Below are 50,477 nucleotides of genomic sequence, written 5' to 3'. Positions count from 1 at the left end.
ACCGAGAGGCGGAGTTCTCGACGCATCTGGTTCTTCCGGGGTCGGTTCTGGCGATCGCCCGGGAGTTCTTCCACGCGAAAGGGCGTCTATTCACGATGGCCGTCCGGGCGGAGGACATTCGGAGCATGGAGGAAGGACTCACGCCCGCGGCTGCGGAGAACCTCGATGCGGCAGAGGAGTTCCTGCGCGGCTGGATCGACGGGCGGTCTGCGTGACCCGCCTCGCGGGAATTGATCGATGGAGTCCGTCGCCGTCGGGCCGGCCGTCTCGATTCGGTAGAGCTTGTACCCGCTGTTCCCGGGGTGGTGAGCGGCCGCGATATTCGCGGCCCAGAGGTGTGTTCCGTCCCATGTAAGACCATTGCAGTAGAAGCCCGGGGCCGGAAACGACCCCAGAACATCACCAAGCGCGGCATGAGATGCGGACGGAAGGGAGAGCATCGCGAAGAGGGGGCCGCCGCCGCGACGGCGCGCCCGGGCGCGGAACCTCCATGACGGACCTCAGGATCGCCGTGAGGGGCGGTTCCGACCGCTCTCCCCGGGGAAGCGGATCCGAAGGCTCGTGTTCAAACCCCTTCCCGAGGCCCTCTACAGGTTGAAACAGACCACTTTCGGTTCTGTCATCTCCTGGAGCGCGAACCGGATTCCCTCCCGGCCGAGTCCGCTGTTCTTCACGCCGCCGAACGGCATCAGGTCCACCCGATAGTCGCTGGAGTCGTTCACCATGATGCCCCCGACATCCAGATGGCGGATGGCGTGGAATGCCTTCGCCAGGTCTTTTGTGAAGATGGCCCCGTGCAGGCCCACATCCACGGCGTTGGCGCGTTCCAGCGCGTCATCGAGTTCAGCATACCGAAAGAGCGAAACCACCGGGCCGAAGACCTCGCTGCATGCGAGCTTCGCGCTGTCCCGCACGCCCTCCAGAACAGTCGGCTGCACGAGGGTTCCCTCGCGCGTTCCTCCGGTGAGAAGGGTCGCGCCCTCCGCGACGGCTTCTTCCACCCACGCGATGACTCGTGCCGCTTCGGATTCCGTGATCATGGGCCCCATGTCGGTTCTCTCGTCCATCTGGAACCCGGTCCGGTACTGCCTGGTCCGCGCGACGAAGGCATCCCGGAAGGCGTCGTATACGGAATCCTGCGCGAAGATTCGTTGCACGCCGATGCAGTTCTGCCCCACGGCCCAGAATGCTCCGGAAACGCAGGACTCCACGGCTTCCGCCAAGTCACAGTCTTCGGCGACGAGCACAGGCGCATTCCCGCCCAGTTCCATGCCCATTTTCTTCAGCCCCGCGAGCGCCGCGATTCGCTTTCCGGCTTCCACTCCGCCCGTGAACGACACCATGCGAACGCGCTCATCGGTGACCAGCGCTTCGCCGACCTCACCCCCGGGTCCGGTCACGACCGAGATCACTTCCGGCGGCAACCCGGCCTCCAGGAGGATCTCCGCGAGCTTCAGCGCGGAGAGCGGGGTGACGGTCGCGGGTTTCACGACCACGGAGTTCCCCCCGGCGATCGCCGGGCCGACCTTGTGCGCGACGAGGTTCAGCGGGTCGTTGAAAGGCGTGATGGCGGCAATCACTCCGATGGGGAATCGGAAGTAGTACCCCACTCGATTCTCCGACCCCTCCGCGCTGTCGAAGGGGAGCGTCTCCCCCGTAATGCGGCGCGCTTCCTCGGCGGAGATCGTGATGGTGTTGATCGCGCGCCCGACCTCCTTGCGCGCCTCCGTGATTGTCTTGGATCCTTCCATTGCGATCGTCTCCGCCAGCTCTTCATGGCGGGACTGCATGATCTCCGCCGCGCGCATCAGTATGGAGATCCGGCGATGGGCCGGGAGGTCGCGGTTTGTCTTGTACCCGCTTACCGCTCCGGCTACGGCAGCCCGGACATCTTCCGCGGTTCCGCGAGGGACCGTGTCCACGACGGATCCGTCGAAGGGATTCCGCACATCGATGGTGTCTTCCCGGGAGACCCACTCTCCTCCGATCAGCATTTTCATGACGACGCGCCTCCCTGCTCGCGAAGAATCGCGAGGATGTCGGTGAGGATGGAGTATCCCGTCTCCGCGCGACCCGCGCCCGGGCCGACGATGGTCACATCACCCAGATGATCGGTCGTGAAGGTGAGCGCGTTCGTCGCGCCCATGACCCCTGCGAGCGGATGCGAGAACGGGACCTTTTCCGGGGTGACGGACGCGCGCACCCCGTCGCCGTCGCGCTCGACCGAGCCGATGAGCTTCCAGCGAGCGCCTTCCCCGGTGGCCTCGGCGATCATGTCCGGCGTGATGCCGGTGATCCCCTCGCGAACCACATCGTCTGCGCCGATGGACGCGCCCATCACGACATTCGCCAGGATGATGACCTTTGCCATGGCGTCGAACCCTTCGACATCACCGGTGGGGTCCGCCTCCGCATATCCCAACTCCTGCGCGCGGGTCAGGACATCACCGTAAGGGGCTCCCGCTTCCATCTCCGAGAGGATGTAGTTGGTGGTTCCGTTCAAGATCCCGCGGATTGCGTCGATCCGGCAACCCGCCAGCGGGCCGTCGGCGAGGTTCAGTACGGGCGTTCCCGACATGACCGTGCCTTCGATCAGGAAACGCACGCCTTGTGATGCGGCAATCCCCGCCAGTTCCGGGTACGCGAGCGCGGCGGGGCCTTTGTTGCTCGTGACCACATTCATCCCGGCGGAGAGTGCGGCGCGGCAGTGAGAGGTGGCGGGTTCGCCGGTCTTCACATCGGTGTAGGAGAGTTCGCAGACGGTGTCCGCGCCGCACTCACGGATCGTGGCAAGTGCGTCATCGCCCCTGACGAGCGACCCGTCGCCGGAGTATTCCTCCAGCGATGTGCCGCCCGCCGCGAGACGGAGGAGTTCCGTCGCGTCCAGTCCGCCTGCGCTTCGGACGGACCCCTTCATGAAGTCCGACACCGCGACCAGTTCCCAGTCGAAGCCATAATCCTCACGAAGCGCGTCCCGCCTGGCGAGGAGGATCTCCAGCAGTCCCTGACCGACCGTCCCGAAGCCGATCAGCGCGAGCTTGTGTGTCATGACCTGTTCCCCTCTGCGTTTCCGCGTGACGGAATGGCATCAAGAGCCCGGTCCAGATCCGCGATGACATCGTCGACATGCTCGATCCCGACGGAGACCCGGACATAGTTCGGTTGAATGGAGGCCAGCGCACGCCCCTCGTCGCCCTGTTGTTGATGCGTGGAAATGGCAGGCAGCGTGGCGACGGATTTCACTCTTCCGAGGTCCGTGGCTCTCCAGAAGAGATCGAGCGCATCGTAGAACAGCCTTGTGTTCACGGGATCGCACGGATCGTCTTCGCGGACCTCAAATGTCATCATGTAGCCGTGAAGGTGTTCGGGCCCGTCGGCGTCGTGCTCACTGTCCACGAGCGTCAGGTACTTGTCGGCGATCTCCCGCTGCGAGTGGCTCTCCAGTCCGGGGTAGTGAATGCTTGCCACCTTCGGCTGGCTCTCAAGGAAGCGCGCCACCGCGAGCGCCGACCGGCTCATCTGCGCCACACGCGACCGGAGCGAGCGGAGATCGTTCAACGCCAGGATGGCACTCATGGGGTTGAGCGACGGGCCGTTGTCGCGATAGGGGAGGAGCTTGACCCATGTGGCGAAGTCCTCGCGCATTTCGTCGGGTCCGACTCGGCTGGGGAGGTTCTGCCTTGCGGTCATTGTCCCCGCGATGGTCATGCCGTGCGAGGCCATCACCTTCGATACCGATTGCACCACAATGTCCGCCCCGAACGCGAGCGGGCGAAGCAGAGCCGGGGAGGCGCAAGTGCTGTCCACGATGAGCGGGACTCCGTGCGCATGCGCAAGCTCTGCGACCTTCTCGATGTCGAACAGGGCGACCGCCGGGTTCGACGGCATCTCTCCGTAGACGAGGCGCGTACCCGCGTCGATCTTCTCCGCCCATTCTTCCATGTCCATATTGTTGCGGACCCAGCGCACCTCAATCCCACGGTCGTGCATCTGCCGCTCGGAGAACTGCTGGAATGTCCCGCCGTAGAGCCGTGCCGTCGTGACGAGATTCGGCGGCGGGAGGGAGTCGTCCTTCACCAGGAACGGCTCAATGGCCGACCGGATGGCACTCATGCCGCTGGAGCACGCGACGCACCCGGCGTTCAAGCCCGTCCCGTAGCTCTCCAGAAGCGCGACCGTTTCCTCCAGAAAGAAGGTAGAGGGGTTCGCAATCCGCGAATAGGTCCATGACGGCATCTGGTAAGCCAGAGCGACTTCCATTTCGTCATAGTCGTGAAAGGCCTGGGCGGGGCTCAGGTACACCGGCTCCATGATGGAACCGTTGTTCAGGTTGCACGCCTGCTGGAAGTCATACAGCCCGTGGGTGGCGACCGTATCGAACTTCCAGTCCTTTGTGCGTGCGATTCTCCGGGCACGATCGGACGCGATCCGTTTCCCTTCCGCGATCCAGTGCCGCACGCCCTTCTCGTGATCCTCGTGGGGATTCATCGTCGCTCCTCTCCCGCTTCCGTCAGAGGAAGCGCGGTCTCCTGCTTCAGCGTGGACAGCACGATGAGCGTCTTCAGATTGCGGACATCGCGCAGCGCGGTGAGTTTGTGGAGGATGAAGTCCTCGTAGGCCGGGATGTCGCGCGTGGTCACCTTCACCAGAAAGTCCGCCTCTCCGGTGATGTGATGGCACTCCAGGACTTCTTCCAGTTCGGTGATTTCGTTCATGAAGCGCCGGACGGTGGCCTTCACATGACGGTCGAGCGTTACTTCGACATAGGCGAGGCAATGGAGACCCACGCTGGCGGGGCTCACGAGGGCGGCATAGCCGCGCACGACTCCTGTTCGCTCCAGCTTGCGCACCCGTTCGAGCACCGATGCCGTGGACAGGCCCACCCGACGGCTGAGTTCCGCATTGGTGATGCGCCCCTCCTTCTGGAGATGCGCGAGGATCTGCCGGTCAATCGCGTCGAGCGGGGCGGCAGCCGGGGCAGCGGGCTTTCGGGAGGGCACGGGCAGGCCTCGCAGGGTTTGGGTTGGTGCGCCAAGACCCTGCGAAGATATGGCAAGAGTGAGGGAAAGCCAAGGATTATTCGGCCACGACCCTTGTCGGCGGCCTATTCTGTGGCTTGGACGAAGGACGCAACCACCGTGTGTCCAGCCGCTTCCCCGGGGGCCTCCGGACGGCGGTTGTACACCTGTTTCGTGATGCGGGCGTAGAGTTCCGGGCCTTTGAGACCTTCGGTGACCGCTTCCTCCACGAAGCTCAGTTCCGCCGTGTCGTAGTACGCCCGGTACGGCGCCACGGGAACGCGTGAGCCGGGGATGGTCGTGTAGTTCCCGTACCGGTCGATTTCGCCGGGATCCAGATGGTAGTGCGCGCGCAGATACGGTTCGATTTCCGTCTCCCCGGTCTTCACATAAGAGTCGGGAAGCTGATCGAACGGTCCATCGTGCCAGTTGTTGTGCCGGACATTGTCGCCCTGCACTCCGACGAGGATCTTCCGGTGGTTCTCGGCGTCCAGATAGAAGGCGAAGCCGGTTCTCTGTCCCAGCGCGACATGTTCTGAATGAACCGTCATGACTTCGGGTACGAACCCGTCTTCGTTCAGCACCCAGAAGAGCCGCTGCATGGTCTCGTTGAAGACGAGATGGAACCGCAGACCTGACTCGTCGAATGTCGGTCCCACAAAGATCTCGTCTTCGCGGAGTTTCGCCTTCACGGGCGGGTCCATCCCCGGGTCATAGAGACGGAAGCGGACGGTCCGGCCCTCGTACCGTACGCGGTAGAGGAACTCGGTCTCCGCCTTCATCTCCATTCCGTCGGCCTTTGTGAAGTCGTGCGATTCTCCGATCGGGAACGACGGTGGCTCAGGCCCCGTGCCTGCCATGCGGCCGACATAGCCGAAGCCCAGTTTCCCTTCCGCGCGATCGCGGACATAGAAGGTGATGCAGCCGGACACGGTCAGCCCGCGCGACGGGAACTCAAAGTAGAAGTAGCCTTCCGACGGGTAGACCATGACCTCTTCCGACAGTTGTTCGAAGACATATCCAAACACTTCCTTCGGGTTCTCCAGGTCCAGGTTCGTATACAGCCCGGCAATGTACGAATCGTTGGTGCGGAGATCGCGTGCGCCGACGACGACATGCGGGGTCGCGGGTGCGGATGCGGCGGTCCCGGAAAGGACGAGCAGAACGACGAGACACGCCGGGATCCGGGTGATGAGCTTCTGCGAAGTGTGCGTCTTCATGGGGACCCTCCCGAAGTGCGGCGTGTTGGGGCCGCGGTTGATATGTTCCGGGCCGGGCGCCTCTCCCCCCGAAGAGGCTGCCCGTGCCCGCACGAACACCGGTGTCCCGGCGCACGCCTACTCGTACAGCGACGCGAAGTTCCCTTCCACGATGTGGCTTGTGTTGTACGGCTTGAAGAGAGAATAGTGTCCCGCTTCGCTCGAAGTGATGTGCTCGTGGCGAGACTTCGTGCCGATCTCCGTGTCCATGTATGTACTCTTCTTGGCGCCGGTGCGCTTGTGAGATCCGCGCCAGCGGTACGACTTGGACGCCCCGGAAGCCACATGAAAGTCGAGTTCGCGCGGCGGGTTGGTGGGATCATACTCGTAGTCTTCGTCTCCCCGGAAACCGCCACTTGGCGGACCGAGAGGGACGCTGTGTCCACGGTACCGCGGTACCGGAGATACCTGCTGTCCCGGCGTCACCGGTCCGACGCCGATGCCGGACGCCCCGAGAATCTCGTCGTTGTCGAAGAGTGCGGGTTGTGTCAGCAGGTTTCCGTAGTCGCCGCTGTCATCGCTCGTCCCCAGGCACCCGGCCATCGCGCCGGTGACGACCAGTGCCAGCAGTGCAAGCAGTCCTTTCGAAGTGCGTCTCATGATGGTCCCCCCGTTTCGTTTCAGTAAGGAGTGAGTGAACGCCTTCCGGACCCTTCGCGACGCCTGCTTCCGTCGGGCGTTCGACAAGAGGGGCGTGGCTTCCCGTGCGTGATACACGAAACATTGTGTGTATCAAGAAGAGTGCGGGCGGCCCGTTGAGTGCGGGAGTTTTCGCTGTATCAGCAAACCTGTTGGCGGCCCTTCTTCAGCGACCGGGCAGGGAGAACGACTTCGCCACATCCCTGCCTTCGCCCTTACCGGAGGACATGAACCATGCCCCGCATCTTTCTTGCCACTTGCCGGACACTTTCCGCCCTGCTCGTTCTGGGGATCGCTGTTGCGTTTCTGCCCGGGTGCGGCGAACTGGACGATGCCGCCTCACCGTTGGCGCCGGAGGCGCCCGGCGGCCCCTCGCTCACTCCGCCGATCCCCGTTCCGGTGGGTACGCCCATTGGTCCGTTCAAACTGAAGCCGGACCTTGTGCTCTCGAACATCACTTTTGATCCGGGCTTCCCGATGACAACTTCGTGCGGCGGGGTTCTCCCGAATGTCGGCTGCATCGGCGGCAACCGGTTCTTCACCCTGTCCGTCACCGTGACCAATCTCGGTCCCGGGTTTGTTCCCGCGAACATCACGCACATCCGGTGGGGATCCGGATCATCCTCCGGTGGCCCGTGGAACTGGGATTCGTGGAACCAGCTGATCGGCACCGCGATTCCTCCAGGCGCGTCAGTGGTCATTACACGCCCATGGTACATGGGTCCGTGCGACTGCGTGCCCTCTGCTGCGAGGCCGGTCTTCTTCAACGCGATCGTGGACCCGCTGAATACCGTTGATGAGACGAACGAGGGGAATAACGGAACCCCCACCCCCCTCGCGGCCTGCAGCGACGGTTGCTGACCGGCACTGCGTGTTGAGACTTGCGCATGGACGGGATACGGCCGTCTCCTTCGGGGGGCGGCCGGTCTTGCGCGGTCGACACCCGGATCACAGGGCGGGCCGACATTCTTCGCAAAATCCGCAAAAATCTCCCCATTGCGTGTATCAGGGCGGAATCAGCGCGCCCTTCTAGGCGGATTCGGCAATGGAGCGCCTCTCTCTCAAGGGGGACGGGGAGGAACCGGGTCGTCGGGCTTCCGATGGCCGGCCGGAAACCGGATCCGGCTGTGCCGCAAGGCACGCAAACCCGGGAGGGGGCCTGGTCTGGGGGGCACTAGACCTTGGTTCCCCTCCCGCACTCATTGGACGGTGTTCTGAAGAGGTTGTTGAAGAAGTAGGGTCCAGGTTGCCGGGGCCGACATGATCCTCGAGGCAACGGTTCGGCTCTTTGGCGGCGCATCTCACGACGACCCAATGAATTGAGCTCTCGCAACCCCGGGCGCGGGCCTTCCGTGCGTCAGACGCCTCCTGACCGCTCCCTCCCGGGGAGAGGACCGGCCGGAGGATCGGCGGCGACATCGGTCCCCAATCTGCCCGAATACTCCCCACCCCGGCTCTCTTTCGTCCGATTCCACGCGGAGCCAGCCACGGCCATGTCTGCTAACCTCTAGCCCAAACGGAAGTTACCCCAATGGACAGAACCTGAAGGGGGGGGCGGAGAAAAACAACCTCTTCAGAACACAACCTTCGGTGTATCAGGAGCGCGGCTCCCGCGCCCTTCTTGCCGGGAGAGACCCAAGTGGGCCGGCGCGGCGGGGATGACCTGTTGCGGCCGGGCACTCGCCTCTCGGGGCAGGCGCCCGGCGTCTTTGCCAGGAATCATCCGATCCGCTAGGATTCCCTGAGACTCTTGTGCTCCCGTGGATCCCCGAGGAGAGGATGGCCGACAGCTCGCCCCCGCAGAACAAGGAGAGCAATGAGACGCTTCTCCGACTTTGCGCCGAAGGCGACGAGGCCGCCTGGAAGAGACTGGTCCTGCGTTATCAGAATCTCGTCTACTCGACGGCCCTGGAAGTGGGCCTCGGAGAAGAGGACGCGGGCGATGTGTTTCAGGATGTATGGCTGGAGCTCCACCGTTCGATTCCGCGCATTCGCAATGCCGAGGCGCTTCCCCGATGGTTCATCGTGGCCACGAGACGGCTCTCCTACAAGGTCGCCATTCGGAGGCGCCGGATGCTCCCGGACATCTCCGCCGACATGGTGGACCCCGCGGCACTCCCCGACACGGTCGTCGAGGACGCGGAGAGCCGCCTTCGGCTGGAGGACGCCCTCACACAACTGGGCGGGAAGTGCGAGAAGCTCCTGCGGCTTCTCTTCCTGCACGCGCGCAAGCTCCCGTATGACGAAATCTCGCGGAGGACCGGCCTTGCCATCGGTTCTATCGGCCCCATTCGAAGCCGCTGTCTGGCTCGCATGAGAAAGATCCTGGAGGGGACATCGTGACCGCAAGACGCAACCATCCCGCCCCGGACGACTGGCGCGCCTGGCTGGAGGGCAAGGGGACGGCCCGCCGCCGAACCGAACTGGAGGAGCACCACGACACCTGCGTTCGCTGCCGCCGCGAGGTCGGGACGCTTCGCGTTCTTCTCCGGGCGAAGCAGGCGATGAAGTGGGTGGCGCCGCCGGAACGCGTGCGAAAACTCGTCGAACGCCTGCCGGACGGGAGGCTCCTGCCCGACCTGACCGCCGCCGCACGCCCGCTTGCGTGGGCTCCCGCCGATGTTCGTGGTGGAGGGATGGGGGCCGCCGGGCAGACTCGTATGGTCTCGCGGGTGGTGCCGGAGGCGGAAGTCGGGATCATGGCGACGCCCCCGAAGGGCGACGGTCGCTGGCGCATCCAGGGAAAGGTCTGGCTGCGCAAGGAGAAGCCGGGCGACGCGGTCCGTATTGCGCTCATTCATCAGGAACATGTGATCGCCCGGGCGGACCTGCCGAGCGGCGGCGACTTCGTGCTGGACGAGGCCGTGGGGTCGGGCTGGACGCTGGAGGTCCATCTGCCGGACGGGGAAACTCTCACGCTGGAGGATCCGAAGCAGTGACCCGCAAGCCCTCCACTCGTGGCGCCGTCACGCGCCTGCTTTCCCTCCCGCCCGATCGGGATCTCCCCGATCGCTGGGCGAAGGGTGGGCGCGTGCCGGCGGATGAAGCGGAGCTTTCGCCCTGGGAGCGGATCTACCGCACGCTGCTGCGGCACCTGCGCCTGGACCCCGCGCAGACGCTCGATGCGGTACTCCACATGCGAAGGGTCGCAGGGCGCAACCCGGATCCGGCAGACGCCGCACGGCTCGCGCGCCTGGAAGGGCACGCGCTGTCCGCGGTCGGTCGTGTGGCGGAAGCGTGCGATGCGTATGCCGCCGCGCACGCTGCCTTCCGAAAGGCGGGGGAGCGGCTGGAGGCGGGAAAGGCAGCCATCGGCTGGGTCCACGCGCTGGCCCTTCGCGGCGAACCGAAGCGCGCGCACGCCGTCGCCCGGGGGGCTGTGGGGGATCTTCGCGGAGGGCCGCCGGAGCTTCGCGGCAGGCTGGAGTCGAATGTCGGGAACGCGTGGCTCTTCACCGGCAAGTACGACCTTGCCACCGAACGCTACCGCGCCGCACTGGCCATATTCCGCCGCTCCGGGAACGCATGGGACGCAGGCGTCTGCGCGTACAATCTCGGTATCATCGCCATGATGACCGCGCGTGTCTCCATCGCCCGCCGCGAGTTCCTTCGCGCACGCGAGCAGTTCCGCGGGGCGGGTGTCCAGCTTCTGGAGTCCTATGCGGAGACGGGACTCGCAGCACTGGACATCGCCGAAGGAAACTGGGACATCGGCGTGAAAGCGGTGGGCCGCCTGCGCCAACGCTTTGCGAAGCTCGGAGACGAGCGCGCCGTCGCGTGGCTCCATCGGGAACTGGCGATGCTCTTCGCATCCGTCGGTGCGCCCGAGGCCGCGCAGCCGGAATCTGCCGCCGCGCTTTCCGTGTTCGACGGTCTGGGCATGGAGTCGGAAGCCGCGCAGGCCGCGTTCCTGCACGGACGGCTTCTTGCGACGACCGCCACGCATCAGGAAGCGATGGTTCACCTGGAGCGCGCGCGCCTCTACTGGAAGAAAGTGGGGAATGTGTGGTCCCGCCGCCGGGCGGAGTTGGAGATCGCGCGGGTTCTTCTGGAAGGCGGGCACCCGGAGCGCGCGCTTCATCACCTGCGCGGCATCCAGCGCTACCTCGACCGAAGAGATCCTCTTGGCGACGGAGCGCTCTGCCGGGGGGTCGCCGCGGAGGCGCATCTTCTCGCGGGCCGACCCGGGATCGCCGCAACTCTCGCGAAGAAAGCTCACCGCGCCGCACGCCACCACCCGGGCCGACTGGAGCGGCCGCTCATGGCGGGAGTCGCGGCCCGCGCGCTCGGTGCTCTGGGGCGCTCCCGCGAAGCCGTTCGCTGGGCGGGCCGTTCCGTGCAGGATCTCGAGACGCTGCTCATGCGTTTCGGCACACGCCGCCTTCGAATCCTCACCGGCGGCGCGCGCGATCGCATCTACGCGGAAGCGGTGGAGGTCGTTCTCGAACACGGGGGGCCTTCCGCCGCTGCGCGTGCCGTAGATCTCGTGGCGAAAGCGCGCTCCCCCAACCTGATCGAAGACCTGCTTCACGGCGACGCCCGCAAGCTTCGCCCGGAAACGCGAACGGCCATTGCCCGGCTTCGTGACGAATGCCTCTCCGAAGGCGAGGCGCCCGGCGGCGAGGACACCCGCTTCCGTGCGCTTCGCGGAGAGATGGCCCGTCTGGAAGTGGAACTCGGCGAGGGGCCGCTTCGTCCGCCGGCGCTCGTTCGGCGCGCATGGGAGAAACGGGCCTTCCGTCAGTGGAAGGGACTCCTCCACGGGCGCGAACTCGTGATCTACGATCGCGGCACCTCCGGTTGGCGCGCGTTCGTCGTGCGGTCGGGGGGGCGGGTGGAGCATGTCGCGCTCCCGGATGCCGAGGATGCGCTTCGCGGCACCTGGATTCCCCTGCGCATCACGCTGGAGACGGCGGCTCACGCGCCGGTTCGTCGACGCGCCGAGTTCCTCGACCGGACGCTGGACGACTGCACGCGTTCCGTCGAGCAACTGCGGTCTGCTCTGTGGACGCCGCTGTCGCTTGCTTCCCGAGATGTCGTCGTGGTCCCGCACGGGGATCTGCACAGCGTTCCCGTGCAGGCGCTGCCCGTCTCGAACGGAGACGGGCCGCCCTGTGTGTCCCGCCTTCCGCACCCGGCGCTTCTCGGAAGCCGACGCCGAAAGGTTCGCCCGAGCGCGCTCCTTCTCGGCGGTGGAGAAACGGGTACCCGCAAAGAGGTCCGCGAGGTTGGCACGATTCTCCGGCGCAGCGGATTCGATGTGACGGTCTCCGGCCGCCGCGACTCTCTGGGTGACGGGTCCGGTCGTCTCGGTGTGCTGCATGTCGCCGCGCACGGTGTGTTCCACCGACAGGGATGGCTCTTTTCCGGGCTGCGACTGGCGGACGGCTGGCTCGGCTTCGAGCAGCTTCACCGACGCCGTCTTCAGGATTCGCTCCTGCACTTCACCAGCTGCGAATCCGGCCTTGCCGAGAACATGCCCGGATCCGACATGGACGGGTGGATCACCGCCGGGCTCGGGGCGGGTGCGCGGGAGCTTGTGCTTACGCTCTGGAAAGTGGATGACGCATCGTCGCGAGCTTTCGCCTCGGCGTTCTACCCCGCGTGGGTCGGGGGTGCCCCCGCCGCGGAAGCCGCCGCTCTGGCCCGGGATGCGGTCCGCGCGACGATGCCGCATCCGTTCCACTGGGGCCCCTTTGCCGCCGTTTCCGGATAGGCCGCGGCGGTCGCCGGATCACACGCCAGCCGCTCCCGCCGTCGGACTCAGGACACACTTGCCCCTTTTCGTCCATTTCTGTCCGGAATCCCCCTCGCCCGCGGTTTCTCCTCGTCCGTGATTCTGCCGATTTCCGGCTTCCCACGGCCCCTCGGCGTGTTTTTCCCCGCCGCTGCTCCCTCTCCGCCCGTTCGGCACGGTTTTCGCGACCAGAGGGTGTATCAGAAGGTGGCCTTGTGGCCCTTCTGTGTGAGGATGCGGGCGCCTCGGGGTCGATGGGCCCGGAGCGCGGTGCGCCGGTATTCTCGTGAGTCGGGGTTGCTCCTGCGGTACGATAGATCTGTTCAGGTGGTCGCCCCGGCGAGTCCTCTCCCCCCAGGGAGAAATGCCCCACCGCGAACGAGGAGGACGCCATCATGAAGCATTCCGCCAGAGTTCTGGCCGCACTGTGGATCGCCGCGCTTGCGGCGGGCTGCGGGGTGGACCAAGGCCTCCCTACCGCACCCGATGACCCGGCGCGCTCTCGCATTAGCAGCTCGACCGGAGGGTCTCATGGTGGCGGGGGCGGCGACCTTGGGGGCGGTTCCATGGGAATCACCAGTCCCCAGATGGTCGTCCCCGACAGTACGCAGTTTGTCGTCAAGATGCGGCCCGGCGCGGATCCGGAGGCTCTTGTGGACATGTTCGGGCTGGAGATTGTCTACACGGAGGCGTGCGACGGCGGGGTGGCGGTGCTCTACAACAACCCTGCGGGGGTCGACATCTCTCAACTCGATGACTATGCGGGAGTGGAGGAGGCGGCAACGAACCGCGAGGTCTACCTGCTGGAAGGGGCCTCTCTCGTCATCGGGTTCTACGAAGGCGAATGGGATGACGGCACTGCGGGAGACCAAGACGCGCTCGCCCGACTGGAGCTGCCGCGGGTTCACGCGCTCGCGACCGGCGCAGGCGTTCGCGTCGCGGTTCTCGATACAGGCGTCGACGCAGACCACCGGTTTCTCAAGGCGAACCTGGAGCTTCTTCCCGGTGGAAGCACGATGGGGTCTCTGGAAACGAAGAACGGGATCGACGACGACGGAGACGGATATGTGGACGAAGCCTACGGGCACGGGACGCATGTCTCCGGGATCGCGCTTCAGGTGGCGCCTGGGATCACCATCATCCCCATCAAGGTGCTGAACGATGAAGGCATGGGCAGCTTCTGGGACCTCGTTCGCGCCATGGAGATCACGCGGAAGCTGGGGGCCGACATCGTGAACCTGAGCCTCTCGCTTTCGGAGCCGGTCGAGATGTTCGACCGGATCCTGTCGGACTGTGTGTCTCGCGGGGTTCCCGTGGTGGCCGCAGCCGGAAACGCAGGCTGGGGAACGGCCGCATATCCCGGCACCTCGCCGATGACGCTGGGTGCCGCCGCGGTGGACTCGGTGGACGCGCTTGCGGAGTTCTCGGGCGGGGGGCCGGAGATCCATGTGGCCGCGCCCGGCGTCCGTATTCTCAGTTGCTATCCCGGGCAGGGCATGGCGTCCGCCAGCGGCACTTCCATGGCCACTCCCGCAACGGTCGGGTCGGTGGCGATTCTCGTTGAGGGACTGGGGCTTGCGCCGATCACGGCGGCGCACCGGGTGGCGGGAACAACGGACCCCGTCTTCCCGGGATCGGGAGTGTTGCACGGGCGCATCTCGCCGCTGAACGCTCTCACGGAGAAGTAGGCGGTCTTTCGCCTGGAATCGGGGACCGGCTGCCTTCGGGCGTCCGGTCCCTTTTTCGTGCCGGACCTTTCGCAATCCGTCCGTTCGGACTACTCTTCCCATCCGTTCGGCGCTTGCTCCCCTGCGTGGCGGGCACCGTGCGTCATCCCGCTTTTCCGACCGCACCTTTCGTCCTGGAGAACTTGCGATGAAGATCTCGCCGCGTATCCTGCTCCTCTCCGCCTGCCTGTTCTCGATCAGCCTCTGGGGACTTCCCGCCCTTGCCGAGCACCCCGAGCATCCCGGCGAGCACCCGGAACACCCCGGCGAGCACCCCGAGCACCCCGGGTCGCCCCGCGAAGTCTCTCTGGAGGAACTGGGCGACTCCATCGAAGCGTATGTCGCCGCGCAGTCAGCGCTCCTCGGCGGCTTCTTCCTCGTCTGGGACACGCAGGCAAAAGAGGCGCTCGCTCTCGAACTCGTGAAGGTCCACCGGGAGCGGCTGGCCTCTCTCGGTGATGATGTCTACTTCGCCTGCGCGGACTTTCGCGCCACAAACGGGAAGATCTACGACCTCGACATCTTCATGAAAGACAACGGGGAAGCACTGGAGACGACGCAGGTCACCGTCCACAAGGAGGAAGGCGTCGCGCGGTACGGATGGGTCGAAAAGGGCGGCGTCTGGTCGATGGTGTCGCCCAAGTAGCCCGCTGTGCCCATGGTCATTCCGCCGGAGGAGGGGGGGCGACCGCCTCTCCCCGGCACTCCCCGATTGCGAACGTGATTTCCCGCCGGACTTCGGCGTCCTCTTCGCTCTCACTCGCCTCCGCCAGAATCCGGCACCCCGTGCCCCCGATCCGTCCGATGGCCCAGGCGGCGTGCGCACGCACCAGCGCCGCCCGGTCCCGAAGCGCCCGCTCCAGCGCGGGCAGTGTCGAAGCGTCCCCCAGGTTTCCCAGCGCGACGCATGCATTCCGAAGAAGCCCGTCGCGGCCTGCCCGGCGAATGGGGCTTCCCGAGAATCGGCGACGGAACTCCTCTTCGGCCAGCGACAGCAGTCCCGCGATGTCCTCCGGGAAACGCCGGTCTCCCGCCGCGAACGCCGGGTCGCTCGTCTCCACCGCGAACCGGTTCCACGGGCATACCTCCTGGCAGAGATCGCACCCGAAGATCCAGTCCCCGACGAGCGGGCGCAGTTCCCGGGGGATCGCGCCGCGGAGTTCGATCGTCAGGTAGGAGATGCACCGGCGCGCATCCACGCGGTACGGAGCGACGATGGCGCCGGTCGGGCACGCACGGATGCACGCGATACAGCGTTCGCACCGGTTGTCGTGCCCGGGTCCGGAGGGGGCGAGGTCCGCCGTGGTCACCAGTTCCGACACGAAGAACCACGACCCCTCACTCTCGGTGACCAGATTCGTGTGCTTGCCGATCCAGCCCAGTCCCGCCCGCTCCGCCCACTCCTTCTCCAGCACTGGCCCTGAGTCCACCAGCGCCCGCGTGACGGATTCGGGGTCCGCCGCCTTCACCGCGCGTGCGAGCTTCTTCATGCGCCGCGCGATCACATTGTGGTAGTCGCGGCCGCGGGCGTATCGGGACACCCGCCCGACAGGAGACGCCGCGCCTGCCCCGGGTGGCGGCAGGTAGCGCGTCAGGAGCGAGATCACCGTCTTCGCGCCGGGAAGGAGCACCGTGGGGTCAGTGCGCCGGTCCACTCGCCGGGCGATCCACTGCATTTCGGCGTGGAACCCGTCCGCCAGCCATGCCTCCAGCCGGTCGCGATCCCGGCACGGCTCCGCCGGCGCGAACCCGGCGCGCGCAAACCCCAGCGCTTCGGCCTCGCGGGCCACGGCGTCCCGCCTCTCATCTCGTTTCATGGGCGGACATTACCACGGAGCGGCGGCGCGCGTTCGGGTGCTTCCCCGCTGGCGCTTTGCTCCCGAAGGTAGGAGAATGCCACGCTTGCGTCGCGCAACCGGGGAGCGGACCGATGGGCATTGCGGACCTGCACATTCACTCCAACCAGTCGGATGGCGACTGGCCGCCGGAGAAGGTAGTCAGCGCGGCGGCCCATGCGGGGCTCAAGGCGATCGCGCTCACCGACCACGACTCGGTGGCGGGTGTCCCCCGGGCCATGGCTTGCGGGAGGGACTGCGGTGTGGAAGTGCTCTCGGGCATCGAGATCTCCACGCTGGAGGGAGAGGTCGATGTTCATATTCTGGGATACGGGTTCGACCCCGCGCACCCGGAGATCGCGGAACTCCAGAAGCGCTTGCGCACCGTGCGCCTTCGGCGTGCGGAAGAGATCGTCGAGCGTCTGGGGGAGCTTGGCGTTCCGGTGAGCCTGGACGCGGTGCTGGAGTATGCCGGAGAAGGCGGCGTCGGCCGGCCTCATCTCGCGCGTGCGCTGGTGGAGTCGGGCTGGGTGTACACCTACCGCGAGGCGTTCGACCGCTATCTGGGCGACGGCCGCCCGGCCTGCATTCCGAAGGACTCCCCGGCTCCCGTAGACGCCATCGCCATGGTGCATCGGGCGGGGGGGGCGGCGGTTTCGGCGCATCCGGGTGTGTATGGTCCCCCGGAGTGGCTGGACTTCCTGGTGGAGGCGGGCCTCGACGGCGTGGAGGTGCGCCACTCGCTCCATGATGAAGACGCGGAGCGCGCGTTTGCCGAGTACGCGGCGGAGAACGACCTGGTGATGACCGGCGGCAGCGACTTCCACGGCCCGCGCGGCGCCCACTCGACGGTGGGGGCGGTCACGGTCCCGCAGGAGTGGCTGGACGCGTTGAAGGAGCGGATCCGACGCTGGCGTTCAGACGCCGGCGAGGCAGAAACCTCCCCGAAAGCACAGACGAAGTGATAGCCTCCCCGGGTTCTCTCTTTCGAGGAGTTTCGCCATGAATCGGGAACAGGTTGTCATCGTCGGATCGGGCCCTGCGGGCCTGACAGCGGCCATCTACACGGCACGCGCGAATCTGTCACCCGTCGTCATCGAGGGATCGCAGGCCGGTGGTCAGCTCACGACGACGACGGATGTAGAGAACTTCCCGGGGTTCCCGGAGGGAGTGCAGGGGCCGGAACTCATGGCGGCGTTTCGTGCTCAGGCGGAGCGGTTCGGCACCAGGTTTCATCGGGGGAATGTCACCTCGGTGGATCTGTCGGGGTCGCCGTTCACACTGCGCTTCGACGACGGAGAGATTGCGGCCGATGCGCTGATCGTCGCCACCGGAGCCCGAGCCCGGATGCTGGGTCTGGCGAATGAACGCGCGCTCATCGGACGCGGCGTCTCCACTTGCGCCACCTGCGACGGGTTCTTCTATCGCGGAGAAGAGATTGCGGTGGTCGGCGGGGGAGACTCCGCGCTGGAAGAGGCGAACTTCCTGACGCGGTTCGCCTCTACCGTTCATGTCATTCACCGGCGGGACGAGTTCCGCGCGTCGCGCATCATGAGCGATAGAACTCTCGCGAACGACAAGGTCCGCATTCACTGGGACAGCGTGCCGACGGATGTTCTGGCGGGTGAAGACGGATTGGTGCGCGCGGTGGCCTTGAAGAATGTGAAGAGCGGGGAACAGTCGGAACTTCCCGTCAAGGGGCTGTTCATTGCCATCGGGCACCTGCCCAACACGACGATCTTCGAGGGCGGTCTGGACCTGGACGACAACGGGTACATTCAGCTGCACAACGGTCCCTGCGGCACGAGCGTGGACGGCGTGTTCGCCGCGGGAGATGTCGCGGACCACACATTCCGCCAGGCGATCACCGCCTCTGGAAGCGGTTGTCAGGCGGCCATCTCCACCGAGCGCTGGCTCGAAGCCCGGGCCGGGTAGCCCCGAGAGGGAGTCGCCCCCAGCGCCGTTTCTTCAGCCGGAGGGGAACTCATGCCGGTTTTTCTCGCCCACGGCCCCGCGTCGGATCCGTCTCTCGGCGCGGATCTGCTTCTTGTTCCGAACCCCTCGCCCGCGCAGGGACTGGCTCCCCGCCTGGATCGGATCACGCGAGGGGGAGCGCAGGTGGTGGCTCGCGCTGTCGATCTCGGGGACTTCCAGGGGAAGCCGAGGGACACTCTTTCGCTGGTGGTCCCGGGAGTCGTGCGCTTCCCGCGCATCCTGCTGGTCGGTCTGGGGGAGGACGACGGCATCACGCCCGCGTCCGTTCGCACCGCATTCGCGAACGCGGCCCGCGCGCGCGTGATCGATCGTGTGGACTCAGTCGCGGTGGAGTGCGGTGCGCTGGGTACCGGAGCGAGACTTCGCGATCTGGTTGCCGCGGCCGTCGACGGCATTCTGGAGGGAACCTACCGCTGGAGCGCGTCGACGAAGCCCGCGCCGCATCGGCCGGGACGCTGGGTGTTTCTGGCCAGGACAGCACGCGGCGTGACGGGCGTTGAGCAGGGGATCCGCGCGGGTCGTTCTCTGGGCGAAGCCGTGCTCTCGGCGCGTCGCCTTGCGGATGAACCCGCAAACCGAATGTCCCCTGCGGCTCTTGCAGAGGAAGCCCGCAGCCTCGGAAAGCAGCATTCCTTTGCCGTGCGTGTTCTCGGGCCAGCGGGGATCGCGAAGGAAAACATGGAAGCGCTGCTCGCGGTCGGGAGCGCCGCCGCAACGGAACCCCGGTTCATCGTGATGGAGCATGAAGGCGACGGGGGGGCTCCGATCGTTCTTGTGGGCAAGGGGCTGGTCTTCGATTCCGGCGGACTTTCGATCAAGCCCAGCTTGAGCATGGCGGAGATGAAGTACGACAAGTGTGGCGGATGCGCCGTGATTGGCGCCATGCAGGCGGTGGCGTCGCGGGGTGTCCGTCGCCGCGTGATCGGACTGGTCCCGGCTGTAGAGAACATGATCTCAGGGACGGCTTACCGGCCGGGGGATGTCATTGGATCGCGAAGCGGCAAAACGATCGAAGTTCTCAACACGGACGCAGAGGGCCGGATCGTTCTGGCGGACGCGCTGGACTATGCGGTGACCCGGTACGATCCCGCCGCCGTCGTGGATCTGGCCACGCTGACCGGTGCGGTGTTTGGCGCGCTGGGAGATCGGGCCGCCGCCATCCTCGGGACGGACTCGGCGCTGATCCAGCGGCTCCGCGATGCGGGGACCGCGGTGGGTGAGAATCTCTGGCAGCTTCCACTGGAGGACGGGCACCGGCAGGATGTGGAGACACCCAACGCGGATGTCCGCAACACGGGCAAGCATGGCGCGGGCACGATTGCCGGTGCCGCGTTCCTGCGCGAGTTCACTCGTGACGCATCCTGGGCGCATCTGGACATCGCGTCGGTCGGGCGTGCGCGCCGGGGTCCTCATCGTGGCGCGACCGGCTTCGGTGTGCGGCTTCTCACGAAAGCGCTCGCGTCATGGCCGGGCGGAAAGCGGGCGGCCCGAAAATGAACATCGGCTCCATCCGGTGCGATCTGGTTTCCGACGGCACCTTCCGTCTGGATGGCGGTGCCATGTTCGGGGTTGTCCCGCGTTCCCTCTGGGAGCGGAAGACCCCGCCGGACAGTCGGAATCGGATCACGCTCGGCACCAACGCCCTGCTCATCCGGGTCGAGGGCCGGAACATTCTCGTGGATGCGGGGGTCGGGCGAAAGGAGCCGGAGGCGTTCCGGGAGATGTTCGCGCTGGGCGGAGAGACGGACATCGTCACCTCTCTTTCGGAGCAGGGGCTTGCGCCACAGGACATCGATACCGTCGTCCTGACGCACCTGCACTTCGATCATGCGGGGGGGATCACGCGACGCGCCGGAGATGGCGAGGTCGTTCCCGTCTTCCCGAAGGCGCGCCACATCGTGCAGCGTGCGGAACTCGACGACGCGGAGCATCCCACCTCCCGGTCCCGCGCCAGCTACCTTCCCGAGAACTGGGTCCCGGTTCGCGAAGCCGGCCTTCTCGATGTGGTGGAGGGGGAAGTAGAGGTAGCGTCCGGCGTGCGCACGGTTCTGATGAAAGGGCATGTTCGGTCACTGACCGGCGTGCGCGTGGAATCGGGAGACGAGTGCGCGTTCTATCCGACGGACAACATGCCGACCGCGGCGCACATCCCCGCTCCATGGGTGATGGGGTACGATCTCTACCCGCTGGACACCTTGTCGTTCAAGGAGTCGTTCCTTCCGCGCGCCGTCGACGAGGAGTGCGTCGTGTTCTTCGAGCATGATCCCCGCGTCGGCGCGGCCAGAATCCTCCGCGACGGAAAGCGCTGGGCCGTGGAGGAACTCCTTCGCGCTCCCGGGAAGGCGCGCTGACGCATGAGATGCCCCTCCTGTTCCAGCATGGAGAACAAGGTCGTGGATTCCCGAACGACGCGCGACGGCCACGCGATTCGCCGTCGCCGCGAGTGCCTGGCGTGTGAGACGCGCTTCACGACCTACGAGTATGTCGAGCGCACGAATGTTCTCGTCATCAAGAAGGACGGGCGCCGGGAACCCTTCCGCCGGGAGAAACTGGACGAGGGCGTCACGAAGGCGTGCGGCAAGCGTCCGATCCCCCGTGAAGAGGTGGAGGGTCTTCTGGATCGTGTGGAGGGCGCGGTGCAGGCGCTGGGGCAGAGCGAAGTGGAGAGCCGCCGGATTGGCGAGATGGTGATGGAGGAGATGGCGAATCTGGACCAGATCGCCTATGTCCGGTTTGCCAGCGTTTATCGGGAGTTTCGCGATGTGGACCACTTCATGGAAGAGATGAGGCGCGTGTTGGACAGCCGAAAGGGAAACGCATCGTGACAAGTGCGCGGGAGATTCATCGTCGTGTGCTGGACAACGGGCTCACGGTCATTGTCGAGCAGCGCGGGCTGGGACCTGCCGTGTTCAGCGGGGTCGTGTATCGCGTGGGGTCGCGCGACGAGGAGCCGGGGATCACCGGGATCAGCCATCTTCTGGAACACATGATGTTCAAGGGCACGCAGCGGTTCGGGAAGGGGGAGATCGCCGCGCTTGTCGAGCGAAACGGCGGGGAACTGAACGCCTTCACGACCGAAGATGTGACGATGTACCACGAGGTCTTCGCAAGCGATCGCTGGGAACTTGCGCTGGAGATTGAGGCGGAGCGCATGGTGAACCTCCGGATCGACCCGGAGGAACTGGAGTCGGAGCGACAGGTCGTCCTGGAGGAACGGCTCTCCTACCGGGACATTCCCTCCGTGGAGTTGAACGAGGAACTGATGGGCACCGCCTTCCGCTCCAGCCCGTATCGCTGGCCGATCATCGGGAGCGAGGAGGACATTCGCTCCATGGATCACGATGCGGTTCTCCGTCACTATCGGCGTTACTACTCGCCAGCCAATGCGGCGCTCGTGGTGTGCGGAGATGTGACCGCGGACGAAGTGTTCCGAAGTGCGGAATGTCACTTCGGCGCGATCCCCCCCGGAGAGAGTCCCGCGCGGTCTATTCCCGAGGAGCCGGAGTGGACCGATCCCCCGGGTGTCGATCTTGCGCGGAGCGGCCGGCAGTCGCAGCTTCAGCTGTTGTTCCGCGCGCCACGGATTCACTCACGGGAGTCGGAGGCGCTTCTTCTCCTGGGGTGCGTCCTCTCGGGGAGCCGGACGGCGCGACTGGATCTTGCGCTTCTCGAAACGGGGCTCGCGGGTGATGTCTACTTCCAGTACCACGCGAAAGCAGACCCGGGTTCGCTCTTGATCGGCGCGGAACCGACGCCCGGCACGGCCATCGAACAGGTCGAGGAGATCCTGTGGCAGGAGATCGACCGGGTGGCGCATGAGAGCATCCCCCAGGAGGAACTGGAACGCGCGCGCACCTGTGTGGAAGCGGCGCAGGTCTACGCGATGCAGTCGCCCTCCACGCGTGGATTCACTCTTGCGTGGCACGAGGCTCACGGTGATGTGGGGTACACGGATCGTCTCGTCGATCAGTTGCGGTCTCTGGAAGCGGGGGAGGTCCGTGATCTGGCCCGTCGGCTTCTTCGGCGTAGCGGATGTGCGCGCGGACGCGTTCTCACTCAAGATTCGCGTGGAGGCCCCGGGAGTGCGCCCCCGCCTCCGGCGGAACAGGGAGTATCCCTCCACGGCGTCTTCTGTCCGCGCAGGCGTTTCGCCACCGGACTCGGGGCGGTCCCTGCCGCGCGGCGTTCCGTCCTCAGGAATGGCGTGCGCGTTCTTCTCCAGCCGGATTCCTCGGACCCGTTCGTGTCGCTCTCGATGGTTCTTCACGGAGGAGCAGCATTCGATCCTCCCGGGCGGGAGGGTCTTGCCGGGCTCACCGCGGCCATGCTGGAGCGCGGCCCCGAGGGAGAATCGCATGTGCAGTTCATGCGACGCTTCGAGTCGATCGGAAGCCACCTCACCATCGTCGCGGGCCGGGAACTCGTGCATGTGAGCTGCCGCTTCCTTTCCCGGCATGCCGAAACCGTGCTGGAGTGGATCGGCGGGGCGCTGAGAACGCCCGCTCTTCGCGCCGGGGATCTGGAGGTCATCCGTGCGCTCGCTCTTTCGGATCTGGAGTCGCGGGCGGAGGATCTGTCGGATGTCGCCGAGGACCTGTTCATCCGGGGTGTTGCCGGAGATCACCCGTTCAGCCGCCTCCCCCACGGGACGAAGACCGGGGTGGAGGCGGTTACGCCGGAGGATCTGCGCGCGTTCTTTGCGGCGCACTACCGCCCCGACGGGGCGCACCTCGCGCTCGTGGGAGATTTCGACCCGGAGCGAATGGAGCGTGCGCTGGCGCGAGAGTTCGGTTCGATTGCGCTGCCGGACTCTCCACGAGAATCGCTGCCGCCGTTTCGCCCGTCGGATGCGGCTCGTACATGGGTTGAGAGCCGACCGGAAAAGGGCCAGGCGAAGATCTACCTGGGCGGCAAGGGGTTTGGCGTGAACGACCCGGACCGGTTCGCGGGCGTGACGCTGAATCTCATCCTGGGCGGCAGTGCCATTCGCTCCCGACTGGGCGACACCATCCGGGATGACCGGGGGCTGGCCTATACGGTCTACAGCAGGAACTACGAGTGTTCTTCCGGCGGATTCTTCACGGTCTGTCTGGGAACGAGACCGGAGAATGTGCTGGCCGCGGTGGAGGCGGTTCGCGAGCAACTGGACCGGCTGGTCTCAGACGGCGTGACCGATACGGAGCTGGAGGATGCCCAGAGCTTCCTGACGGGTTCCTTTCCTTTGCTGTTCACGACCTACGGCCGCCTGTCGCGGTTCTGGGCGATGAGTTCCGTCAACGAGTGGCCGGAAGACTATCTGGGCGAGTACCGGGGTCGCATTCGCGCACTGACCAAGGCCGATCTGGAGCGCGTGGCGAAGCGACTCGCGCGCGGCGCGAAGGTTCTTGCGGTGGCGGGCCCCGTGGACGAGGGACTGGCGCCGGTCGGAGGTGTGGCCCACGATGGCTCCTGACGACGCTCCGCGGAAGCCGGCGGCGGAAGCCGGGGGCGGTCCCGGCGAGATGACGCTCGTCGAGCATCTGGAGGACTTGCGCAAAGTCCTCTTCCAGTCGGCGGCGATTCTGGCCCTCGTGTCCGTCGGGACCTGGTTCGTCTCGGAGAGAGCACTCGAAATCCTGATTCGTCCGGCGGTTCAGTTCGGCGGCTCGGACCGGCTGGTGTTCCTTTCTCCCACCGGCGCTTTCCTGATGCGACTGAAGATGTCCGTGGGGCTGGGCGTCCTGCTGGCGGCTCCCGTCCTCATGGAGCGGCTCTGGTCCTTCGTCGTCCCGGGGCTGCTTCGGAAGGAGCGCCGCTTCCTTCTGCCGGTCGTCGCCACTTCGGTCGTGCTCTTCTATCTGGGCGTGGCCTTTGCGTACTTCGTGATTCTCCCGGTGTCGATGTCGTTCCTGGTCGGGTTCGGGACGGAGCACCTTCAGGCGATGATCTCCGGTGAGAACTACTTCGCCTTCGCGGTGCGACTTGCCGTGGCCTTTGGCGGCGTGTTTCAGTTTCCGCTGGTGGTGACGCTCCTGACGCTCTGGGGGGTGATGGATCCCGGCTTCCTGAAGAAGTACTGGAGGTACGGCGTCGTGGTCGTGTTCGCGATGTCCGCGATGATCACGCCGCCGGATGTCGCGTCCCAGCTCCTGATGGCGGGACCGGTTCTCCTGCTGTACGGGATTTCGATGGGGATCGCGGCGATGATCGCACGGAACCGCGGGCGAGCGCGGGACGAGGAGAAGAAACAGGACTGAGCCTTGGATAGACCCTTTTCAGGACCCGGGAGTCCAGTATACTGTGTGCGGCCAGAATGTCTCCTGAAGACACCGCACGAGAGGTGAAGCGTGGATCAGACGAAACACAGCCGCCGCAGGTTCCTGGACATTCTCCTGGGAACCGGCCTTCTGGGGTGGCTTGGCGCCATCCTGTATCCGGTCGCCCGGTATCTGGTGCCGCCCCCGCTGGCGGAGGAGGCCGTGGCTTCCGTCATCGTGGGGAAGGCGGCGGACTTCGCGCCGGATTCCGGCCGTATTTTCCGTTTTGGGCGCAAGCCCGGGCTTCTGGTTCGAACGCCGGACGGAGACTTCAAGGCGTACAAAGCCACCTGCACCCACCTGGATTGCACGGTGCAGTACAAGCAGGACCTGGGCGTGATCTGGTGCGCCTGCCACAACGGCAAGTACGACCTGGAAGGCAGGAACATCGCGGGTCCGCCGCCGCGGCCTCTGGATGCGCTTCGTGTGGATCTTCGCGATGGCGAGGTCCATGTATCGAGGCCGGCATGAGCGGCGGGGAGCCGTCGCGCGGGAACGGCAAGCCTTCCAGACTCTACGGCTGGATCGACGAGCGCTTTCAGATCGGGAAACTGGTGGAGTTCGCGGCCCACAAGACGGTGCCCGTCCATCATGAGTCGCTCTGGTACTACTTCGGCGGTGTCACGCTCTTCCTGTTCATGATCCAGGTCGCGACAGGCATCCTCCTGATGCTCTACTACAAGCCGGGCGCGGAGACCGCGTTTGAAAGCGTGCGGTTCATTCTCTCGGAAGTGGAGTTCGGGTGGCTCGTGCGGGCCATTCACTCCTGGTCCGCCAACCTCATGATTCTGGCCGCATTCATCCATATGTTCAGCGTGTTCTTCACCCGGGCGTATCAGAAACCGCGCGAGTTGACCTGGGTGACGGGGATGGTCCTGCTTCTGCTCGGCCTCGGGTTCGGGTTCAGCGGATACCTCCTCCCGTGGAATGAACTCGCGTTCTTCGCCACCAAAGTCGGCACGGACATCATGGGCGTGCTTCCCGTCGTGGGGACGGCCATGCTCTCGCTGCTTCGTGGCGGAGAAGATGTCACGGGCGCCACGCTCTTCCGCTTCTACGGAATTCATGTGGCGGTTCTTCCCGGGCTCATGGTCATGATGCTGTTCGTCCACCTGATGTGCGTTCAGCGACAGGGGATGAGCGCTCCGCAGTCATGGGAGTCGAAGCCTCCGCGGGAGCGGAAGTCCATCTCGTTCTTCCCCAGTTTCCTGCTGCGCGACGCACTGCTCTGGCTCATCGTTCTCAATGTGCTGGCCGTATTGGCGGTGGTTGCGCCGTTTGGGATCGGCCCCTTTGAGTGGCCGCTGGGGGAGAAGGCGGATCCATTCCTGCCCGCTCCGGAGGGCATCCGCCCGGAGTGGTACTTCATGTTCATGTTTCAGACGCTCAAGCTGCTTCCCGCGCATGTCGGTCCGATCGAAGGGGAGCTTCTCGGAGTGCTGGCCTTCGGTCTGGCCGGGCTTCTCTGGATACTCATTCCCTTCTTGGACCGGTCGAAGCCGGGTTCGGTGGGCGCGCGCGTCGTTCAGGGGATCGGATGGTGCGTGGTGATCTTCATCGTCGTCATGACCGTGTGGGGGTATCTCACATGAAAGCAGATTCCATGATGACCCGATTCGGCGCGGCGTTTCTCGTGGCGCTCTTCGCGCTGCTTCCGGCTGGTTGGGCTGCCGCGGAGATTCCCGCGGAAGACCGGTGCTCGGTGTGCCATGCGGAAGAAGAGGACGGCGAAGTGGATGTCGGCCAGTTCCATGCGGTGGATGTGCACGCGCGGGCCGGACTCTCGTGCGTGGACTGCCACGGTGGAGACTCCACCACGGACGACGAAGACGCCGCCATGGACGAAGACGCCGGGTTTGTCGGGGCGCCCGGAGCGCTGGATACGCCGGAGTTTTGCGGCAGGTGTCATGCGGACCCGGAGTACATGCGCACCTTCAATCCCGCGATTCCCGTGGACCAGCTTTCGCAGTACCTGTCGAGCGGCCACGGCTTGCGGAACCGGGAGGGGGATCCGCGTGTGGCGACCTGCGCGGACTGTCACGGCGTCCATGAGATGCGTGCGCCTTCGGAGCCCAAGTCGCGGGTGCATCCGCAGAGGATTGCGTCGACCTGTGGAGAGTGCCACTCGGACGCGAAGCTGATGGATCGCTACGCCCTGCCGGCGGATCAGGTGGAACTCTACGAAGGCAGCGTTCACGGGAGACTGGTCGTGGAGGGCAAGGATCTCTCTGCGCCGACCTGCAACGACTGCCACGGAGACCACGGAGCGTTGCCTCCGAATGTGGCCTCCATCCACGCGATCTGCGGCAACTGCCATGTCTTCAATCGGGATCTCTACGCCAGCAGCGTGAAGCGCTCCATCTTCGAGGACATCGAGGAGCACGGGTGCGTCACCTGCCACGGCAATCACGGAGTTCAGACGACCGGGGACTTCTGCATCGGGCTTGCCGAAGGCGCCTTCTGCGTGGAGTGCCATGAGGATGACGGTTCGGACGAGTCGGAGAAGATCCTCTCCATGCGCGCCCTTCTGGACACTCTGAATCACGCGGTGGAAGAAACGCACGGGCTGATCGAGGAGGCGGAACAGAAGGGAATGTATGTCACGGACCTGGAGTTCCTCTGGAACGATGTCCGGCAGAAGCAATTCCACGCGCGGACCGGGATCCACATGTTCGATCCGGATTCGCTGGGCGTGCTCGTCTCCGACGGCCTGGCGCTGGCCGACAGCGTTCGTGCCGGGGGTACGGAGTCGCTGGAGGAGTTCCGATTCCGTCGGAAGGGACTTCTGATCGCAACGCTTCTCATCACGGTGCTGGGAATCTCCCTCTCCTTCCGGATTCGCTCACTGGACGAATAGTTCTTTCCCCGGACGGAGACTGACCTCAGACGACTGCGCCCGTCTCTTCACATGGAGGGGCGGGCGTGTTTCATCCGGGCGGCCATCTGTGGTACCCTTGCGTACCCCCCCCACGGACCTGCCACCAAGGAGATACCGGATGCATCCGGGCAACACCCGTGCGACTGTGCGCCAGAGCGCTCCGCTCTCGCCTGCTTCCCTGACTTCGTGTTCTCTTGCCCTTCTGTTCCTGCTGGCATCGGTACTCCCCGCCTCGGCCGGAATGAGTTCTCCTCCCGCATCTCTTCTCGGGATGGGGGCCGCCCCCTCCGGCGTGGAGGTTCTTGAGCTTCCTCGGTTGGATGTGTCGGCGCTTCTCTCGGAAGACGAGGCCGCTTCGATGACTTCCCCGGGCCCGATCCGCTATGCGGAACCGATGGATGTCTTCGTGACGCCGTCGAGCCACGGCACCCGGGAGACGCTTCCCACCGGCGAGCGCCTCTGGCGGCTTGCCATCCGTGCGCCCGGCGCGACGGATCTGAATCTGGGCTTCGCATCCTGCAATCTCCCGTATGGCGCCACCATTCATGTGAGCAGCCGAGTGCGGGACTACTATCAGGGGCCGTATACGGCGGAAGATGTCACGGAAACCGGCGAACTCTGGTTGCCGGTCGTTCCCGGCGATGAGTGCGTGCTGGAAATGCTGGTGCCGGAGAAGGTCAAGGCCGAGCCGCGATTCGAACTGACTCATGTCGGGTACGGATACCGGGACCTCTTCCATCTTCAGGTGCCCGGCGGGCGGCAGGGCTGGTGCAACAACGATGTGATCTGCCCCGAGGGAGATCCCTGGCGCGATGAAATCCAGAGCGTGGCCGTGTACTCGACCGGCGGCAGCCTCATGTGTACCGGGTCCATGGTGAACAACACCAACGGGGACTTCCGGAACTACTTCCTGACCGCGAACCACTGCGGCGTGACTTCCGGGAACGCATCGAGTCTGGTGGTCTACTGGAACTACGAGTCCCCCAGTTGCGGGGCGCTTTCCGGGGGGTCTCTTTCACAGAACCAGTCGGGGGCCACTTTCCGTGCCCGGCGTTCGGATGTGGACTTCTGCCTTGTGGAGCTGAACTCCGATCCAAACCCGGCCTATCAGGTGTACTACGCCGGGTGGGACAACTCCGGGTCCACCCCGGGCGGGAGCGTCGGCATTCATCATCCGAACACGGACGAGAAAGCCATCAGCTTCAACACGAACTCTCTCTCCACGGGGAACAGCTGCATCGGGAGCGGGGGGTCGAACACTCACTGGTATGTCGATGACTGGGAAGACGGCACCACCGAGCCGGGGTCTTCCGGTTCCGGGCTGTGGGATTCCGGCACGCACTCTCTGGTCGGTTTCCTTTCGGGGGGTCTGGCGTCGTGCAGCAACATCAACTACGACTGCTACGGGAAGTTCTCCGTGGCGTGGAACGGGTCTTCGTCGTCGGCGCGTCTGAAGGACTGGCTGGATCCGGGCAACACCGGCGCATCGAGTGTTGCGGGATCGTATCCGTCCGGCATCGGCAGTCTGCAGTTCGTCGCCGAAGCATCCACCGACGCTTGCCCGTCCAGCGCAGCCAATGTGAACGGGATCTGGGAACCGGGCGAAACGATCACCGTGAGTGTGGACCTTCGCGCATCCGGCGGAGACCACACCGGCATTCAGGGAGTTCTGTCCTCTTCAACACCCGGGGTGAGCGTCACGGACGGAACGGCTTCCTGGTCGAACATGGCGAATGGCACGGTGGCCACCAGCCAATCGCCGCACTTCACGCTGGAGTTGGACCCGACCATCGCCTGCGGGACAACCATCGCGCTGGACCTTTCCGTCAGCAGCGCCGAGGGCGGCCCCTGGTCGCACTCCTTCAGCGGCACTGTGGGAGAGCAGCTCATGCCGTCCGGGCTTCCGGCGTCGATTCCGGACAACAGCTCCGCCGGTGTTTCCACAACGCTGGATGTGGGATCGAGCTTCACGCTGTCGGATGTGAATGTGAATGTCTCGATCAACCACAGCTATGTCGGCGACCTGAAGATCGTGTTGCAGAGCCCTTCCGGGACTTCCGTGACGCTGCTGGATCGCCCGGGACGAACCACTTCCGGATACGGATGCAGCGACAACGACATGGCCGTCACCTTTGACGACGCGTCCGGCGTGAATCTGGAGAGCCACTGCTCCGGTACGACGCCGTGGTACTCGGGGACGGGCGCACCCTTTGCGTCATTGAGTGCGTTCAACGGTCAGAATGTCTCCGGAACCTGGACGCTGACGGTGTCGGATCATGCGGGCAGCGATACCGGAAGCGTGACCAGCTGGTCGCTCGACACGACGCCGGTCCTTCAGGGGGCCTGCACCGTCTGCGAAGACACGCAGACCGGCGTGGGCGAAGTCTCCCAGGCGGCCTCCGGGGAGTTTCTCTCCGCGAACCGCCCGAACCCCTTTGACGGCGTGACGGAAATCTCTTTCCACCTGAGCGGCAGTTCCACGGCACGGCTGGATGTGTTTGATGTGTCCGGGCGCCTCGTGCGGACGCTTGTGGATGGAGTCCACAAGGCCGGGAGCCACACGGCTCGCTGGGACGGGCGGGACTCAGCCGGCCGTCTCGTGTCGGCGGGGGTGTATTTCTACCGGCTGGAAGCGGAGGGCCGGACGGAGATGCAGAGGATGAGCGTTCTTCGGTAAGCCGTGGCTACTTCCTCTTGACTTTGACGCGGCCTCCGGGGGGTTCCCCGGGGGCCGCGCTTGTTCCGGGGTTCTCAGCCGGGTATCGTCGCCCGGGGCGTAGCCGATGGCTTCGCATGGCGGGAGTTTCCGTGCACAGAGGAGGTTGCTCATGAAAGGCGAACCCACCGGTTGGGTTCAACGATGCGGGTCACTCCTGCTGCCGGTCATGCTGGTATGGCTGGCGGCCGGATCGGCGGTCGCTCCGGGATGGGAGCGGCTCCCGATTGACACACTGGATGAAGCCATGCCGAGTGGCGTCTACTTCGTCCGAATTCTCGTCGACGGCGAGATCTCCGGAGCGCAGAAGATGCTGATGTTGCGCTGAGAAGAGACCGGATGCGCCTGGCCGGCTTCGCGTCCGGCCGGGCGCGAAGCCGGCCCGCACAATGGGGCGCCTTGCATATTCTGGTGCGGCTCCGCGTCCTGCACGCAGAGTGCACCGCCGCCATTACCGAATCACGACCACCTTCGCCACCGACCCGGTGCCGTCGGCGATCATCCGCGCGAAGTAAGTCCCCGCGGCCACGGGTGTCCCCTCCGTGTCGCGGCCGTCCCATGGAACCGCCAGGGTGCCGGGTACGGCCTGGAAGCGGGACATCGCCCGGACGAGCCTTCCCGACGCGTCGTGGATGGTCACGCGGACGCGGCCCGGTCGGCTCACGGTACCGGTCAGCGTGGTGGAACCTGAGAAGGGGTTGGGAGATGCGTTCACATTCATGGAGCGTCCGGACGCCGTTTCGGCGTTCCCCTGCTCTCCCGCTCCGGTGACCGAGGTTCGGAGGTAATAGAGAATGGCCTGCGCGCGGATGGTGTAGTGCGGTTGCGTGTGCCCGGTGTAGTTGTAGTCGCAGTCGGCGCAGGTGGAACCGCTGACGCAATCCGGATTCGACGGTCTGCAGAAGTTCTCATACGGCTCGATGTCATAGTCCAGCGTGATCGGCTGGCCGGGGGTGAAGGAAGACGTGATGTCCACATTCCACGGCTTCACATCCGCTCCCGGGCACCATCCCGCGCGGGCGAAAGTCCAGGTGCCTCCCTGCGGGCTGCACGGATTCACCGAGCAGTCCGTACGCCAGAGGTTGTGCGAGTAGGTGTCGCCGCCCGCAATCAGAGAGTGCTCTTTCCGGCAGAACTCCGCGCAGTTGTCCGTGTTGCCCTGTCCGTGTCCGCTTGCGAGCACGCGCACCTTGATCTTCGCGGTGGCGGGATCGGTGGGGATGGTCATGGGCTGGAAGGCCGCATCCACGGGGTTGTCCGGGTCGCCGTAGGTGGCGTGCCCCGCCTGCCACAGGTTGGCCACACGGTAGGGTTCGTATTCGCGTTCCCCTTCAATGAACGCAAAGTCCAGCGTGGCAAGCCACCCGCGCGTTCCTCCGATCCAGCTTTCGATGTAGTTCCGGAGCGTGACTTCTCCCGTGAGAAGGGTCTTGTACGGCGAGACATTGATCTCCCAGGTGCATGTGCCCGGACCGCCGCCTCCGGTGATGTCATACGGTGTGACGATGCGGGCGATCTCCGTCATCTCGGTGTCTCCCACCACCTGCAGGTACCCGAGCCGGTCCCACGGGTCGCAGTCCCCCGGGGAGGTCGGGCAGCCGATCGTGTAGAAGAGCACCACTTGCGAATACGCGAAGGGATCGTCGGGGAAGGTGAACGAGCTGTCGTGGGGGGTGGCCCAGTTGATGAAGTCCTCCTGAAAAGTACGGACCCAGGTGGTGTCACCCGGTGCGGCCGCAGCAGGGACGGCCACCAGACAGACGAGAAGGGCCAACGCAAACCGGGATCGGGCGGGGCGGGGTTCCATCACGCTCTCCTGGATTCTGGAGGAGGCACGCCGAAGTGCCGACGACGACAACCCGATTGTATCGTGTTCCCCCCCCGGGAAACAAGAGGGCCGCTACGGGGAGCCGCCCAGATAACCCAGGCTTTTCAGGCGGTCGAGCTCTTCGCGGGAGAAGCGCCGCTCAAACGGGATGTCGGGCATGGGCGCGCGGTGGATCCATTCGTCGAGGAGAGCTCTGGCCCGCTCGGTCTCCGAAGGATTGGCAGCGGAAAGGTCGGCGGTCTCCATCGGGTCGGCGTCCAGATCGAAGAGGCGGACCGTGCCGCGCGTTTCGTTGAAGACCGACTTCCATCGGCCCGCGCGAACGGACCAGCGCGTGTCGCGATGTCGCGGGGGGTCATCCTCCACGACCGAGGCGAACGACACCCGGTCCGGCTCACGCGTGCCCGCGAGCAATGACTTTCCGAAGGAGCCGCCCGGCGGCGCGGTGCCGAACCAATCACAGATGGTCGGCGCAACATCCGCCAGCGAGACTCGATCCCGCCGAAGAGCCGCGGCCTCCCCGGGCAGGCGGAGGATCAGGGGAATGCGCAGGAGTTCTTCGTAGAGGAACCGTCCGTGGTCGTATCGGAATTCGCGTCGCTCCTCCAGCGACTCTCCGTGATCCGCGGTCACGAGCACCGCCGCTTCCGGGCCCGCCGCGCGCAGGAGTTCCTTCAGAAAGAGGTCGGCGGTTCGAATCTCGCCGTCGTAGAGGTCCGTCATGCCGTGGCCGCCGCGCGGAGGGACGGTCTGCGGGAGTGGATCATACGGGGCGTGCGGCGCAAGCAGATGCACCCACAGGAAGCGATCGCGGTCCCGGTTCTCTTGAAGCCAGCGCGCGGCGTCCCGGCAGGCGGTGAGGTCGTCGCCGTCGCGAGTCTCCCATCTTCCGAAGCCGCGCTGGAGCCCGCGGAGCCTCGGGATGGGATTGCCGAAGAAGGCCGTGGCGATGCCGGCATCTTCCAGAACCTCCGCCAGCGTCGCAGGGACATCGGCCAGCGGGAGGTGCCAGTACACCAGGCCGTGCTCGGCAGGGCGCAGTCCCGTCGCGATCGTGCCCATTGCGGGCATGGTCCACGAGGATACGGACGCGCACTCAGCGAAGACCACCGACCCGGCGGCCAGTCGATCGAGAACGGGCGTCGTGCCGCGCGGGTACCCCCACTCTCCCAGATGATCGGCGCGGAGCGTGTCCACAGTCACCAGAAGGAAGATGCGCCCGTCGTCCGCGCGACCGCCGCATCCGGACAGCGTCACCACCGCCGCCGCGGCAAGTGGCGCGAGGTGCGCCCGCCACACGGTCAATTCACGTACCCCAGGCTCCGGAGCGCGTCGCGCACATTCGCCTCCTCTTCGGCGGATTCCGCGCGGATCGGCCGGGCGCCCAGCGGTGGGCGGCTGGTGAGATCCCGTCGCAGGTCGGACTCCAGCATCTCCAGATACTGTGACCGCTCCTCGCTCAGGTCGGTCTGCTCCGCCGGGTCGGCGACGAGATCGTAGTAGCGCCACCGGCCCGCTCTCGGCTCCCAGACGACCTTGTGCTTCTCCGTGCGAAGCGCGTAGAGCGGCCTGCCCTTCTCCGGAAGAGGGTGCGTCTCCGCGAAGAGCGGCGGTGCGTCGCCCTCGCCGGGGGGGTCACGCAGGAGGTCCCGCCCGGTCATGCCGGAAGGGGCGTCCATCCCGAACATCGCCAGGATCGTCGGCGCGACATCGGTCGTGGCAACTCCCGTCTGCACAAGGCGCCCCGCATCGACTCCGGCTCCGGCCGCGAGAAGGGGCACGCGCAGGGAAGGTTCATAGAGGTGGATGTCGTGTCCGAAGTAGCGATCGTGATCGAAGAGCCCTTCGCCGTGGTCCGCGGTCAGAAGGATGGTGGCGCCGGGAGCGGCCCGCACCACCGTCCCGACGCAGGCATCGAGGAAGGTCACCTCCGCCGCATAGCGCGCGGTCATGGCTTGTACCTCTTCGCGCGCGGGTTCGGGGCCTTCCCGAAAGCGCGTCTGGGCTTCGTGAAGGTCCTCGCCCGATCCGTACGGCCCCGGCACGCCGTACAGGAGTCCCATCGGCGCGGGCGGTGTATAGGGCAGGTGGGCGTCGAAGTAGTGGACCCACAGGAAGTCCGGATTCCCGGACAGGAGTTCCAGCGCGGCGTTTGTGGTCCAGACGCCCTGCCCGGGGGCCAGGCGGTACTGCTCCGGGATGATCCGGTACTTCGCAAAGCCCCGGTCGAGGCCGAGTTCACGGCCCAGAACGATCGGGCTGGACACGACCGCGGCGGAGTTCAGGCCCCGCGCGCCGAGCACCGAAGGGATCGTCGCGACGGAGGGCCTGAGGCGCATCCGGTTGGCGACCAGTCCGTGGTCGCGCGGGTGGGCGCCGCTCAGGATCGACGCGTGCGAGGGCGTCGTCAGCGGGATGGGGGTGACGGCCCCGCTCCACTGCGTGCCGCGTCGCGCCAGTTGGTCCAGCCGGGGCGTGCGCACCGTGGGGCTCCCGGCGCATCCCATGTGGTCCGCACGGAATGTGTCGAGCGTGATCAGTATGACCTGTGGCGCGTCCGTCGCCACGGGTGGCTCTTTGCCGCCGGTGCATCCGGCCGCGAGGAGCGCAGCCGGGAGTGCGGCGAGAAGGACGGCACGCGCGCTTGTCATTCGATGTACCCCAGTGATCGGATTCGCTCTTCGAGATCACGCGTCGCGGGATCCTCCGGCAGTTCCGGACGCTTCCACGGTCCGGTCTCCCAGGTGGGGACGGACCGAACGGGGTGCGCGGCACGCCAGTCGTCGCGCAGAAGGCGTGCGGCCGGCACTCCGTCCATGTCCTCGCCCCAGGGAAGTCCGTGGTACACCAGAATCGTCGGAGTGATGTCGATGGCGTCCACGGAGTCCGCACGCACGCCCCGGCGCACGCCCGGCCCCGCAAACAGAAAGAACGACTGCCGCCGGTGCTCCCCGGAGATCCCCTTCTTCTCGTAGCGTTCCGTGGACGGCTGAAAGCCGTGGTCACTCACGATCATCACCGCCCGCTCGCTCCCTCCGGCCTCCACGAGTTCACCGATCATCCCGTCCGCGAAGGCGTAGTAGCGTTCGATCGTCTCTCCGAATATCTCGCGCTCCCGGACGGAAGGGGCCGTGCCCGCTCCTTCCGGATCCATGTCCTCCCAGAGGAAATGCTGAAGGACATCGACGCCTTCGTAGAAGACGCCGAACAGTTCGGGAGACTCCCGGCGAAGCAGATGCATGCCTGCCGCGTGATGCGTGCGGTCCACGGAGTGCGCGATGGAGAACTCGCTCACCTTGTCGAACTTCCGGAAGCGGTCGGGAAACCGGTAGCCATCGGGAAGATCGGCGAAGCGCGAGAGATCGTCGACCCCGATGGAGTCGCGCGGGACGCGAAGCGGAGCCAGTTCCGCCGCCAGTTCCTCGGGCCAGGTCTGTCGGGCCTGGAAGACCGGCTCTTCCACCTCTCGCTCGAAGTCCCGGCCCAGATCGAATCGGGACACGGAGAAGTGGTCGGACACCATGAATCCCCGGATTTCCTCCGCAGGCCAGGTTACCCACCAGCCCACGAAGCCCGCAGTCCTGCCGCTCTCCGAAAAGAGATTCCATAGGGCGCGGCAGGTTCGGGAGGTGGAAGGCGTCGGGATCTTGCGGTCCATTCCGGGGACGCTCGTCATGAACGCCGTGACGCCGTGGCGTTCGGGAAGGCGGCCCGTGGCGATGGTCGTCCAGAGAACCGGAGACCAGCTGTAATCGGGGTTGGAGAGCATGATGCCCGACGCACCCGCTCGCAGCAGTGCCGACAGCACCGGCAACTTGCCCTGCCGCACGAGAGGGAGCGCGAGCCGCCAGTCCGCTCCGTCCAGCGCGACGACGGTGGACCGGGGCGGGCGTTCCGCTTCCGGGGACGAGCAGGACGCCGCCGACACCACCACGACGGCGCACGCGGCGAAAGCAACGAACCCGGACCCTCTCACTGAATGTACCCCAGCGCCCGCAACCTGCGGAGGAGCTCCTCATCGGCGTCGGAGGGGATGGCCTCCTGTTCCTTCCACTCTTCCGTGTCGTGGGTCTCCACGGTGTCTCGCGGACGGTCCCGCTTCCACGCACTTGTGAACAGCTCCTCCAGCACGCGCCCGTCCATGTCCAGCCCGACGGGATACCCCAGAAGCGCCAGCACCGTGGGGGTGATGTCGGCGAGTTGCGTCTTCTTCTCCGGACTGGATCCCGGGCGAATGCGATCTCCCGCCGCGATCAGGATTCCATCCGGCCCGTCCTTGTGTCCGTGCGCATGGAAGCCATGGTCGGAGACGATGATGATCGTGTCCCCGGGCCGCCGGTAGCGCAGGACTTCGCCGAGGAGTCCGTCCGTGTATTCGTAGTAGCGCTCGATTACCTGCCCGTACCGCGGGATCTCCTCCGGCGGGAACGGCGGGTAGGCCGCCGGTTCGAAGTACTTCCAGTAACGATGCCCCACCACATCCACGCCGTTGAAGTAGACCGCCACGAGATCGAGATCCGGGTCGGTCTCCAGCAGATGCACGGCGGCGTTGCGGTAGGTCTCATCCGCGGCCCATGCCCACTGGAACCCTTTGACGAGATCCATCTCCATCTCGCCGGGAAGGACATCCATGAACGGCAGCATGTCTTCGCGGACGACATCCTCCGCGGAGACAATGCCGGGGCGAAGCTTGTCGAACAGGTCCGCCGGCCAGGTCTGGTTTCCGACATTCTCGTGAAGCGTGCCCTTGGTGGGCTTGTCGGGAGTGCCTGTCTGGGAAAGGGGGATATGGCTCGACACCATGTACCCCTCCACCTCTTCCGCGGGCCAGGTCACCCACCACCCGACGAAGGCGGAGCGGCCTCCCTGGTCGCCCACGATGTTCCACAACGCTTTCGTCTTCCGGAGGTTTGAGGTCATGTGCATGACGCGGGATGTCCTCGTGACCTTCTTCCCCTTGGTCTTACTCTTCTCCGACTTCTTCTTCCCGGTTCCGCGCATGGGGCGGTATTTCGTTTCGACGACCGTGAAGTCATTGATCCCGTGCTTCTCGAAGCTCTTCCCCGTGGCGACCGTCGTCCAGAGCGCCGGGCTCCGGCACGGCGTCAGCGAAGCGAGCGGCGCGCGCGTGCCCTCGTCGATGAGCGCGGCGAGGTTCGGGAGCCTGTCCTCCGCGAGAAGCGGGTCGATGCGATCCCAGGTGGCTCCGTCGATTCCGATGAGGAAGACGCGCCGTTTCCCGGCGGGGGGAGTGCCGCAGGAGAGAACTCCCGCAAGCAGGGCAAGCAGCGCAGCCGCTCCCGCGGCGCGTGCGAATCGTCTCAGGATGGTGCACTCCTTTCCGAAGGCGATGATGCCCGCCCCGTTCCCCGTCCCCACGCCAGAGTTCCCGCGATCAGCGCGAGCAGCGCACCCAGGCTCAGGATGGCCCCCTTGCGATACTCGGGGGGATCGTAGCGGAAGATCACTTCCCGGTCACCGGGGTCTACGCGAACTCCGCGAAAGAGATGGTCCACCCGGTGAATCGGCACGACCTTCCCGTCGATCGAGGCTTTCCACCCCGGATCGTGGCTGTCGGCGAGCACGAGAAGCGCCGGCCTGCGGGCGTTCACGCTCACCCGGACCGCCTCCGCGGCATAGGACTCCACGCGTGCGGCTCCCGCCTCGCCGCCCGGCGCGTCGGTGAGCCCGGGAATCGGGGATTCGGAAGCGGCGGAAGCGGAGGGATCGAATGACGGGTGCGACATGGCGCGGAGGACGGCGTCTTCGTTCGGGAACACGCGAACGCCGCCGACGAGTCGTACGCGCGGGACCGCCCCGGCATTCTCCAGGATGGCCATGTCCGTGTCGTGCACCGTGGCGAAGCCGGGGAGTCTTGTTCCCGGCGCGGCCAGCACGAACCGCACATTCATCGCGTCGAGCAGTGGGGAGGAGAGTGCGGCGGCGTTTCGGACACCCCGGAAGTTCCCGCGCTTGACGACCGTGGCGGGATCCAGCGCGTGCATGGCACTCCGGTACCGCCGGGTGTTGATGGAGTCGAACCCGAGCGCGTCCTCGATTCCATACGGGGCGCCGGTGGACGGCGGCAGGACTCCACGGAACTGTCCGCGTACCGTCTCGTACCGGATGACCCGGAACGGGCCTTCGGCTTCCCGCCGCTTCGCAAGAAACTCGAGACTCCCGCCGGGTGTGGCGTCCCGGAAGATGGCGGATTCGGGCTGCATCACATTCATCTTCCAGGCGACGCGCCCCAGGTCGGCGCCCGTGAGCAGGAGCGCAAGGATCAGAAACGCCCCGCCGCCGATCCGCGCGGAGGTGCGAAGCGTGACGAGGGCCAGAGCCGCCGCCGCCGCGCAGAGGCTCCAGACGCCTGCCCGCCCGATGGTGGCTTCCCCCGCGATCTCCAGGACACGCTGCGGGACCATCACTCCCGGAGATACGGTCACTGCCGCCGCGAAGAGCATACCGACCAGAGCGATCCCCGTGGCAAGCTGGTGGCTCAGGCGGGTCGTGCCGGTTCCTTCCGGACCGGCGAGTCGCTGCGCGCCCAACCCGGCGAGTACGGACACCCCGGCGCACCACAGGAACGCGGCCCGGTCGGGTCGCGAGAACCCCAGGCCCGGCAGATGCTTCCCGATGGCGAGAAGCGGCGTGTCGAAGCACCAGAGAAGCCCGCCCGCCGCGAGGAGTGCCCCGAAAAACGCCTCTCGGCGATGGTCACCCGGTGAGAGGAGGACCATGCACGCCAGAAGCAGCGGGAGAAGCCCCGCATACACCGCCGTGCTGCGTTCGGTCTGGTGGTAGTAGCCGTTCCGGACTGTCAGCGCGTGGGTGGCGTTGCTTCCCTCCACCGGGTTTCCGAGAAGGCCCGGCACGAGGAACTTCCCGGCGGCGACCGGATGGAGCGTCCCGGATGCGAGCATCTCCGTGTCCTGATTCGCGTCTTGAGCGCGCCCCATGAACTCTGCGGCGGGCAGCAGGTGGACCGAGACCAGCAGGAGCCCGACCGCCCCGGCGAGTGCCCAGCCGATCCAGGTTTTCGCGCGGGGATGCGGGCGCCGGAGGGCACCCTCCACGATTCCGTACGCGGCCCATGTGTAGGCGGTGAACACGAAGATCTGCGCGAAGCCCGCCAGCCCAGACATGCCGAGAGAAGCGGCCATCCCCGCCCAGGATGCGCCTCCCCGCCGGTCGAACCACCCGCGAGACGCGCGCAGTGCCCACGGCAGCCATGCGGCGCTGGCGACCATCGTAGGGACGCCGGTGCGCGCGGCCATGTATCCGCTCCAGCCGAAGACCACTGCGCCGACGGCGGCGGCCCCTGCCGACAACGCGAATCTGCGGAGCAGCGCGTACAGGCCGGTCACGGCGACGAGCAGATGGAACCACAGGTACCACGACATCTGGTCGGGCACCGACATCCCCGAGAGCGACAACACGACATTGGGCGGGTAGAAGACCCCGGGCTGGAAGTTCGCGAGGAATGGTGTCCCCGCGAAGATCCACGGGTTCCACAGCGGCGCTCGACCCTCGGAGAAGGCGTCTGTGGCAATGTGGCGCATCACGGCGAACTGCCGGGCGCAGTCGGCAAGGCGTGTGGGTCGCGCCAGATCCTCCGCATCCGCGGAAGCGGTCCATGGTGACCAGAGATCCATGTTCCAGGTGAAGACGGCCCGGTCGCCAAAGAGAGCAGGCGCGAAGAAGATCGTGACGGCGATCACCAGCCCGGCGAGCGCGACCAGATCCGCCCGCGTGGGGCGGGTGGCGCGAGGATTCGTGGGGAATCGCGGGATCTTGGGCCTCTCCGGTAGGGTGGGAACCGAGCGCCCGGACCGTATCACGCTCTCCCCGGGGCGGACAAGCCTGCCTGCCGGGTGGCGTTGACTGCCCCGGCGCGTCCTGATACCTTCGCCCGGTTCCGTTTCGTCATGTCCGCGATGCCGGGAGCCTGTCCTGTGGATTCCGGCCTGGAAGGTGGTCCCCGGTTGCCTGAGTCGATGGCCAGACGCGCGTCCGATCAGGAGGCCGTGATGACTCTTCCGCAGGTTGTGGAACTCGTGCGTCCGGACCTCGACGGGCTGGAATCGCGTCTGGGCTCCCTTGCGCGGCCGGATGTTCCCATGGTCCGTGAGATTCTGGACCATGTGCTCGCCCTTCGCGGGAAGAGGGTCCGTCCCATTCTGCTGTTCTTGACGGCGCGTCTGGGAGAGGTCCGCGACCGCGAGGCGCTCCTGTGGTCCGCGGCGGTCGTGGAACTCATTCACACGGCCACGCTGCTCCACGACGACTGCCTGGACGGCACGACGGTCCGGCGAGGACTTCCCACGGTGAACCACCGGTGGGATCAGCAGGCCGCCATCCTCATGGGCGATTACCTGTTCACGCGCTCCTACGAGATCCTCTGCGAATACCGCGCTTACTCGGCGATCGGCATCCTGAGCCACCATACCCACCGGATGAGCTGCGGGATGAACCGCGAATATGCCCAGCGCCGCAATGCGGACCTTTCGGCAGAGGACTATTTCCAGGTGATCGACGAGAAGACGGCGGCACTCTTTGCGGCGTCATGTGAAATCGGCGGAACGCTCGCGGACCTTCCGGAAGAGAGTATCGCGGAGTTTTCCCGGTTCGGCCGGGATCTGGGGTTCGCCTTCCAGATTATTGACGACATCTTCGACTTCACGGGCGATCCGCAGGAAATCGGGAAGCCGGTGGGCAGTGACTTCCGCCTCGGGTTTGCCACGCTTCCGCTCATTCACGCGCTGGAACAGGGGGCGGTGGATCGCGCCGCGCGCGTGCGCGAGTTCTTCCTCCGGGGGGATCCCTCCGATGGAGAGTGGGACGAAGTGTGCGCATTCGTGCTGGAGACCGGCGGCGTGGAGTTTGCGCGGCAGAAGGCGGTCGCCTGCGCGGAGTCCGCGCGGGATCGGCTTGCGGCGCTGGACCTCGGGGAAGTGGCGGCGCCGCTTCGCGCTACCGTGGAGTTCGTGATCGCCCGGGGGAGCTGACATGGCGCTCCGGCGGGCTCGTCCGTCGGTCCTCTTTCCGCGGACGGGCGCGCGGCCCCGGCCTTCCTTCGCCCCCCAAGTCATGCCGAGCGTTTCGTGACATCGTCGTGGTGGAGTCCGCGCGGGCTCTGGCGTGCCATGACCGGCGCGGACCGCGCGCTGGCGGCGGCGCTGGTGCTGGCGTCCTTCGCGCCGTGGTTTGCGGGGGGGCGGGCGGTTCCCTCGGAAGCGATTGTGGAGGTGGGGCGTACTCCTGTGGCGCGGATTCCGCTCGCGGAGGATGCGCGCATTCCCGTTGCGGGAGCGCTGGGGCCGGTGGAAGTGGAAGTGCGCCACGGCGCCGTGCGGGTCGTTCGGAGCGGATGCCCGGGGCAGGTGTGCGTCTCCATGGGCTGGAAGAGGCGTTCGGGCGATCTCATCGCGTGCGTGCCGAACGGGGTGATCGTGCGTCTCTCGGGCGGAACGCCGGACCCGGACGCTCCCGATGCGGTGACGGAGTGACGCCGCGCATCCCCGCGCGGACGGTGGCGCGGCTGGCGCTTCTCGTGGTGGCGGCCGCGACGCTTCAGATCGCCGAGAGCCTCTTCCCCCGGCCCGTTCCCTGGTTTCGTCTGGGGCTGGCGAACGCGGTGACGCTCCTGGCATTGTCACGGCTGGGCTTTGCAAGCGCGGCCGCAGTGGCGCTCGTCCGGACGACCCTCGCCGGGCTGCTTCTCGGGACGCTCGGCGGGCCGTCGTTCCTCCTGTCGCTGGCGGGGGCGCTGGCGGCGCTCGTCGTGATGGCCGCGTCGCTTCGCTTCGCCTCGCCGCCGCTCTCGCTTCTTGGCGTCAGTGCTGCCGGAGCCGCCGCCCACGGATGCGCCCAACTCGCCGTCCTCGTCCTGCTGCTCGATCCGGGCGCCGGCGCGCTCTTCCTTCTGCCGATGCTCGTGGGCCCCGCCGTCCCGCTGGGGCTCGTGACCGGCGGACTCGTCTCTTCGCTCCACCGGAGGCTCCCGGCGTGGTAGAGTGTTCGCCCTCGTCGGAGAGCGACTCCGCCCGAGACCTCAGTCCACTTTCCCAGGAGATCGGCTTCCCGTTGGACCCCACCCGGCTTGCGAGAAGGGCCGCGCGGCTTGCTCTGGAGAAGAAAGCCCGCGATGTCCGCGTTCTCGACCTTCAGGAACTCACTTCCGTCGTCGACCACTTCGTGATCTGCAGCGCGGATTCCGATGTTCAGGTCAAGGCGATCGCCACCCACATCCAGGAGACAATGAAGCAGGAGGGCAGCCGCGTCTGGCAGATCGAAGGCTACGACGCGGGCCGCTGGGTTCTTCTGGACTATGTGGATGTCGTCGTCCATGTGTTCTATACGGACACGCGAGATTTCTACTCCCTGGAAACGCTCTGGGGAGATGCGAAGACCATCGAGGTGGAGGAGGAGGGCGAAACGCGCGAGTCCGCCTGACGGCACCCCGCCATTGCGGGACTGGACTCCGGGTCGCGCCCGATGACCCATGCGACATCTCCTGATCGAGGAAGTGCGCCGCTCCATCCGAACGGCCTACCCGGCCGTGGACGAAGCCCTGCTGGAGGGGCTTTCGCTGGAGAATCCGCGCGACGCATCGCACGGGGACTTTTCATCGAACGCCGCGTTCCTCCTGAAGGGCGCTCTCGGCGACCATCCCCGCGCGATCGCGCAGCGCATTGTGGAGTGCTTCGAAGGCCCGCTCGGAGAGGCCGAAGTCGCGGGGCCGGGGTTCATCAACCTCCGGGTGGCTCCGGGCGGCATCCGTGCGTTCCTTGCCGAACTGGCGGATCCGGCCAAGCGCGCAAAGATGCTGCGGGACGAGGATCTTGCGCACGAGACGGGGCGCATTCAGCTGGAGTTCGTCAGCGCAAACCCCACCGGCCCCATGAATGTCGTTTCGGCGCGGGCCGCCGCGTACGGAGATGCGTGCGTCCGGCTGTATCGGGCCGCCGGGGTGGAGGCCGCCTCCGAGTACTATGTGAACGACGAAGGGAATCAGGCGCGGCTCTTCGGTGAGTCGCTCCGGGCGCGGTTTCTGGCCGCAGGCGGGCGCGACGACGCGCCCTTCCCGGAAGACGGCTACCGGGGAGCGTATGTGGCCGCGCTCGGCGAGTCGCTGGCCAGCGCGCTGGCCGCGCGGGAAGCGGCGGGCGACACCCCGGACGCGGCCGCGGAGTTCGTGCGGCGTGCGGCTTCCGGCGGGGCGACCATCGAGAAGGTGGCGCACCTGGCGGGAGAAGCGCCGGAGGGAGCGTCGCCATCCCGGGAGGCGGTGGATGCGCTCGCGGACGGATTCGACTTCGCGGCGCTCGGGCTGCGTTCGATGGTCGCGGCGGCCGGGGAGTCGCTGGGTCGCTTCGGCGTGGACTTCGACCGGTGGTTCCCGGAGAGCAGTCTCCATGCGCCGGGCGAGGGCGGGGAGAGCCGCGTGTGTGAGGCGGAGCGCGTTCTTCGCGAACGGGAGCACCTTGCGGAGCGGGACGGGGCCAGCTGGTTCCTCTCCACCGCGTTCGGCGACGACAAGGACCGCGTCGTGCGCCGCTCCGACGGAACGCCCACCTATCTTCTCGCGGACATCGCCTACCATCTCGACAAGGCACGCCGGGGGTTCGACCGGGTCGTGGACATTCTCGGTCCGGATCACCACGGCTACATACGGCGGATGGAAGCGGCGGCGGAGGCGCTCGGGCTGGGCAAGGAGTGGCTGCGCATTCACATCGTGCAGCAGGTGAACCTCCTTCGCGACGGGGAGCCCGTGCGGATGTCGAAGCGCGAGGGAGAGTTCGTCACGCTGGATGAACTGGTGGAGGAAGTGGGGACGGATGTCTCGCGGTTCTTCTTCCTGATGCGAAAGGCGTCGTCGCATCTGGATTTCGATCTGGAACTGGCGAAGCGGGAGTCCATGGACAATCCCGTGTTCTATGTGCAGTACGCGCACGCGCGCTCGCGCAGTATCTTCCGCCAGCCGATGGCGCAGGATCTTCTTCCGGAGCCCGGGAAGACGCCGGATCTCTCGGTGTTGCGAGCCGAGGAGGAGGTCGCCATCATGCGGTCGCTTCTGCGCTATCCGGAGATCGTCCGGGAGGCGGCGCGGAGCATGGAGCCGCACCGGCTGGTGACCTACATTCGCGAACTGGCGGGGACCTACCACCGGTTCTACACGCGCGGGAAGCAGGAGCCGAAGTTCCGTGTACTGACGGAAGATGAGCCCTGTTCGCGCGCTCGACTCTTCCTGGTGGGCGTGCTGGCGGATGTGCTCCGCGACGCGCTGGGGCTGTTGGGGATTCACGCCATGGATGAAATGTGATGCGCTCGACGCGGACTCAGGCCGATCACGCGGCGCCTTTGGAGAAAGAGGGGACGATGAGCATTCTGGTGGTGGGGTCGATCGCGTACGACACCGTGGCCACGCCTTCCGGACAGGTGGAGGACGCACTGGGTGGCTCGGCGACATTCTTCGCGTCGGCGGCGCGGTTTTTTTCGCCGGTGAAGATGGTCGCGGTCGTCGGCGAGGATTTTGACGCGGCGGAGCTGGAGTTCCTGCGCACGCAGGGAGTCGATACTTCCGGGATCTCCGTCGAGTCGGGAAAGACCTTCCGATGGTCGGGTTCCTACGGACAGGAACTGGGCGATGCCGAGACGCTGGCGACCCACTTGAATGTCTTCGAGAACTTCCGTCCGGCCGTTCCCGAGGCGAGCCGCGGGGAGGACTTCGTCTTCCTGGCGAACATCGACCCCGAGCTTCAGCTGTCGGTGCTGGAGCAGATGTCCCGGCCGAAGATGGTCGTGTGCGACACGATGAACTTCTGGATCGACGGAAAGCGGGACGCACTGCTGCGCCTTCTCCAGCGCGTGGATGTGTTGCTCCTGAACGAGACGGAGGCGAAGAGCCTCGCCGGAGAGCGGAATGTGGTGCGCGCCGCGCGGGCGATCGGCGGCATGGGGCCGTCCCGAGTGGTGGTGAAGATGGGCGAACACGGGGTTCTCTTTGCGGAAGGGGATCGCCTCCTCCGGCTCCCGGCCTATCCGCTGGAAGAGGTCCGGGATCCGACCGGCGCGGGAGACACTTTCGCGGGCGGGTTTGTGGGGAGTCTGGCCGAGAGCGGAGATTTTTCGCCGGGCGGCGTGAAGCGCGCGCTTCTGTACGGGGCGGTGACGGCGTCGTTTGCGGTGGAGGCCTTCTCGATGGAGCGGCTCGTGGGGCTGAACCGCGCGGAGATCGACGCCCGGTACGCGACGCTTCGGAGAATCGGCGGCTGGGACGGCTGATCGGGGGGCGCGGAAGGAGGAAATCTCCCGGAAGGGAGAACTTCCCATGCTGCCTGCGGTTGTGCTATGTAGTTCAGGTGGTGGGCGACAGGCCCCGGTGGGGGTGGGGGGGGACATTGGGATGGAGAGACCGGCCGAGAGCTTTGCGACCGCGGAACGCCTGATCTGCATGCTCCGCGATGTATCCTCTTGTGAGATCCAGCTGGGCACGGACGGCGCCATCTCCGCCGTCCATGTGACCGCTCTGCCCGGGCGGTCCCCGAAACAGATTGCGCGCGATGTCGAGGCCATCCTGGCCGCCGAGGAAGGCGTTCATCTCGATCACCGGAAGATCTCCATCGCTCAGTACGGCGAAGAGGATTCCGCATCGGTGGAGGCACTGGGCCGCGTTGCGGTGGGCGGATTGAGCCTGCATCAGGTCAATGGCGGCTACGAGGCGGAGGTCCTGCTCCACGCGGATCCCATTCAGGCCACGGGCCGTGCGTCCGGGCCGAATACCCGCTACCAGACCCGGAGAATCGTGGCGCTGGCGACGCTGGACGCCATTTCCCGGCTGGTGGAGGGTGCGCCTCCATTCTCCCTGGGCGAAATGGAGGAGAAGGAACTGGGGGGGCGCAAGCTCCTGGTTGTATGTGTGAACCATGCGGAGGGGCGATCGGAAAACAGTCTCTTCGGATGCAGTGAGATCGGCTATGATCCCACCCGGGCCGTGATTTTCGCGGTCCTTGACGCGGTGAACCGGCTTCTGGAGAGGCTTCCTCCCCGGGAAGCCGTGGAATACGAAATCGGTCCGGCACCTCTCGCCTGAGTATTGAAGGAGAAGAGCGGCTCCCGAGCGTAGCGAATGCCACCCGTCCGAGCGGATTCGGGTGAGACTTTCGTGGAAGGGAGACTATCTCCATGATGGCCCTCTTGCCTGCGCTGATTCTCAGCGTACTGATGGCGTCCGGCGGTCGAAACGACTGGTAGATTGAAGAGGACTGGAGAGGTGTCGGCCGGTTCGATGAGGTGATCCGGAGCGGGTTCGCGTGAAGGAACTGAAACCAGCGCTAAGATTGTACATCCTGGTGGTGATCGGGCTGGGGCTCACGCTTCTGTCACGAACCAGTATTCAGCTGATGGAGCTGGACTGGGGGCCGGGCACCGTCACCAGCCTTCTCCTGTGGACCGCCATGGTCTCCGTGGCGGCCATGTCGCCCATTCCGCTTCCGCGCGGCGGCGCCACCGTCACCGTCACCTCCGCGCTGGACTTCGCGGCCATCCTCATCTTCGGGCCGGCTCTCGCGTGCTGGTTCGGGATCGTCTCCGATCTGATGACGAATGTTCTCGTGAAGCGGAATCCGCTCTACAAGGTCGTCTTCAATCTGGGGCAGATCATTCTGTCCATCGGGCTGGCGGGGTGGGTGTACCAGCAGTCCGGAGGAGAGGTCGGGCAGGCGTTCGTCCTCGATGCCCATCATGCGCTCCCGCTGGTCCTGGCACCCCTGACCTACTTCCTGGTGAACACCGGACTCATCGCCATCGCCATCGGCATGAAGGACCAGATCTCCGCCTTCCGGGTCTGGCAGATGAACTTCCAGTGGGAAATCCTCCATGTGTTCTTCTTCCTGCCGTTCGGGATTCTCCTGGCACTGGTTCATCTGCGCATCGGGCCGGTCGGCGTGGCGCTCTTCCTGATCCCGCTGTTTCTGGCAAGGTACTCGTTCAAGCTGTGGATCGACACGAAGGAAGCGCACATCGCGACCGTGCAGGCGCTGGCTTCGGCGATCGACGCGAGCGACCCTTTCACTCGCGGGCACTCCTACCGGATCTCGAAGTATGCCGTGCGGATTGCGCGCTCTCTCGGGGTGGGAGAGCGGGAAGTTGAGGAGATCGAATACGGCGCGCTCCTGCACGACATCGGGAAGATCGCCATCCAGCACGACATTCTGCTGAAGCCCGGCCGCCTGGACGAAAAGGAAACCCGCCTCATGCGAACCCATCCGAAGGTGGGGTACGATATTCTGAAGGGACTCAAGTTCCTGGAGAACGCGGCGGAGATCGTGTACTGCCACCATGAGCAACCCGACGGCGGCGGCTACCCGCGCGGGCTCACCGGAGACGATATCCCGATGGGAAGTCGGATCATCATGGTGGTGGACGCATTTGACGCGATGACCTCCGACCGCCCCTACCGCGCGGGCCTCCCGCATGAGAAGGCTTACGAGGAACTTCGTCGATGCAGCGGGACGCAGTTCTTCTCCGACGCCACGGACGCCCTCGTCGAGTTGCACAAGAGCGGCGGTCTCTTCGACGAGATCGATGTGGACGAACTGGAGATGTACACTTCGGATCGCTACAATTCGCGCGTTCTGAAGGAGTTCGTGGAGATGCGCCTCGAGACGGCCAGCGGTCCGGAGCGCGAAGTCTACCTTGCGAAACTCAGCGCACTCACCGAAGAGGTCCCGGCCGAGGACTGACGCGCAGCGCGAGTACGGAGAGGCGGGTGCTTGTGGAGGAATCTCCCCGGTCCATCCAGTACAAGGACGCCGGTGTGGATGTCGAGGCCGGGGAACGGTTCGTCGATCGGATCCGATCGGCCGTGCAGTCCACAAAGACACCCGGAGTACTGGGGGAGATCGGCGGCTTCGGCGGGCTCTTCGCGCCGGATCTTTCCGGCATGGCGGAACCGGTTCTGGTGTCGTCCGCCGACGGCGTCGGGACGAAGCTCAAGCTGGCGTTCGCGACCGGAGAGCACGCGCGGGTCGGGGGAGATCTTGTTCGGCACTGCGCGAATGACATCGCGGTGCTTGGTGCGCGCCCGCTCTTCTTCCTGGACTACCTGGCGACCGGAAGACTCTCGGACGATGTGATGGCCGCGCTGGTCGAAGGCATGGCGGGTGCCTGCCGCGAGGAGGGGATTGCGCTCCTCGGCGGAGAGACGGCGGAGATGCCTGGGTTCTACGCGGATGGCGAATACGATGCGGCGGCGTTCATCGTGGGGATCGCGGATCGTGCGCGGCTTCTGGACGGCTCCGGGATCCTGCCGGGAGACCGGCTGGTCGGCTTCCCGTCGTCCGGGCTGCATACCAACGGCTACAGCCTGGCCCGGAAGATCGTGGAGGACACGGCGTCGCTGTCGCTGGAGGCCACGCCCGCGTGTCTCGGCGGGGAGACCGTTGCCGATGCGCTTCTCGCCCCCCACCTCTCCTACACGAAGGAGATGCGGGCGCTGATGGCGGATGATTCGGCGCGCGTGAAAGGCTTCGCGCACATTACCGGTGGCGGGATCCCCGGCAACCTCCGGCGCATTCTCCCGGCGGGCGTGGATGCCGTGCTGAATCCGGGTTCCTGGGAGGAACCGGCCATCTTCGATCTGCTGCGTGAGGCGGGCGGCGTGCCGGAAGACGACATGCGCCGCGCCTTCAACCTGGGACTCGGTCTCGTGGCCGTGGCGGGCGGAGAGACCGGCGCGGGGCTTCCCGTGGGGAGCATCGTCGCCGGGGGTGGAGAAGTGCGCTTCGGGCCTTCCCGGCCTGCCCCCGAGAGCCGCTGATCCGGTTCCGCCTGGAACAGGGAGGCCGGTAGCGAGGTCCCCGGAAGCCTGTTCGCCCTGCGAAGCGCGGCTGAATCGCCTCCAGCCCCGTGCGCGAACCGGCACGCCTCCTGCAAGGAAGGGCGGCTCCACCCCCCCTCCCGGAGGCTTGTCATGTCCCTCGCTCGTGCCGCCATGCCGTTGTCCATCCCCGCCGCCCGCCCCGCCCCCTTCTCCGAGGCCGCGCGGCGAGTCCTGCCCGTTGTCGGCCGCAGTCGCGCATCCCTGGAACTGCTGGGTCTTGTGGAATCGCTCGCGGGGACGAGCGCCAATGTTCTGGTGACGGGCGAGAGCGGCTCCGGGAAGGAACTGGTGGCGCGGCTTCTTCATGAGACGGGGGAACGCCCCGGTCGCTATCTGGCTCACAACTGTGCCGCGCTCGCGGAGGGGACGCTGGAGAGCGACCTCTTCGGGCATGTCGCCGGAGCGTTCACGGGGGCTGCCGGGAATCGGCGCGGCCTCTTCGAAGAGGCGGATGGCGGCACCCTCTTCCTGGACGAGATCGGGGAGATCGCGCCGGGCGTGCAGGTTCGTCTTCTGCGTGCGCTTCAGGAAGGGGAGATCAAGCGCGTGGGGGAATCCACGCCGCGCCGGGTGAGCGTGCGGGTGATCGCCGCGACCAACCGGAATCTGGCGGCCGAGGTGCGCGCGGGGAAGTTCCGCGAGGATCTGTTTTACCGGCTGAACGGGATCACCGTGCGTGTCCCCGCGCTTCGCGAAAGGCGGGGGGACATTCCGCTGTTCGTCCGGCACTTTGTGGAGTGCTCCGTCCGTGGGGGGGAGCCGCTGGAGGATGTCCTGGGGCCGGAAGTCCTGGAGGCGCTGGTCGCGTGTGACTGGCCGGGGAATCTGCGGCAGCTCGCGAACGAAGTCCAGCGCGTGGCCATCGTGACGCGCGGACGGGGGCCGGCGACCCCGGCGTCGCTCTCGCCGGAGGTTCTGGCGGGCCGTGCCGGGCCTCCTCCCGTGCCGGCAGGCGGGTCCTTCCGCGAAAGGGTGAACGGCGCGCAGCGGGAGATCCTCCTGGGCAGCCTTCGGCGGAACCGTTGGAACAAGGCGCAGACCGCGCGGAGTCTCGGGATTTCGCGGCAGGGGCTGATCAAGATGATCCGCAGGCTGGGGTTGCCTTCGGACCCGGCAGGAGAAGGGGGAAGCGGGGCTGCATAACACCCCGCCGCGCAGTGCCTAGAACCCGTACCGGAATCTCAGGAACACATGGTCGTTGTCGTCGAACCGGCTGAACCGGCCCCTCGCGTAGTCCCCGGCGAAGAGGCCCGCGCCGAGCGCGGCTTCGATCTCGTCGCTCAGTTTGACGCTGGCAAGCGCGCGAATGTGCGTCTCCTCCACCGTCGGCGAATGGAACGCGAAGAGCGACAGCCGCACCGTCTGATACCGCAGCCACTTCTCCGCGCGTGCCGTGAGAAGCGTGTAGTCCTCGTCGTCGGGGACCGCTCCGTCCAGGTGGGCGAGATACGCGTCGTAGTCGAGCTGCCGCTCCCCGTAGTACTGCAGCGTCAGGTTGAAGTCGGTGGAAAGCGGCACCTCGTACCCGGCCAGCCACCGCGCGGAAGAGTTCGGCACGAAGGGATCTGTCCCGTCGCGGTCGTCCCGCGAATCGTACAGCCCCGTCTCCGCCCAGGCGATCCCCGGCCCGAGCGGACCGCGCAGGCTGGCGCCGTGGGCCGAGA

At 66.1% G+C, this 50,477-nt stretch carries 43 protein-coding genes (1 of these 43 only partly in view); 29 read left to right on the top strand and 14 right to left on the bottom strand.

Translation table 11 applies throughout. The features are described from left to right. Nucleotides 1-215: hypothetical protein (locus QF819_01355; GenBank protein ID MDP6801815.1), on the top strand; the 215-nt coding region annotated here is incomplete at its 5' end. 372 nt (nucleotides 216-587) lie between these two features. Here QF819_01355 and QF819_01350 read toward each other — a convergent pair. The 6 genes from QF819_01350 to QF819_01325 all read right to left on the bottom strand — a co-directional run bounded on the left by QF819_01350 (nucleotide 588) and on the right by QF819_01325 (nucleotide 6,877). After that, the gene (locus QF819_01350) at nucleotides 588-2,000 is read right to left on the bottom strand and encodes an aldehyde dehydrogenase family protein (protein MDP6801814.1); all 1,413 of its coding nucleotides are present in this window, start codon (nucleotides 1,998-2,000) and stop codon (nucleotides 588-590) included. Then, nucleotides 1,997-3,049 (bottom strand): homoserine dehydrogenase, encoded by a 1,053-nt coding sequence (locus QF819_01345; GenBank protein MDP6801813.1) that lies wholly within the window; start codon nucleotides 3,047-3,049, stop codon nucleotides 1,997-1,999. Before QF819_01345 ends, QF819_01350 begins: the two co-directional genes overlap by 4 nt. Then, a complete protein-coding gene (locus tag QF819_01340) occupies nucleotides 3,046-4,488 on the bottom strand; it encodes an aminotransferase class I/II-fold pyridoxal phosphate-dependent enzyme (GenBank protein MDP6801812.1) in 1,443 nt (480 codons plus the stop codon). Before QF819_01340 ends, QF819_01345 begins: the two co-directional genes overlap by 4 nt. After that, on the bottom strand, nucleotides 4,485-5,000 hold the full coding sequence (locus QF819_01335) for an Lrp/AsnC family transcriptional regulator (GenBank protein ID MDP6801811.1): 516 nt from the start codon (nucleotides 4,998-5,000) through the stop codon (nucleotides 4,485-4,487). The genes QF819_01340 and QF819_01335 overlap by 4 nt, the downstream gene beginning before the upstream one ends. Nucleotides 5,001-5,104: 104 nt before the next feature. Beyond that, a complete protein-coding gene (locus QF819_01330) occupies nucleotides 5,105-6,238 on the bottom strand; it encodes a hypothetical protein (protein ID MDP6801810.1) in 1,134 nt (377 codons plus the stop codon). Between the two features lie 117 nt (nucleotides 6,239-6,355). Beyond that, entirely contained in the window at nucleotides 6,356-6,877 is a 522-nt protein-coding gene (locus QF819_01325) for a hypothetical protein (protein ID MDP6801809.1), read from the bottom strand. A 273-nt stretch (nucleotides 6,878-7,150) separates the two neighbouring features. Between QF819_01325 and QF819_01320 the strand changes: the two genes are divergently transcribed. The 6 genes from QF819_01320 (at nucleotide 7,151) to QF819_01295 (ending at nucleotide 15,026) form a co-directional block, all read left to right on the top strand. Next, nucleotides 7,151-7,777: a hypothetical protein gene (locus QF819_01320; GenBank protein MDP6801808.1), complete on the top strand. Its 627-nt coding sequence runs from the start codon at nucleotides 7,151-7,153 to the stop codon at nucleotides 7,775-7,777. A 918-nt stretch (nucleotides 7,778-8,695) separates the two neighbouring features. After that, nucleotides 8,696-9,259: a sigma-70 family RNA polymerase sigma factor gene (locus tag QF819_01315; GenBank protein ID MDP6801807.1), complete on the top strand. Its 564-nt coding sequence runs from the start codon at nucleotides 8,696-8,698 to the stop codon at nucleotides 9,257-9,259. Next, the gene (locus tag QF819_01310; protein ID MDP6801806.1) at nucleotides 9,256-9,855 is read left to right on the top strand and encodes a hypothetical protein; all 600 of its coding nucleotides are present in this window, start codon (nucleotides 9,256-9,258) and stop codon (nucleotides 9,853-9,855) included. Before QF819_01315 ends, QF819_01310 begins: the two co-directional genes overlap by 4 nt. After that, nucleotides 9,852-12,632, top strand: coding sequence for a CHAT domain-containing protein (locus QF819_01305; protein ID MDP6801805.1), 2,781 nt, complete (start codon nucleotides 9,852-9,854; stop codon nucleotides 12,630-12,632). Before QF819_01310 ends, QF819_01305 begins: the two co-directional genes overlap by 4 nt. 416 nt (nucleotides 12,633-13,048) lie before the next feature. Further along, nucleotides 13,049-14,341 (top strand): S8 family serine peptidase, encoded by a 1,293-nt coding sequence (locus tag QF819_01300; protein MDP6801804.1) that lies wholly within the window; start codon nucleotides 13,049-13,051, stop codon nucleotides 14,339-14,341. 187 nt (nucleotides 14,342-14,528) lie between these two features. Then, entirely contained in the window at nucleotides 14,529-15,026 is a 498-nt protein-coding gene (locus tag QF819_01295) for a hypothetical protein (GenBank protein ID MDP6801803.1), read from the top strand. 16 nt (nucleotides 15,027-15,042) lie between these two features. Here the strand turns inward: QF819_01295 and queG are convergent, their stop codons facing one another. Further along, nucleotides 15,043-16,197, bottom strand: a complete 1,155-nt coding sequence (queG, locus tag QF819_01290; GenBank protein MDP6801802.1) for a tRNA epoxyqueuosine(34) reductase QueG — start codon at nucleotides 16,195-16,197, stop codon at nucleotides 15,043-15,045. Between the two features lie 113 nt (nucleotides 16,198-16,310). Here queG and QF819_01285 point away from each other — a divergent pair, with 113 nt between their 5' ends. The 12 genes from QF819_01285 (at nucleotide 16,311) to QF819_01230 (ending at nucleotide 30,428) form a co-directional block, all read left to right on the top strand. Next, nucleotides 16,311-17,180, top strand: a complete 870-nt coding sequence (locus QF819_01285; protein MDP6801801.1) for a PHP domain-containing protein — start codon at nucleotides 16,311-16,313, stop codon at nucleotides 17,178-17,180. Between the two features lie 37 nt (nucleotides 17,181-17,217). Continuing rightward, nucleotides 17,218-18,150 carry a thioredoxin-disulfide reductase gene (gene trxB / locus QF819_01280; GenBank protein ID MDP6801800.1) on the top strand — a complete coding sequence of 311 codons (933 nt, stop codon included), beginning with the start codon at nucleotides 17,218-17,220 and terminating at the stop codon, nucleotides 18,148-18,150. Nucleotides 18,151-18,201: 51 nt separating this feature from the next. Continuing rightward, nucleotides 18,202-19,707, top strand: coding sequence for a leucyl aminopeptidase (locus QF819_01275; protein ID MDP6801799.1), 1,506 nt, complete (start codon nucleotides 18,202-18,204; stop codon nucleotides 19,705-19,707). After that, on the top strand, nucleotides 19,704-20,561 hold the full coding sequence (locus tag QF819_01270; GenBank protein MDP6801798.1) for an MBL fold metallo-hydrolase: 858 nt from the start codon (nucleotides 19,704-19,706) through the stop codon (nucleotides 20,559-20,561). The genes QF819_01275 and QF819_01270 overlap by 4 nt, the downstream gene beginning before the upstream one ends. A gap of 3 nt (nucleotides 20,562-20,564) precedes the next feature. Further along, nucleotides 20,565-21,035: a transcriptional regulator NrdR gene (gene nrdR / locus QF819_01265; protein MDP6801797.1), complete on the top strand. Its 471-nt coding sequence runs from the start codon at nucleotides 20,565-20,567 to the stop codon at nucleotides 21,033-21,035. Continuing rightward, a complete protein-coding gene (locus tag QF819_01260; GenBank protein MDP6801796.1) occupies nucleotides 21,032-23,662 on the top strand; it encodes a pitrilysin family protein in 2,631 nt (876 codons plus the stop codon). Before nrdR ends, QF819_01260 begins: the two co-directional genes overlap by 4 nt. After that, nucleotides 23,652-24,446, top strand: coding sequence for a twin-arginine translocase subunit TatC (gene tatC, locus QF819_01255; GenBank protein MDP6801795.1), 795 nt, complete (start codon nucleotides 23,652-23,654; stop codon nucleotides 24,444-24,446). The genes QF819_01260 and tatC overlap by 11 nt, the downstream gene beginning before the upstream one ends. A gap of 90 nt (nucleotides 24,447-24,536) precedes the next feature. Then, on the top strand, nucleotides 24,537-24,977 hold the full coding sequence (locus QF819_01250) for a Rieske (2Fe-2S) protein (GenBank protein ID MDP6801794.1): 441 nt from the start codon (nucleotides 24,537-24,539) through the stop codon (nucleotides 24,975-24,977). After that, entirely contained in the window at nucleotides 24,974-26,098 is a 1,125-nt protein-coding gene (locus QF819_01245; protein ID MDP6801793.1) for a cytochrome bc complex cytochrome b subunit, read from the top strand. The genes QF819_01250 and QF819_01245 overlap by 4 nt, the downstream gene beginning before the upstream one ends. Beyond that, nucleotides 26,095-27,363 carry a cytochrome c3 family protein gene (locus QF819_01240; GenBank protein ID MDP6801792.1) on the top strand — a complete coding sequence of 423 codons (1,269 nt, stop codon included), beginning with the start codon at nucleotides 26,095-26,097 and terminating at the stop codon, nucleotides 27,361-27,363. Before QF819_01245 ends, QF819_01240 begins: the two co-directional genes overlap by 4 nt. 262 nt (nucleotides 27,364-27,625) lie before the next feature. Beyond that, nucleotides 27,626-30,061 (top strand): proprotein convertase P-domain-containing protein, encoded by a 2,436-nt coding sequence (locus tag QF819_01235; GenBank protein ID MDP6801791.1) that lies wholly within the window; start codon nucleotides 27,626-27,628, stop codon nucleotides 30,059-30,061. Between the two features lie 151 nt (nucleotides 30,062-30,212). Then, nucleotides 30,213-30,428 carry a hypothetical protein gene (locus QF819_01230; GenBank protein ID MDP6801790.1) on the top strand — a complete coding sequence of 72 codons (216 nt, stop codon included), beginning with the start codon at nucleotides 30,213-30,215 and terminating at the stop codon, nucleotides 30,426-30,428. A 123-nt stretch (nucleotides 30,429-30,551) separates the two neighbouring features. On the opposite strand, the gene QF819_01225 is transcribed toward QF819_01230, so the two are convergent. From QF819_01225 to QF819_01200, 6 genes are all read right to left on the bottom strand, one after another. Next, nucleotides 30,552-31,907: a peptide-N-glycosidase F-related protein gene (locus tag QF819_01225; GenBank protein MDP6801789.1), complete on the bottom strand. Its 1,356-nt coding sequence runs from the start codon at nucleotides 31,905-31,907 to the stop codon at nucleotides 30,552-30,554. Between the two features lie 93 nt (nucleotides 31,908-32,000). Continuing rightward, nucleotides 32,001-33,227 (bottom strand): sulfatase-like hydrolase/transferase, encoded by a 1,227-nt coding sequence (locus tag QF819_01220; GenBank protein MDP6801788.1) that lies wholly within the window; start codon nucleotides 33,225-33,227, stop codon nucleotides 32,001-32,003. A gap of 2 nt (nucleotides 33,228-33,229) precedes the next feature. After that, nucleotides 33,230-34,579 carry a sulfatase-like hydrolase/transferase gene (locus QF819_01215; GenBank protein MDP6801787.1) on the bottom strand — a complete coding sequence of 450 codons (1,350 nt, stop codon included), beginning with the start codon at nucleotides 34,577-34,579 and terminating at the stop codon, nucleotides 33,230-33,232. Continuing rightward, entirely contained in the window at nucleotides 34,576-35,904 is a 1,329-nt protein-coding gene (locus QF819_01210; protein MDP6801786.1) for an alkaline phosphatase family protein, read from the bottom strand. The genes QF819_01215 and QF819_01210 overlap by 4 nt, the downstream gene beginning before the upstream one ends. Further along, on the bottom strand, nucleotides 35,901-37,307 hold the full coding sequence (locus QF819_01205; protein ID MDP6801785.1) for an alkaline phosphatase family protein: 1,407 nt from the start codon (nucleotides 37,305-37,307) through the stop codon (nucleotides 35,901-35,903). Before QF819_01205 ends, QF819_01210 begins: the two co-directional genes overlap by 4 nt. Next, on the bottom strand, nucleotides 37,250-39,769 hold the full coding sequence (locus QF819_01200; GenBank protein MDP6801784.1) for a YfhO family protein: 2,520 nt from the start codon (nucleotides 39,767-39,769) through the stop codon (nucleotides 37,250-37,252). Before QF819_01200 ends, QF819_01205 begins: the two co-directional genes overlap by 58 nt. A 156-nt stretch (nucleotides 39,770-39,925) precedes the next feature. Between QF819_01200 and QF819_01195 the strand changes: the two genes are divergently transcribed. From QF819_01195 to QF819_01150, 10 genes are all read left to right on the top strand, one after another. Further along, a complete protein-coding gene (locus QF819_01195) occupies nucleotides 39,926-40,936 on the top strand; it encodes a polyprenyl synthetase family protein (protein MDP6801783.1) in 1,011 nt (336 codons plus the stop codon). A gap of 96 nt (nucleotides 40,937-41,032) precedes the next feature. Continuing rightward, a complete protein-coding gene (locus QF819_01190; protein MDP6801782.1) occupies nucleotides 41,033-41,437 on the top strand; it encodes a NusG domain II-containing protein in 405 nt (134 codons plus the stop codon). Then, entirely contained in the window at nucleotides 41,434-41,943 is a 510-nt protein-coding gene (locus QF819_01185; GenBank protein MDP6801781.1) for a Gx transporter family protein, read from the top strand. Before QF819_01190 ends, QF819_01185 begins: the two co-directional genes overlap by 4 nt. A gap of 71 nt (nucleotides 41,944-42,014) precedes the next feature. After that, nucleotides 42,015-42,383 (top strand): ribosome silencing factor, encoded by a 369-nt coding sequence (gene rsfS, locus QF819_01180; protein ID MDP6801780.1) that lies wholly within the window; start codon nucleotides 42,015-42,017, stop codon nucleotides 42,381-42,383. A gap of 49 nt (nucleotides 42,384-42,432) precedes the next feature. Further along, a complete protein-coding gene (gene argS / locus QF819_01175) occupies nucleotides 42,433-44,253 on the top strand; it encodes an arginine--tRNA ligase (GenBank protein ID MDP6801779.1) in 1,821 nt (606 codons plus the stop codon). A gap of 56 nt (nucleotides 44,254-44,309) precedes the next feature. Beyond that, on the top strand, nucleotides 44,310-45,215 hold the full coding sequence (locus QF819_01170) for a PfkB family carbohydrate kinase (GenBank protein MDP6801778.1): 906 nt from the start codon (nucleotides 44,310-44,312) through the stop codon (nucleotides 45,213-45,215). Between the two features lie 121 nt (nucleotides 45,216-45,336). Then, nucleotides 45,337-46,023, top strand: a complete 687-nt coding sequence (locus QF819_01165) for a hypothetical protein (protein ID MDP6801777.1) — start codon at nucleotides 45,337-45,339, stop codon at nucleotides 46,021-46,023. 247 nt (nucleotides 46,024-46,270) lie between these two features. Beyond that, complete coding sequence (locus tag QF819_01160; GenBank protein ID MDP6801776.1) at nucleotides 46,271-47,674, top strand: HD-GYP domain-containing protein; 1,404 nt, start codon at nucleotides 46,271-46,273, stop codon at nucleotides 47,672-47,674. Between the two features lie 26 nt (nucleotides 47,675-47,700). Continuing rightward, nucleotides 47,701-48,750 (top strand): phosphoribosylformylglycinamidine cyclo-ligase, encoded by a 1,050-nt coding sequence (purM, locus tag QF819_01155; protein ID MDP6801775.1) that lies wholly within the window; start codon nucleotides 47,701-47,703, stop codon nucleotides 48,748-48,750. A 153-nt stretch (nucleotides 48,751-48,903) separates the two neighbouring features. After that, entirely contained in the window at nucleotides 48,904-49,956 is a 1,053-nt protein-coding gene (locus QF819_01150) for a sigma 54-interacting transcriptional regulator (GenBank protein ID MDP6801774.1), read from the top strand. An 18-nt stretch (nucleotides 49,957-49,974) separates the two neighbouring features. On the opposite strand, the gene QF819_01145 is transcribed toward QF819_01150, so the two are convergent. Further along, nucleotides 49,975-50,477: the 3' end of a hypothetical protein gene (locus QF819_01145; GenBank protein MDP6801773.1), read on the bottom strand. The gene runs 727 nt beyond the window's last position; 503 of the gene's 1,230 nt are visible here — the last part of the coding sequence; the start codon falls outside the window, past its right edge; its stop codon occupies nucleotides 49,975-49,977.

It is taken from the genome of Gemmatimonadota bacterium, from assembly GCA_030747075.1.
Lineage (GTDB): Bacteria > ARS69 > ARS69 > ARS69 > ARS69 > ARS69.
Note: the sequence above shows the minus strand (reverse complement) of the source record. Positions and strands in the feature narration are given on the sequence as shown.

Coding starts and splice junctions, on each gene's coding strand:
- QF819_01215 (MDP6801787.1), bottom strand. CDS start 34,579: ATGACAAGCGCGCGTGCCGTCCTTCTCGCCGCACTCCCGGCTGCGCTC.
- QF819_01195 (MDP6801783.1), top strand. CDS start 39,926: ATGGCCAGACGCGCGTCCGATCAGGAGGCCGTGATGACTCTTCCGCAG.
- nrdR (MDP6801797.1), top strand. CDS start 20,565: ATGAGATGCCCCTCCTGTTCCAGCATGGAGAACAAGGTCGTGGATTCC.
- QF819_01230 (MDP6801790.1), top strand. CDS start 30,213: ATGAAAGGCGAACCCACCGGTTGGGTTCAACGATGCGGGTCACTCCTG.
- QF819_01315 (MDP6801807.1), top strand. CDS start 8,696: ATGGCCGACAGCTCGCCCCCGCAGAACAAGGAGAGCAATGAGACGCTT.
- QF819_01225 (MDP6801789.1), bottom strand. CDS start 31,907: ATGGAACCCCGCCCCGCCCGATCCCGGTTTGCGTTGGCCCTTCTCGTC.
- QF819_01245 (MDP6801793.1), top strand. CDS start 24,974: ATGAGCGGCGGGGAGCCGTCGCGCGGGAACGGCAAGCCTTCCAGACTC.
- QF819_01350 (MDP6801814.1), bottom strand. CDS start 2,000: ATGAAAATGCTGATCGGAGGAGAGTGGGTCTCCCGGGAAGACACCATC.
- trxB (MDP6801800.1), top strand. CDS start 17,218: ATGAATCGGGAACAGGTTGTCATCGTCGGATCGGGCCCTGCGGGCCTG.
- QF819_01165 (MDP6801777.1), top strand. CDS start 45,337: ATGGAGAGACCGGCCGAGAGCTTTGCGACCGCGGAACGCCTGATCTGC.
- QF819_01330 (MDP6801810.1), bottom strand. CDS start 6,238: ATGAAGACGCACACTTCGCAGAAGCTCATCACCCGGATCCCGGCGTGT.
- QF819_01275 (MDP6801799.1), top strand. CDS start 18,202: ATGCCGGTTTTTCTCGCCCACGGCCCCGCGTCGGATCCGTCTCTCGGC.
- QF819_01340 (MDP6801812.1), bottom strand. CDS start 4,488: ATGAATCCCCACGAGGATCACGAGAAGGGCGTGCGGCACTGGATCGCG.
- QF819_01325 (MDP6801809.1), bottom strand. CDS start 6,877: ATGAGACGCACTTCGAAAGGACTGCTTGCACTGCTGGCACTGGTCGTC.
- tatC (MDP6801795.1), top strand. CDS start 23,652: ATGGCTCCTGACGACGCTCCGCGGAAGCCGGCGGCGGAAGCCGGGGGC.
- QF819_01300 (MDP6801804.1), top strand. CDS start 13,049: ATGAAGCATTCCGCCAGAGTTCTGGCCGCACTGTGGATCGCCGCGCTT.
- QF819_01285 (MDP6801801.1), top strand. CDS start 16,311: ATGGGCATTGCGGACCTGCACATTCACTCCAACCAGTCGGATGGCGAC.
- QF819_01150 (MDP6801774.1), top strand. CDS start 48,904: ATGTCCCTCGCTCGTGCCGCCATGCCGTTGTCCATCCCCGCCGCCCGC.
- QF819_01235 (MDP6801791.1), top strand. CDS start 27,626: ATGAGTTCTCCTCCCGCATCTCTTCTCGGGATGGGGGCCGCCCCCTCC.
- argS (MDP6801779.1), top strand. CDS start 42,433: ATGCGACATCTCCTGATCGAGGAAGTGCGCCGCTCCATCCGAACGGCC.
- QF819_01345 (MDP6801813.1), bottom strand. CDS start 3,049: ATGACACACAAGCTCGCGCTGATCGGCTTCGGGACGGTCGGTCAGGGA.
- QF819_01170 (MDP6801778.1), top strand. CDS start 44,310: ATGAGCATTCTGGTGGTGGGGTCGATCGCGTACGACACCGTGGCCACG.
- QF819_01320 (MDP6801808.1), top strand. CDS start 7,151: ATGCCCCGCATCTTTCTTGCCACTTGCCGGACACTTTCCGCCCTGCTC.
- QF819_01240 (MDP6801792.1), top strand. CDS start 26,095: ATGAAAGCAGATTCCATGATGACCCGATTCGGCGCGGCGTTTCTCGTG.
- QF819_01270 (MDP6801798.1), top strand. CDS start 19,704: ATGAACATCGGCTCCATCCGGTGCGATCTGGTTTCCGACGGCACCTTC.
- QF819_01295 (MDP6801803.1), top strand. CDS start 14,529: ATGAAGATCTCGCCGCGTATCCTGCTCCTCTCCGCCTGCCTGTTCTCG.
- queG (MDP6801802.1), bottom strand. CDS start 16,197: ATGAAACGAGATGAGAGGCGGGACGCCGTGGCCCGCGAGGCCGAAGCG.